The 56598-nt window shown below is 66.2% G+C and carries 46 protein-coding genes, 2 tRNA genes and 1 pseudogene (2 of these 49 running past the window's edge); 15 read left to right on the top strand and 34 right to left on the bottom strand.

Translation table 11 applies throughout. The annotated features are described in order from the left end of the window. Both RIB52_RS04770 and RIB52_RS04765 read right to left on the bottom strand, forming a co-directional pair. Positions 1–1517 carry the 5' portion of a putative bifunctional diguanylate cyclase/phosphodiesterase gene (locus RIB52_RS04770; RefSeq protein WP_350173459.1) on the bottom strand. Its footprint begins 727 nt before the window's first position, so only the first 1517 of its 2244 coding nucleotides appear in the window; its start codon is at positions 1515–1517; the stop codon falls past the left edge of the window. A gap of 80 nt (positions 1518–1597) precedes the next feature. Beyond that, positions 1598–2332, bottom strand: coding sequence for a hypothetical protein (locus RIB52_RS04765; RefSeq protein WP_350173457.1), 735 nt, complete (start codon positions 2330–2332; stop codon positions 1598–1600). A 235-nt stretch (positions 2333–2567) separates the two neighbouring features. Between RIB52_RS04765 and RIB52_RS04760 the strand changes: the two genes are divergently transcribed. Next, positions 2568–4076 carry an aldehyde dehydrogenase family protein gene (locus RIB52_RS04760; protein ID WP_350173455.1) on the top strand — a complete coding sequence of 503 codons (1509 nt, stop codon included), beginning with the start codon at positions 2568–2570 and terminating at the stop codon, positions 4074–4076. A 5-nt stretch (positions 4077–4081) separates the two neighbouring features. Next, positions 4082–5680, top strand: a complete 1599-nt coding sequence (locus tag RIB52_RS04755) for a GMC family oxidoreductase (protein ID WP_350173453.1) — start codon at positions 4082–4084, stop codon at positions 5678–5680. Positions 5681–5770: 90 nt separating this feature from the next. Here RIB52_RS04755 and RIB52_RS04750 read toward each other — a convergent pair whose 3' ends face one another. After that, a complete protein-coding gene (locus RIB52_RS04750; RefSeq protein ID WP_350173451.1) occupies positions 5771–8269 on the bottom strand; it encodes a TonB-dependent receptor in 2499 nt (832 codons plus the stop codon). A gap of 227 nt (positions 8270–8496) precedes the next feature. Beyond that, positions 8497–9567 (bottom strand): DUF1838 family protein, encoded by a 1071-nt coding sequence (locus tag RIB52_RS04745; protein WP_350173449.1) that lies wholly within the window; start codon positions 9565–9567, stop codon positions 8497–8499. A gap of 192 nt (positions 9568–9759) precedes the next feature. Here RIB52_RS04745 and RIB52_RS04740 point away from each other — a divergent pair, with 192 nt between their 5' ends. Then, a complete protein-coding gene (locus tag RIB52_RS04740; protein ID WP_350173447.1) occupies positions 9760–10386 on the top strand; it encodes an NAD(P)-dependent oxidoreductase in 627 nt (208 codons plus the stop codon). A gap of 3 nt (positions 10387–10389) precedes the next feature. On the opposite strand, the gene RIB52_RS04735 is transcribed toward RIB52_RS04740, so the two are convergent. From RIB52_RS04735 to RIB52_RS04720, 4 genes are read right to left on the bottom strand one after another with little or no spacing between them, the layout of a single operon-like run. Continuing rightward, positions 10390–11637 carry a hypothetical protein gene (locus tag RIB52_RS04735; RefSeq protein WP_350173445.1) on the bottom strand — a complete coding sequence of 416 codons (1248 nt, stop codon included), beginning with the start codon at positions 11635–11637 and terminating at the stop codon, positions 10390–10392. Further along, the gene (locus RIB52_RS04730; RefSeq protein ID WP_350173443.1) at positions 11634–12554 is read right to left on the bottom strand and encodes a polysaccharide deacetylase family protein; all 921 of its coding nucleotides are present in this window, start codon (positions 12552–12554) and stop codon (positions 11634–11636) included. The genes RIB52_RS04735 and RIB52_RS04730 overlap by 4 nt, the downstream gene beginning before the upstream one ends. 16 nt (positions 12555–12570) lie before the next feature. Beyond that, the gene (locus RIB52_RS04725) at positions 12571–13338 is read right to left on the bottom strand and encodes a maleate cis-trans isomerase family protein (RefSeq protein WP_350173441.1); all 768 of its coding nucleotides are present in this window, start codon (positions 13336–13338) and stop codon (positions 12571–12573) included. Beyond that, the gene (locus RIB52_RS04720) at positions 13338–14543 is read right to left on the bottom strand and encodes an FAD-dependent oxidoreductase (protein WP_350173439.1); all 1206 of its coding nucleotides are present in this window, start codon (positions 14541–14543) and stop codon (positions 13338–13340) included. Before RIB52_RS04720 ends, RIB52_RS04725 begins: the two co-directional genes overlap by 1 nt. A gap of 270 nt (positions 14544–14813) precedes the next feature. On the opposite strand from RIB52_RS04720, the gene RIB52_RS04715 reads away from it, so the two are divergent. Further along, positions 14814–15776, top strand: coding sequence for a phytanoyl-CoA dioxygenase family protein (locus RIB52_RS04715; protein WP_350173437.1), 963 nt, complete (start codon positions 14814–14816; stop codon positions 15774–15776). Between the two features lie 3 nt (positions 15777–15779). Here the strand turns inward: RIB52_RS04715 and RIB52_RS04710 are convergent, their stop codons facing one another. Further along, positions 15780–16955, bottom strand: a complete 1176-nt coding sequence (locus RIB52_RS04710; protein WP_350173435.1) for a serine hydrolase domain-containing protein — start codon at positions 16953–16955, stop codon at positions 15780–15782. Continuing rightward, positions 16952–17911 (bottom strand): alpha/beta hydrolase family protein, encoded by a 960-nt coding sequence (locus tag RIB52_RS04705; RefSeq protein WP_350173433.1) that lies wholly within the window; start codon positions 17909–17911, stop codon positions 16952–16954. Before RIB52_RS04705 ends, RIB52_RS04710 begins: the two co-directional genes overlap by 4 nt. A gap of 120 nt (positions 17912–18031) precedes the next feature. Here RIB52_RS04705 and RIB52_RS04700 point away from each other — a divergent pair, with 120 nt between their 5' ends. Continuing rightward, positions 18032–19483 (top strand): FAD-dependent oxidoreductase, encoded by a 1452-nt coding sequence (locus tag RIB52_RS04700; protein ID WP_350173431.1) that lies wholly within the window; start codon positions 18032–18034, stop codon positions 19481–19483. Here the strand turns inward: RIB52_RS04700 and RIB52_RS04695 are convergent. From RIB52_RS04695 to RIB52_RS14805, 4 genes and pseudogenes are all read right to left on the bottom strand, one after another. Beyond that, positions 19480–19761: a hypothetical protein gene (locus RIB52_RS04695; RefSeq protein WP_350173429.1), complete on the bottom strand. Its 282-nt coding sequence runs from the start codon at positions 19759–19761 to the stop codon at positions 19480–19482. The genes RIB52_RS04700 and RIB52_RS04695 overlap by 4 nt on opposite strands. Further along, positions 19758–20807, bottom strand: a complete 1050-nt coding sequence (locus RIB52_RS04690) for a class I SAM-dependent methyltransferase (protein ID WP_350173427.1) — start codon at positions 20805–20807, stop codon at positions 19758–19760. The genes RIB52_RS04695 and RIB52_RS04690 overlap by 4 nt, the downstream gene beginning before the upstream one ends. Beyond that, positions 20804–22210: an MFS transporter gene (locus RIB52_RS04685; protein ID WP_350173425.1), complete on the bottom strand. Its 1407-nt coding sequence runs from the start codon at positions 22208–22210 to the stop codon at positions 20804–20806. Before RIB52_RS04685 ends, RIB52_RS04690 begins: the two co-directional genes overlap by 4 nt. 524 nt (positions 22211–22734) lie before the next feature. Beyond that, a pseudogene (locus RIB52_RS14805) lies at positions 22735–23280 on the bottom strand (serine hydrolase domain-containing protein); the annotation flags it as partial. 520 nt (positions 23281–23800) lie between these two features. Between RIB52_RS14805 and RIB52_RS04675 the strand changes: the two are divergent. Next, positions 23801–26212, top strand: a complete 2412-nt coding sequence (locus tag RIB52_RS04675) for a TonB-dependent receptor (protein WP_350173421.1) — start codon at positions 23801–23803, stop codon at positions 26210–26212. A gap of 84 nt (positions 26213–26296) precedes the next feature. Here RIB52_RS04675 and RIB52_RS04670 read toward each other — a convergent pair whose 3' ends face one another. The 5 genes from RIB52_RS04670 to RIB52_RS04650 are packed head-to-tail and all read right to left on the bottom strand — an operon-like array spanning position 26297 to position 31557. Then, on the bottom strand, positions 26297–27295 hold the full coding sequence (locus RIB52_RS04670) for an ornithine cyclodeaminase family protein (RefSeq protein WP_350173419.1): 999 nt from the start codon (positions 27293–27295) through the stop codon (positions 26297–26299). A 3-nt stretch (positions 27296–27298) separates the two neighbouring features. Further along, a complete protein-coding gene (locus RIB52_RS04665; protein ID WP_350173417.1) occupies positions 27299–27826 on the bottom strand; it encodes a cupin domain-containing protein in 528 nt (175 codons plus the stop codon). 12 nt (positions 27827–27838) lie between these two features. Continuing rightward, on the bottom strand, positions 27839–28660 hold the full coding sequence (locus RIB52_RS04660; RefSeq protein WP_350173415.1) for an alpha/beta fold hydrolase: 822 nt from the start codon (positions 28658–28660) through the stop codon (positions 27839–27841). Next, positions 28654–30144, bottom strand: a complete 1491-nt coding sequence (locus RIB52_RS04655; RefSeq protein ID WP_350173413.1) for an aldehyde dehydrogenase family protein — start codon at positions 30142–30144, stop codon at positions 28654–28656. The genes RIB52_RS04660 and RIB52_RS04655 overlap by 7 nt, the downstream gene beginning before the upstream one ends. Positions 30145–30147: 3 nt before the next feature. Then, positions 30148–31557, bottom strand: a complete 1410-nt coding sequence (locus RIB52_RS04650; RefSeq protein WP_350173411.1) for an MFS transporter — start codon at positions 31555–31557, stop codon at positions 30148–30150. 119 nt (positions 31558–31676) lie between these two features. Here RIB52_RS04650 and RIB52_RS04645 point away from each other — a divergent pair, with 119 nt between their 5' ends. Then, the gene (locus RIB52_RS04645; protein ID WP_350173409.1) at positions 31677–33290 is read left to right on the top strand and encodes an FAD-binding oxidoreductase; all 1614 of its coding nucleotides are present in this window, start codon (positions 31677–31679) and stop codon (positions 33288–33290) included. Positions 33291–33300: 10 nt separating this feature from the next. Further along, positions 33301–34467, top strand: a complete 1167-nt coding sequence (locus RIB52_RS04640; RefSeq protein ID WP_350173407.1) for an FAD-dependent monooxygenase — start codon at positions 33301–33303, stop codon at positions 34465–34467. Here RIB52_RS04640 and RIB52_RS04635 read toward each other — a convergent pair whose 3' ends face one another. Beyond that, the gene (locus RIB52_RS04635) at positions 34468–35553 is read right to left on the bottom strand and encodes a class I SAM-dependent methyltransferase (protein WP_350173405.1); all 1086 of its coding nucleotides are present in this window, start codon (positions 35551–35553) and stop codon (positions 34468–34470) included. Continuing rightward, positions 35550–35909, bottom strand: a complete 360-nt coding sequence (locus RIB52_RS04630) for a hypothetical protein (protein WP_350173403.1) — start codon at positions 35907–35909, stop codon at positions 35550–35552. Before RIB52_RS04630 ends, RIB52_RS04635 begins: the two co-directional genes overlap by 4 nt. A 145-nt stretch (positions 35910–36054) precedes the next feature. Between RIB52_RS04630 and RIB52_RS04625 the strand changes: the two genes are divergently transcribed. From RIB52_RS04625 to RIB52_RS04615, 3 genes are read left to right on the top strand one after another with little or no spacing between them, the layout of a single operon-like run. Further along, the gene (locus tag RIB52_RS04625; RefSeq protein WP_350173401.1) at positions 36055–37950 is read left to right on the top strand and encodes an AMP-binding protein; all 1896 of its coding nucleotides are present in this window, start codon (positions 36055–36057) and stop codon (positions 37948–37950) included. Between the two features lie 16 nt (positions 37951–37966). Continuing rightward, positions 37967–39073 carry an NAD(P)-dependent alcohol dehydrogenase gene (locus RIB52_RS04620; protein ID WP_350173399.1) on the top strand — a complete coding sequence of 369 codons (1107 nt, stop codon included), beginning with the start codon at positions 37967–37969 and terminating at the stop codon, positions 39071–39073. Next, entirely contained in the window at positions 39070–40485 is a 1416-nt protein-coding gene (locus RIB52_RS04615; RefSeq protein ID WP_350173397.1) for an FAD-dependent oxidoreductase, read from the top strand. The genes RIB52_RS04620 and RIB52_RS04615 overlap by 4 nt, the downstream gene beginning before the upstream one ends. A gap of 6 nt (positions 40486–40491) precedes the next feature. Here RIB52_RS04615 and RIB52_RS04610 read toward each other — a convergent pair whose 3' ends face one another. Continuing rightward, on the bottom strand, positions 40492–41310 hold the full coding sequence (locus tag RIB52_RS04610) for an IclR family transcriptional regulator domain-containing protein (RefSeq protein WP_350173395.1): 819 nt from the start codon (positions 41308–41310) through the stop codon (positions 40492–40494). A 118-nt stretch (positions 41311–41428) separates the two neighbouring features. Beyond that, positions 41429–42664, bottom strand: a complete 1236-nt coding sequence (locus RIB52_RS04605; RefSeq protein WP_350173393.1) for a methylaspartate ammonia-lyase — start codon at positions 42662–42664, stop codon at positions 41429–41431. 172 nt (positions 42665–42836) lie between these two features. Between RIB52_RS04605 and RIB52_RS04600 the strand changes: the two genes are divergently transcribed. Beyond that, a complete protein-coding gene (locus tag RIB52_RS04600) occupies positions 42837–43730 on the top strand; it encodes an isocitrate lyase/PEP mutase family protein (protein ID WP_350173391.1) in 894 nt (297 codons plus the stop codon). On the opposite strand, the gene RIB52_RS04595 is transcribed toward RIB52_RS04600, so the two are convergent. Genes RIB52_RS04595 through RIB52_RS04585 form a run of 3 tightly spaced genes read right to left on the bottom strand, consistent with a single transcriptional unit; the run spans position 43731 to position 46718 of the window. Further along, complete coding sequence (locus RIB52_RS04595) at positions 43731–44045, bottom strand: hypothetical protein (protein ID WP_350173389.1); 315 nt, start codon at positions 44043–44045, stop codon at positions 43731–43733. Continuing rightward, the gene (locus tag RIB52_RS04590) at positions 44042–45184 is read right to left on the bottom strand and encodes a class I SAM-dependent methyltransferase (protein WP_350173387.1); all 1143 of its coding nucleotides are present in this window, start codon (positions 45182–45184) and stop codon (positions 44042–44044) included. The genes RIB52_RS04595 and RIB52_RS04590 overlap by 4 nt, the downstream gene beginning before the upstream one ends. Position 45185: 1 nt before the next feature. Further along, entirely contained in the window at positions 45186–46718 is a 1533-nt protein-coding gene (locus RIB52_RS04585) for an aldehyde dehydrogenase family protein (RefSeq protein ID WP_350173385.1), read from the bottom strand. A 172-nt stretch (positions 46719–46890) separates the two neighbouring features. Here RIB52_RS04585 and RIB52_RS04580 point away from each other — a divergent pair, with 172 nt between their 5' ends. Continuing rightward, positions 46891–47562 (top strand): PAP/fibrillin family protein, encoded by a 672-nt coding sequence (locus tag RIB52_RS04580; RefSeq protein WP_350173383.1) that lies wholly within the window; start codon positions 46891–46893, stop codon positions 47560–47562. Beyond that, complete coding sequence (locus RIB52_RS04575; RefSeq protein WP_350173381.1) at positions 47559–48995, top strand: MFS transporter; 1437 nt, start codon at positions 47559–47561, stop codon at positions 48993–48995. The genes RIB52_RS04580 and RIB52_RS04575 overlap by 4 nt, the downstream gene beginning before the upstream one ends. Before the next feature lie 13 nt (positions 48996–49008). On the opposite strand, the gene RIB52_RS04570 is transcribed toward RIB52_RS04575, so the two are convergent. The 4 genes from RIB52_RS04570 to RIB52_RS04555 form a co-directional block, all read right to left on the bottom strand. Next, a tRNA-Pro gene (locus RIB52_RS04570) sits at positions 49009–49085 on the bottom strand. Positions 49086–49131: 46 nt separating this feature from the next. After that, a tRNA-Ile gene (locus tag RIB52_RS04565) sits at positions 49132–49204 on the bottom strand. 71 nt (positions 49205–49275) lie between these two features. Further along, complete coding sequence (locus RIB52_RS04560; protein ID WP_350173379.1) at positions 49276–50331, bottom strand: polysaccharide deacetylase family protein; 1056 nt, start codon at positions 50329–50331, stop codon at positions 49276–49278. Between the two features lie 27 nt (positions 50332–50358). Further along, positions 50359–52164, bottom strand: a complete 1806-nt coding sequence (locus RIB52_RS04555) for a histidine kinase dimerization/phospho-acceptor domain-containing protein (RefSeq protein ID WP_350173377.1) — start codon at positions 52162–52164, stop codon at positions 50359–50361. A gap of 262 nt (positions 52165–52426) precedes the next feature. Here RIB52_RS04555 and RIB52_RS04550 point away from each other — a divergent pair, with 262 nt between their 5' ends. Then, positions 52427–52888, top strand: coding sequence for an Lrp/AsnC family transcriptional regulator (locus tag RIB52_RS04550; RefSeq protein WP_350173375.1), 462 nt, complete (start codon positions 52427–52429; stop codon positions 52886–52888). Between the two features lie 62 nt (positions 52889–52950). Here RIB52_RS04550 and RIB52_RS04545 read toward each other — a convergent pair whose 3' ends face one another. The 4 genes from RIB52_RS04545 to aroQ form a co-directional block, all read right to left on the bottom strand. Next, positions 52951–54381 (bottom strand): NAD(P)/FAD-dependent oxidoreductase, encoded by a 1431-nt coding sequence (locus RIB52_RS04545; RefSeq protein ID WP_350173373.1) that lies wholly within the window; start codon positions 54379–54381, stop codon positions 52951–52953. Between the two features lie 129 nt (positions 54382–54510). Beyond that, complete coding sequence (gene accC / locus RIB52_RS04540) at positions 54511–55860, bottom strand: acetyl-CoA carboxylase biotin carboxylase subunit (protein WP_350173371.1); 1350 nt, start codon at positions 55858–55860, stop codon at positions 54511–54513. A gap of 6 nt (positions 55861–55866) precedes the next feature. Further along, positions 55867–56349, bottom strand: a complete 483-nt coding sequence (accB, locus tag RIB52_RS04535) for an acetyl-CoA carboxylase biotin carboxyl carrier protein (RefSeq protein WP_350173369.1) — start codon at positions 56347–56349, stop codon at positions 55867–55869. Between the two features lie 109 nt (positions 56350–56458). Continuing rightward, positions 56459–56598, bottom strand: the 3' end of a protein-coding gene (aroQ, locus tag RIB52_RS04530; protein WP_350173367.1) for a type II 3-dehydroquinate dehydratase. It continues 301 nt past the right edge of the window; 140 of the gene's 441 nt are visible here — the last part of the coding sequence; the start codon falls outside the window, past its right edge; its stop codon occupies positions 56459–56461.

Raw genomic sequence — 56598 nt, 5'->3', positions numbered from 1 at the left:
AAGGCGACCGGAAGGCCCGTTTCCATGTCGATGATAGGCTGGTAGGCGGCATAGGCGCGGTCCGATTTGAGCGCGGAGGTCAGGCTGGCGATCGCGCTCGCCCGGGCGCCCTGCGCGTCCTCGATCTCGGCGCTCCAGCAATGGACCGATCCGCGCTCGGTGCGCTTGCCGTAATAAAGCGCGAGATCGGCGCGGCGCACCAGTTCCTCGCTCCGGCTCGCCCCGCCGCGGCTCGGTTCGCCCGCCATCTGCGCGATCCCGCAGGTCGCACCGACCGCGAAGACCTCTTCGCCCAGTTCGAGATGTTCGGCCAGGCTCCCCGCCAGCCGCTCGCCAAAGGCGGTTGCCTGCTCGATGTTCGTGCCCGCCGGGAAGAGGAAAGCGAATTCGTCCCCGCCCCAGCGCGCGACGAAAATGTCGTCGCGGGCCTCGGCCTGCAGGCGCTGGCCCAGCGCGGCGAGCACGGTGTCGCCGACGAGATGGCCGAGCGTGTCGTTGATGTCCTTGAACCCGTCGAGATCGAGCAGCATCACCGTGACCGGCGCCCCCGCCGAATGGCGCACCGCCCGGGCCAGCCTGCGGTCGAAGACGGAGCGATTGTAGAGCCCGGTCAGCCGGTCGCGCTCGGCCGCTCGCTTGAGCGCGGCATTACGCAGGTGTTCTTCGGTCACGTCGAGGAAGATGCCCGCAATGCTTTCGGGCCGACCGTCCGCATCGATGCGTTCGCCCACCGCGCGCACCCGGCGGGTATCTCCGCTGGAGCGGTGGATGTCCGCCTCGAAGGTGAACGGCTCGCCCCGGTCGAGCGCGTCGAGCAGGGACTGCCGGACACGGTCGCGGTCGTCATGTGCGTAGAATTCGATCGCGCGTTGGAGATCGATCGGCGTGCCCGGCTCGAGCCCGTGAATGGCATAGACCTGGTCCGACCAGCGCAGGCTTTCGGATGAAAGGTCGATCCGCCACGAACCGATATTGGCGGCGGTCTCGGCCTGTCTGAACACGTGGTTGAGTTCGCCGAGGGAGGCATTGGCCCGGCTGAGCTCGCGCGTGCGGGCGTGGGTGGTGATGCATTGTTCGGCAAGATCGGCAAGCGCGCGCAGCGCCGGGATCTGGTGTTCCCCGAATGCCCCCGGTTCGCGGTCTATCACGCACAGGCTGCCGAGCAGGACCCCGTTCTCGCTCGCTATCGGGATGCCGAGATAGGACCGGATATGGGGCGGCCCGGCGACCAGCGGAGTGCCGGCGAAAAGTTCGTGCGTGCGCGCATCCTCGACCAGCAGCGGCTCGCCGCGGGCGATGCAGACCGAACAGAACGACCAGTCGCGCGGGGTTTCGCTCGCCTCCAGCCCGGTCTTGCCGATGAACCACTGGCGGTCGGCCTCGACGATCGAGACGAGGCTGATCGGGCAGCCGATCATGGTCGCGGCGAGCCGGGTGATCTTGCTGAAGATTTCCGGCCCTTTGACATTGCCCAGTTCAAGCCGGGCGAGATGGTCGAGGCGTTCCTGTTCGAGCATGGAGGGCCCGATGGCGAAATTTCGTTAAGACTTTCTGCGAGTTCCGCCCGATTATCCCGCAGGAGAGGCGCGTGAACGCATTAATTCCCCGCCCGCGCCGGGCCGGATGCGCGAGCGGGGCGGCGACGGTTCGGGCTGCGCAGGGTGAAGAAAAGGATCAGCGAAACGCCGATCACGCTCGGCCCGGCCCAGATCATCGGATTGAACACCTGTTCGGGAAAACTGCGCACGAGGCCCACCGAAAGGAAAGCGGTATAGGCCGAGATCCCCATCCCGATGAGCGCGCGGAAATGTTCGCCCACATGCGCGCCGCGCGGGACTTCGCGGCGGAAGATGAAAACCTCCTGCAGCGCCATCGCGACGATGCCGACCACGGCCACCAGCACCATGAGCGGCTGGCCGATCGAAGCGCCGAAATATCCGCACCAGGCCCCCGAGACGACGACCGCCGCGATCACCGCCTGGTAGCGGGGGCTGCGCAGCCGGGCGCGCTCGCGGGAATGGCGAACGACGGCAAGGCCGTAATCGACGAAGCCGATGGTGAGAATGCCGAGATACAGCATCATCCAGCCGAACAGGCCGGCGAACAGGGTGCGGTCGGTGACCGAGGGAATACGTGTCTGCGGCCCATAGAGCGACAGCAGCGCCATCGCGATCGCCAGCGCACCGGCGCCGAGAAAACCGTAGCACGCGATCCAGCCCCAGCGGCGATGCGCGCGTGCGCCCTTTTTCGTGCCGACGGGAATCCAGAAGGCGACCAGCCCGACAGTGCCGGTGACGATGTGCAGGATGACGAGCGCGTGGAACAGGTCCATGCCTGCGACCTAAGCAAAACTCGGCGCGCTTGCATAGAGGGGGCTGGGAAGCCGTCGGGAGGAGGCCGGAAGGCATCGGATCGCGCGCCGCTGCGACCATTATCCGACATGCGGACAGGGCGCGCGCATGCTGGTCATCGCGGCAGGCCCCCCGCATAATGTCGCCCCATCCGCAAGCAGACGACAGCATCCGCAAGCGGACGACAGCCCGCAACCGCATGAAAGGCATTGCCGCATGGATTTCTCGACCGCCGCCTCTCCCGGACCCGCCGCGCAGGCTTTTCTGGATCGCAGGGTCCATCGCCACCTGATCGGCGGTGAGTGGGTCCAAAGCGCGGGCGGCGCGGCGTTCGAGACGCTCGACCCGGCGACGGGCAACCCGCTCGCCGCGCTGGCGCGCGGCACGGCAGAAGATGTCGACGCGGCGGTCGCGGCGGCGCGCGCGGCGTTCGATGACGGGCGCTGGTCGGGCCTCGTTCCGATGGAGCGGGCCAAGGTGCTGTGGGCCATTGCGGAGAAGCTCGAGGCGAATATCGACGAGCTCGCCGAGCTGGAAACGCTCGACCAGGGCAAGCCGCTCTATGTCGGGCGCTGGGCGGAGATACCGGGCGCGGTCAACCAGTTCCGCTATTTCAGCGGGCTCGCGACGAAGATCGAGGGCGCGACGATACCGACCTCGATCAATTACCAGCCCGAGGGCAAGGAGGTCTTTGCTTATACCCAGCACCTGCCCGTCGGCGTGGTCGGCGCGATCGTGCCATGGAACTCGCCGCTGGTGCTGACCGCGATGAAGCTCGCCCCCGCGCTGGCGGCGGGATGCACCGTGGTGCTGAAGCCCGCCGAGGACACCTCGCTCACGGCGGTGCGGCTGGTCGAACTGATGATGGAAGCGGGTCTTCCCGAGGGCGTGATCAATCTCGTCACCGGCTTCGGCCACGAAGCGGGCGCGGCGCTCGCGGCGCACCGGGGCGTGGACAAGATCGCCTTCACCGGGTCGACCGCGACGGGCCGCGCGATCCTCGATGCGGCGAAGGGGAACCTGAAGCGCGTGACGCTGGAGCTGGGCGGCAAGTCGCCGGTGATCGTGATGGACGATGCGGACCTCTCGGCGGCGATCCCGGGCGCTGCGAACGCGATCTATTTCAATGGCGGACAGGTGTGCATTGCGGGCTCGCGGCTTTATGCGCACCGCAAGGTGTTCGACCGGGTGGTCGAAGGGGTCGCGGAGGCGGCGAAGGGCATCGCGCTCGGCCACGGGCTCGACCCGGCGACGCAGATGGGCCCGCTGGTGTCGAAGAAGCACGCCGCCAGGGTCGCGCAATATGTCGCCGACGGGCGCAAGGCGGGGGCGAGCGTGCTGACCGGGGGCGAGACGACGGGACCGAACGAAAGCTTCGTCACGCCAACCATCCTCACCGATGTGTCGAGCGACATGGCCATCTGCCGCGAAGAGGTGTTCGGCCCCGTGGTGGTCGCGACCCCCTTCGACGAGCTGGACGAGGTGGTCGCCGCCGCCAATGACAGCGATTACGGCCTTGCCGCAGGGGTGTGGACCGAAAGCCTGTCGACCGCGACGCGAATCACCCGGCGGTTGCAGGCCGGGACGGTGTGGATCAATTCCCACGCCATGTACGACCCCTCGCTGCCCATCGGCGGGATCAAGCAATCGGGCTGGGGCCGCGACAGCGGGCAGGTGGCGATCGAGAACTACCTCAACCTGCAGACCGTCTGCGCCGTGGTCTGAGGCGCGTGGCGGATTACGACTACGTCATCGTCGGCGGCGGCTCGGCCGGCTGCGTGCTGGCCAATCGCTTGACGCAGGACGGGAAAAGCCGCGTCCTGCTGCTCGAGGCGGGCGGGAGCGATGCCTCGCTGCTGGTGCGCGTGCCCGCCGCGATCGTGAAGCTGATCGGCAATCCGCGCTATGACTGGGGCTTTTCGGTCGAACCCGATCCGACGCGCACGGGCCGCAGCGATTACTGGCCGGCGGGCAGGGTGCTGGGCGGAAGCTCCTCGATCAACGGCATGCTCTATGTGCGGGGTGCGCGCGCGGATTTCGACGGATGGGCCGCCGCCGGCAACGACGGCTGGGCGTTTGCGGACATCGCACATTGTTTCCGCCGGCTTGAGGCCTGCGCCTTCCCGGTCGACGACGAGCGCGGGACGCACGGCCCGCAGGTGGTCGACTCCTTGCGCAGCGTCCACCCGCTCGCCGCGAAATTCACCGCCGCCGCCGAGGCCGCCGGGATGCACGCCAATCCCGATTACAACGGCAAGGCGCAGGACGGGATCGGCTCGCCCCAGCTCACCCAGCGCAAGGGGCGGCGCTGGAGCGCGGCGGACGGATATCTGCGCCCGGCGCGGGGACGCTCGAACCTCACCGTGCTGACGGGCGCGCAGGCCATCGCCATCGTGTTCGAGGGGCGGCGAGCGGTCGGGGTGCGCTATCACCGCAGGGGCCGCGAACATGTCGCGCGCGCCGGGCGCGAAGTGGTGCTCTCGGCGGGCGCGCTGCAATCGCCCAAACTGCTGATGCTGTCGGGGATAGGCCCTGCCGCCCGGCTCGCCGGACATGGCATCGCGCCGCTGGTCGACCAGCCGCATGTCGGCGCGAACCTGATGGAGCATCCCAGCAGCCAGCTCTCCTTCGCGGTCGACACGCGCACTTTCAACCAGGAGATCAACTCCGCCCGGGTAGCGTTCCACGGCCTTCGCTGGCTGCTGCAAAGGCGCGGACCTGCGACCAGCCCCTATCCGCACGCGGTCGGTTTCTTTCGCTCGGGCGAGGGCACGAACCGCCCCGACATCCAGCTGATGTTCGGACCCTTCGGGTTCGAGCTGACCTCCGAAGGCGTCACCCCGTCGAAAAAGCCGATGGTCACGCTGGTCGTCGGGCTTTCCTATGCGCGCAGTTCGGGCACGCTCTCGCTTCGCAGCGGCGACTGGCGCGCGCCCCCGCGCATCGCGCTCGACATGCTGTCGGACCCGCGCGACATCGCCGACCTGACCGCCGCCTCACGCTTCGCCCGCGACATCATGCGCCAGGGCGCGATCGCATCGCATGTGAAGGGCGAGATCGCTCCCGGGGACGAGGTCAACACGGACGATGAATGGGAGGATTACCTGCGCCGCACCACCGATCCGACCTATCACCCGGTGGGGACCTGCCGCATGGCTCCCGACACCGAGCACGGCGTGGTCGATCCGCGCCTGCGCGTCCACGGGGCGGACGGGCTGAGAGTGGTCGATGCCAGCGTCTTCCCCGCCCATGTCAGCGGCAACACCAACGGCGCTGTGCTGATGGTGGCGGAGCGCGCGAGCGAATTCATCCTGTCGGACCGGGGCTGATCCGCCACCCCTTGCGACAAGGCGAAACGGCCCGGCACATCGCTGTGCCGGGCCGCTCGCTCACTCCCCAGGGGACACCGGGGGAGAAGGTCAGAAGTCGTAGCCGACCGTGATCCGCGCCGTGCGGTCGAGCCCGAAGATCGGGACATAGCTGGTCGAACCGATGCCGCCCGTGCCGATCAGGAACAGCGAGTTCGACACGTAGCGTTCGTCGAGCAGGTTCTGCACCACGGCCCGGACATTGATATTGCCGAAGCTCACGCCCGCCTGCAGGTTCATCAGGAAGCGGTCGGGCACCCAGGCAAGGTTCGCTTCGTCGACATATTGCTTGGTCTGGTAGGACCCGTCGACGCGCAGGTAGAATTCCCCGTCATCGCCGAAATCGTCACGATAGCCGAGCCCGGCATAGGCATCGAAGGCGGGCGTGCGTTCGACCTGGTTGCCACCGATCGGCACTTCGCCCGCCGGGCAGACCGTCCCGTCGCAGACCCCGGCGAGCCCGAAACGCTGCGAGACCACCCCGTCGTCATAGGTCGAATCGTTGTAGGACGCGCCGAAATCGAGCGTGATGGTATCGGAGACTTCCCAGATGCCTTCGACTTCCGCCCCCTTCACGGTGACGCTGCCGACATTGCCGGTAACCGTCGACAGGACGAAGAAAGTGGTCGGGATGGTCCCGTCGGCAAGGCGCCGCACCTCGGTCGTCTGCAGGTCGTTCCAGTCGGTGTAGAACAGCGCCGCGTTCAGGGTCAGGCCGATTTCGGGGAAGTAGTTCTTCGAGCCGATTTCATAGGTCCAGTTGGTTTCGCGCTGGTATTGCTGCTGCGGCGCGAAAGGCACGCCGAGCCCGTTCGAACCACCCGCCTTCACGCCCTTCGCGGCCGATGCGTAAAGCAGGTTGTCGGGCGTGAGAGCATAGGACGCGGTGAAACGCGGCGCGAAGAATTCCTCCGTGATGTCGTCGCGCGGCGGGTTCAGCGCCTGGATCGTCGGGTCCGCCGGATCGCGCGTGAGCAGGTCGATCGTGGAGCGGTCTTCGATCGTGTAGCGCCCCTCGAACGTGAGGTTGAGCCGGTCGGTCGGGCTCACCTCGAGGAAGCCGTAGAAGCTCAGGATATCCTCGTCGCGTTCGAGGAAGGTGCGCCGCCCGAGGAAGAAGTTCGGGAAGGGCAGGCCGGGTTCGACCGGAAAGAAGATGTCGTCCCGTCCGGGCGTATCGAGCGTGCCGACCGGATAGGTTTCGGTCGCATTGGATTCGACATCGCTCGTGGTCTGGTAATTCGCGCCGACGAAGCCGAAGATATTGTCGCTTTCATAGGTCACGCGCAGGTCGTGGCTGAAGCTTTCGAACTCGCTGCCCGAACCCGAGGAATCGAACAGGGTCCCCAGGTTGATCCCACCGAAAACAACCGGCTGGAGCGGGTCGCGCGAGGTCGAACCGCGCCCGTCGACATTCCCGAACGTGTAGCCGAACTGGTAGGTCAGCGTGAGCGGATCGGCGGGCGAGAAATCGACCTTGGCGCTGATCACGTCGGTCGGGCCGTCGAGGCCGAAGGCGCGTGGGTCGATCAGGAAACCCTCGGGCCGCGGATCGGGCACGGGGCCGAGGAACGGGCTCGACTGCGCGCCGGTCACGAAATTGGGATCGGAAGGCAGCTCGCCGCAGAAAATGCGGTTCTGCCCGCCCACCGGGCTGCAATTGTTGTAATTGTAGGGGTCGAGCCCGGCCGTGCCGAATGTGAAATTGGCGACGTGTTCCTGGAAGCGTTCGGTGTGGAAATAGCTCGCCTGGAACTGGAACGCCTCGGACAGGTCGGCGCGCAGCGTGACCTGGTAGGTCTCGCGCTCGAACCCGCCGAGATTGCCGCAGGTGATGCAGCCTTCCTCGTCGGCGAGCGGGTGGCTGTTCGGGATCGTGCCGTCGAATTCCTGGTAGGCGGCATGGGCGAGCAGCGCGACCTTGCCGGGCACGATCGGGATGTTGATGGTCCCGCTCGCCTCGTAATATTCGTCGGTTCCGATACCGGCGCGGACATAGCCCGAAATCTCGTCGAGGTCGGGCGTCCGGCTGACAAGGTTGATCACGCCCGCGAAGGAGTTGCGTCCGTAAAGCGCGGATTGCGGGCCCTTGATAACCTCGACCCGCTCGAGATCGAGCAGGCCCTGGTCGATGAGGTAGTTGCGCTGGATGTAAATGCCGTCGAGATAGGTCGCGACATTGCTGACCGGCGAGGTCACGCGCAGGTTCGTCTGGCCGCGAATGGTCGGCTGGGCGAGCAGACCGGTGAATTCCTCGAAAGCGAAACCGGCGATGTTGTCCGCGATATCGCCGAGATCGTCGGCGGCGCGGGTGGTCAGGGCATCGGCTTCGAGCGCGCTGACCGCGATCGGCACGTCCTGAAGGTCTTCCTCGAATGTTCGCGCGGTGACGATGATGGCATTCTCGCGCGTGAGATTGCTCGGCGGATCGGCGTTCTCCTCACCTTCGTCCTGGGCGAATGCTGCGCCCCCGTGCAGCGCCAGTGCGGAAACCGTAGCGAGGCCGAGTGCGCGTATGCCGGCCGTGGTCGAGCCCTTGAATGTCGTCATTGCGAATTCCCCGTGTTCAGCAGTGTTCCCGATTGCATTTTTGTTACCCCCGGCCTTGCAAATCCTTCACCATCGTTACTTTGGTCACTGTGCGGGCATAACAAGACGCAACAAGGGGCGTGACCTGCGCGGCGACTGCGCGCGGATGACCCAAACGCAAGGCGGGCGGGGTGCCGTTGTCACGGCGCCCCGCCCGCCTCGGATTGTGGGCCTGATCGTGGTCCCGCTCAGCCGCCCTGGCCGGCGGCACGCGCGGCTTTCATGCGCTGCCACCATTCGGGCAGCTCGGCGGTGGGTGCAGTCGGGATCTCGCCGCCTGCGGGAATCGGGGCGGGCGTCTGTTCGCGCGAATACCATTCGAGCGAGGAGAGCGACGGCTCTTCCCAGGTTTCCGGCGCGTCGAGATATTTGGGATGGTTCTCGCGGATATAGGCGACCGTGTCGGGATTGGGCAGTTTGTCGATCGAATCCACCGCACCCATGAAGGTCTGGTAGACGCAGTGCCCCTCGCTCGGCCCCATCAGCATCCACGGCAGCCACGGCGTCACCCGCGACCATGTGCCATTGTATTCGACGCTGGTGATCGAGGGGTCCTGCATTTCGTTCCAGTCGATGAAATAGAGGAACGTCTCGGTCACGCGGTTGAACTCGCCGCTCGATTCGCGCGGCCACTGGCCCGGCTGGAGCGCGCTGGGATAGAACAGGTTGATATGGCTGAAGAGGTTCAGCATGTCCCCGCGCCGCCGGAAATCGAGCATCAGCGGAATCTTCGGCGGTTTTTGCGTGTTGAGGCCGCCATAGCTCGGCGGGTCGGGGTAGAAATTGGTGATCGTGTGGTTGAACGGGTCATTGGCGATCGGCACGACCTTGACCGTCTCGCCCATATAGGGGTTTTCCCATTCGGTCAGGATCTCGCCCGTCTTGATGTCGGTGTAGAAGCCGATCTCGCGCAGCACCTTGCGATAGCCCACGCCGTCCTCGTGCGGGAGCAGGCGCGCGGCGGAAACCATGGTGAAACCGACGAGGTCGCGCAGCGCCTCGTTCGGGCGCACGCCCTGGATGATCCCCTCGGCAAAGCCGTATTTGGTCGACTGCGTGTCGGTGTTGCCGAGCAGGCGGGCCCAGGCCTCGCGGTTGCCTTCGGGCTTGGTGAGATCGAGGAAGTCCCCGGTGAGCGAACGGTCCATCGAACCGGCCTTGCCTCCCATCTTCTCCATTGCCTGCGCCATGCCGGGGGTGAGGGTGAGCCCGGCGGCGGCGGCGGCGGTGCTGCCTGCGAGGAAGTCTCTGCGATGCATGTATGATCTCCTTTCCGCGGCGTAAGGTAATGGAAGGGGCGGCCCGTGGGTGGGTTCGAGCGGTCCCGTGCTCGCCAGTCGGACAAGTGGAGCCCGCAGATACCGGGAATCGCCGTTCCGAAGGCAAGTTCGCCCCCCGGTCGCAGGCGCAGTCGCCGCTGCGGCCGCGCGCCGTGAACCAGGGGACAGGCCATGAAGATCGCGATTTTCGGAAGCTCCGGCCGCACCGGCCGCCTGCTGTGCGAGGGGGCACTGGCGCGCGGGCACGAGGTCACGGCGCATCTGCGCGATCCCGACAAACTCGCCGACCTCGACCCGGCGATCGAGCGCGTCGCGGGCGGGCTATCGGACGAGCCCGGCATCGCCCGCGCTCTCGAAGGCGCCGATGTCGCGATCAGCGCGCTCGGCACGGTCGACCGGAAGGCGAACACCGTGCTTTCCGATGCGACCAAAGCGATCCTTGCCGCCATGCAGCGGTCCGGCGTCGGCCATTTCGCCGCCGTCACTTCGCTGGGCTGCGGGGATTCCTACGGCCAGGTCAACAGCAGGCTGATGAAGCTGATCATAAAGACGCTGGCGAAGGAAATCTGGGCCGACAAGGACCGGCAGGAGGAAGCAATACGGCGCGCGGGGATCGATTACCTGATCGTGCGCCCCGGCGGCCTGACCAATGGCGAGCCGAGCGGGGAATGGACCGAACTGCGCGGCGGCCAGCGCTCGAAGGGTAAGCAGATGATCGCCCGGGCGGACGTTGCCGACTACATCCTATCACGCTGCGAGGCGCTGCCTTTCGGGAACGACACGGTGATGCTGGTCTGAGCCCTATTCCGGGCGCTCATCCTCGGTGAACATGGTGTCGCGTTTGAGCGAGGCGATCACCGCGTCCTGAAGCGCCGGATCGACCACCGGCCCGCTCGAGATCATCATGCTGGTCCCCGGTACGAATTCGTCCGGCCCGCCGATATATTGCCTGATCGTCTGCTCGTTCCAGACGAGGCCGTTCTTCCCCGCCGCCGCGAGCGCGGGGGAATAGGGGAAATTGGGCACGGTGCCTGCGCGCTGGCCGAAGATGTTGGCAAGGTTGGGCCCGACGAGATGCGCCTCGCCCGGCTCCATCGTGTGGCAGAACTTGCACCACTTGTAAGTCTCGCGCCCGGTGGTGAGCTGGAACTCGGTCGGCGGGGTCCATGCGACCTCGGCCAGCCGCTCCCGGTGCCAGGTGATCGAGGGGTCCGCTTCGACCACCACGCCGCTCGAAAAAGGCGTCACGCGGAACAGCAGGTAGGGCATGGTCAGCCCGAAAGCCACCACTGCTGCCACGCCCGCCAGCGCGCCCGTGTTCCAGGCGATGCCGCCCCGCTTGCCCTCGGTCGCGGCGAAACGCCCCTTGCGCAGCGCGCGAACGGCGAGCCAGAAGGCCGCGCAAATGCCGAGGAAAATCGCGGCGGCGATATAGCCCGGCTCGCGCGCGGCGAAGGAGTTGATCGCGTAGATGAACAGCGCCGCGCGGACGAGGAACAGGAGGCCGAAGCCCGCCGGAAAGGCGCTGAGGAGCCCCTTGCCGTAGCGCGCGAAGGTGTAACCCGCGCTCACCAGCGCCGCGAGCGCGATCAGCACGGTCGCATTGGCGGAGGCCGAGTGGAAATAGCCGGTGAATTTCCAGACCGAATGGTCCTTGCCGATCGGCGCGGGTATGGTGAAGAGGCCCGCCGGGTCGATCGCACGCCCCTCGGTCCAGCCATAGAGAAAGCCGAGCGGCCCGCCGAGCACAACCAGAAGAAGCACGGCAAGGCACAGCGCATGGTGCCAGAACCGCGCCGCCGGGGGCAGGATGTCGGAGGAAATCGCCCCGCGCTCGCGCCACCACAGCCACAACCGCCACACGCCGAAAACGAGCAGGGCGATGCCGATGGCGTAGTGCCAGCTCCTCGCAAGGTCGCGCACGGCCGATTCCTTGTCGAGCCGCGGCAGGATGACGATGAGGAAGGAATGCGCGATCAGCGACAGGCAGAACGCCCAGCCGACAAGCCGCGCCCGCGCGCTTTCCCCGGTGGTCGCGCTTTCGCTCATGCGCCCAGCTGGCCGGGGAAATGCGCCTCGTGGTTTTCGGCATACCAGTCGGCGATTTCCTCGCGCGTGGCCCACCAGATGCCGTCGAGCGATTGGGCATATTCGATGAATTCGCGCAGCGCCCGGATCGTGTAGGCCCGGCCCGAGACATGCGGGTGGAGCCCGACATTCATGATCCGCCCGGTTTTCGCGCCCTCTTCGTGAAGGACCTTCAGTTCCTCGATCAGGATGTCGCGGTATTCGTCGGTGGTGCGCGCATTGCGGGTGAGGATGGTGAAATCGTTGATGACGTTGGAATAGGGCGTCGCGACGATCGGCCCGGCATCGGTGCGGATCATGTAGGGCTGGTCGTCGTTCATGATGTCGCAGTATGCCTTGAACCCTTCCTCGACGAGGATGGTCGGCGTGTTGAGCGTGCCGCGCAGCGAGCTTGAGAGCCAGACCTTTGGCTTTCTCCCGGCATGCTTTTCGTACATCGCGACCGAGCGGGCGATGATGTCGCGTTCGGCGTCGATGTCGTCGTGGAAATCGGTGAGCAATTCGCCCTGTTCGTAATTGTGCGCGATCAGTTCCCAGCCGCGCTCCAGGCAGGCATCGGCCATCGCGCGGCGGCGCTCGAAGGTTACGGCATTGACCGTGCAGCCCGCCTTGGCGCCCATTTCGTCGAACATGTCGAACATCCGCCACACGCCCACGCGCTGGCCGTATTCGCGCCAGGAATAATTGGGATAGTCCGGGATGCGCCCGGCGAGCGCGTTGGGGAGCAGGGCGGGGCCGCCCGCGTAATAGGGCTGGTCGGTGTCCTTGACGAGGTCCCAGGTTTCCAGGTTGAAGGTGAACATCAGCGCCACCTTCGCCCCGTTCGGCCATTTCAGCGGCGCGCGTTCGGGCAGCGGGACATAGTCGTATTCAAACATTATTCTTGGGGCCCCCTCAAAACTCTTCCATCAGCCGGCCGAAGCCCGCTTTTTTGTCCATGATGCCGTTCTGGCGCAGCGCGTTCCAGTAGGTCGCGGTGTTGATCGCGATCACCGGTTTGCCGAGCCAGAGTTCGGCTGCGGCGGCGAGTTTCACCATGGACAGGTTGGTGCCGACCTGCACCAACGCATCGACATCGTCGCCGTCGAGTTTCTTCAATTCCTCGCGCAAGGGCGAGACGGGAACCTGCGCGATTGCGGTCCAGCTCGGGCATTGCAGGCAGGTGTCGCGCACGACCTCGATCCCGTGATCAGCCATGAATTGCGAAACCTGCGCATTGGCGCTGGGATAATAGGGGGAGATGACGGCGATCCTCTTGATCCCGCCATAGGCCTTGAACGCCTCGATCAGCGACTGCGAGCCGGTGCACAGGGAAAGGCCCGCCTCGTTTTCGATATTCTCGCGCCATTTGGCCGCGCCTTCCGCGCCGCCATAAAAGGTCACCGCGCTCATCCCCATCACGAGATAGTCGGGATTGCAGGTCAGCACCCCGCGCACGGCCTCGACCGTGTTGCGGCTGATCTCCAGGGTCCCGGCCATGAAGGTCTCGTCCGAAATCGCCTGGGCATCGTCGACCACGATGCGGCTGTAATGGTTGGTCACGCCGGGCACGCGAAGATCGTCGAAATCGGGCTGGACCACCGTGTTGGTCGACGGGCCGAGCACGCCGAACAGCCGCCTGTGGCCGAGAACATCCGGGTTCGGGCGAGGCTTCAGCGGCATTAGGCGGCCATCCTTTCGCGTTCCACGCATTCGATCATCGACTGGCGCAGCAGGAATTCGCGGCGCTTTTCGGGATCGGCGCGGATCGCTTCCATCTCGGCCTTGCGGCGGGCGTGCAGCTGGCCCTCGCCTTCCTTGAGGTATTCCATGTTGCGGATCGTCTGGGCCTGGATGAACTCGTGCGTGGTGGTGCGCCGCTGGCGTTCGAAGGCGGACAGCTCATGATCGGCATCCGCGCCTTCGCCGAACACCCGCACCAGCCGACCGGCGAGGTTGAAGGCATCGTGAATCCCGCTGTTCATGCCGAAGCCGCCGATCGGGTTGTTGAGATGCGCCGCATCCCCGATCAGCGCGACGCGGCCGTCGAGAAAGCTCTTCGCTACGCGCTGGTGGACGCGGTAGATCGTGCGGTGGTGGGTTTCCACCTCCTGCCCGCGCCCGATCAGCCGATCGAACACGTCGGCCTTCTTCGCATCGGCGAGCAGTTCCTCATCCGGCGTGTCCATATCCGCCGGGACCAGGACGCGCCATAGCGAGGGCACGCGCAGCAGCACCATCCATTCCGCCGGGTCCGAGACGTAATTGACGTGGCACAGATTGGAGATGTGCTCTTCCAGCGGTTCGGTGGTGGTAAAGCAGAGGAATTTTTCGGGATAGGTGAAGCCGTGGAATTCGGTCCCCAGCCATTTGCGCACCGTGCTGTTCGCCCCGTCCGCGCCGATCAGGTAATCGGCCGTGATCTTCATGATCGATAGAGGCCCCTCGGCGTGGATCGTCACCTCGTCCGGCCCCTGTTCGATCGCCGCGACGCGGTGGCCAAACAGGACTTCGGCCCCGTCCTGTTCGCGCACCAGTTCGCTGAGCATGCGCGAGAGGTGGTATTGCTCGCACTGGACGCGGTAGGGATAGCGGGTCGCATCGGCGATCTCGGCCATGTCGAAATCGATCACCTCGCCCGTGCGCCGCTCGCGGAAGTGGTAGACGGGCGCCTTCAGCCCCTTTTCGATCAGCCGCCGCGTGATGCCGAACTCGTCGAGCATTTCCAGCGTCGGCGGGTGGAAGGTCGAGGCCCGCAGGTCGAGCGCGCAGTCCGCGCCTTCTTCCAGCAGGACGACATCGACCCCCTGGCTCGCCAGGCAATAGGCCGCGACCGTGCCGACCGGTCCTGCCCCCGCAATCGCGACCTGCGTGCGAATTTCCTTCATCCCTTCGCGGCTCCGTACTGTTCTCATGATGTGTCAACGGCCCCGCAGGGCCGCGCCTGGTGACACGATCTCTCGACGCTCCAAAGCGCTCGGGGAAACCTTGCCGGACGGTGTTTCTCGCCCTGCGGTCAATGGATGCGCCTGCGACACAAGCGGTGTCGGCCCTATCCGACATGCGGATAGGGCGGCCTGCGGGTCCGAGTGCATCGGGGCGGCGCTGATAGGCTCCCGCGTGAACATGCGATAAGACCGATACGAGGACACGCGATCATGGCCTTCAACACCAGTCCGCTGCGGGACATTACCGAGGAAGACATCGAAACCTACGCCCGCGACGGCGCGGTCTGCCTGCGCAAGGTCCTGTCCGAAGACTGGGTCAAGGCACTCGAGCCGATCGCGCGCGAGGTCATCGTCGACAAGAAGGATGTCGGCCTGCTGCCCACCATTCCGGGCCGCTACATGGCGCGCTGCATCGAGGAATACCGCCGGCTCGTGTTCGAAGGCCCGGTGGCGGAGGCGGCGGGCAAGGTGATGCAGTCGAAGGAAATCCGCTTCTTCTTCGACGAATTCTTCGCCAAGCCGCCGCAATCCGATGCCGCGACCCTGTGGCACTGCGACCGCATGGCCTTCCCGGTCGAAGGCTTCATGGTCCCTTCCCTGTGGATCCCGCTCACCCCCATCGTCGAGGAGAACTGCCTCGAAGTGCTTGCGGGGACGCAACACGACGACGTGCCCTACTGGCTGTTCAGCCCGAATGCGCGCAAGATGATCAAGCCCGACGACCGCGTGCCCCATCCCGATATCGAAAGCCGCCGGGGCGAGGAGGGCCTCAGGTTCCTCAAATGGGAGATGGACCCGGGCGACATGCTCATCGTCCATCCTTGGGCGTTGCATTATTCCGCAGGCAATCCGACCGACGACTGGCGCGTGGCGGTGTCGATCCGGGTGTTCGGCGACGATATCCGCTGGGCCCCGCGGCCCGACTGCCTCAATATCGCCGGGTGCAGCTTCGACGAAATGCTCGACGGGGAGAAGCCGGCCGGCCCGCTCTTTCCGCTGCTCTGGTCCGAAGACGGGCGCAAGGACGATGACAGCGCCTATCCGCGCGGATTTGCGACCACCTGGTCGAGCAAGGCGATGGGCGATGTCAACGAATACGAGACCTTCAAGAAGATGAAGGAAAAGGAGGACGCGAACCTCCTGTCCGACCGCCGTACCGCGCCGGCGGAATAGGGCTCACTCGACCGCGCGCGCCAGCAGGTTGGGGATGCGCGAATCGTCATAGGTCAGGTCTACCTCGCCGATCCGCACCACGGTCAGATCGTGCGAGGGCAGGACATAGACCCGCTGCCCGCCGAACCCGTCGAAATAGACGATGTCCTGCGCTTCGAAGGGTTCGGAATGCGGCACCTTGACGGGGTTTTCCTTGCTATAGGCGCGCTGCGGGGTGTGTTCGCGGCCCAGCCAGACATGCAGGCCGTATTGGGCATTCGCGTCCGAAGGCGATGCCATGGCCGCGATCCAGCTTTCGGGCACGACCTGTTCGCCGCCCGCGCGGCCCTCGTTACGGATCAGCTCGCCCACACGCGCCCAGTCGCGCAATGTCGCCTGCATCCCGGCATAGCCGCGCGCCTTGCCTGCGGGATCGACCCACACCCGCGCCGGGCCATTGCCGATGGGACACCACAGTTCGGCCTCGAGATATTCGAGCACGCCGCCCTTGCCCTGTGCCGACAGCGCGCGATCGAGCGCGAGCGTGAGCAGTTTGGTGACCGCATTGTTGTAGGAAAACTCGCTTCCCGGCTCGCCCGCCAGTTCGAGCTTCACAGCCTCCGCGCCGATATCGGGGGCGAAGATGATTTTCATGAAATCGGACGGGGCAAGGCCCGATGACATGGTCAGCATCTGCTCGAGGGTGATGTCCCCGCGCGGATCCTGCGCCCATTCATCGAGGTAATCGCCGATGGGGTCGTCGACCGACCCGATAATTCCGTCGCGGATCGCAATGCCATAGAGCAGGGCGATGAGCGATTTCATCATGGACGCCGATGCGCTGGTGCTGGTGACGCTCGCGCCGCCGGCATAGCTTTCGTGGATCGGCACGCCATCGTGCAGCACGAGCAGGCCAAGTCCCTTGTGCTTGTGCGAGAATGCCTGCGCCCCCTTCAGCGCCGCCGCGAGACCGGCGTCCGGTTCGCGCGCCTCGGGAAAGTCGCTCGCACATCCCTCAAGCGCGTAGGTCGGGCGGTAGCGTTCGACATCGAGCACGCTCGCGCCCTGCATGTCGGCGGGCGTCATCGGGTTGTCGAGGTCGGAATAGCGATCCTCGCCCGGTTCGGCAGTCGCCCCGCCTGCAAGGCACAGCGCGAGCGCTGCGGGGGCGAGCCAGCGGGTCATCGTGCGCGCCGTCATGCCGCGTCCTCCTGATAGCTTTCGCCCGGCAGCGTATCGCCGACGCGGCAGGCAGGGGCATCGTGCACATGGCGCTGAATGAAGGAAAGCGTGCGTTCGAGCGCGCGGGCGAAAAGGCGCGCCTCGTCCGCGCCGACTTCGCCGGGGCGGCCGAAGCTTCCGCCGAAATAATGGTCGATTCCCTCCCCGACCCATAGCGCGCGTGCGCCCTCGGGCGCTTCCTCGTGGCTCGCAAGGTGCGCGCGCCAGTCGTCGATGAAGCCGGGCAGCACGTCTGCCGTCCCCGAGATGGTCAGCGCGGGCGCGGAAAGGCTGGCCCAGCCTTCCTTTGCCATCAGCCCGGGCATCGGCCCGGGCGGGGAAAAGGCGACCACCGCATCCAGTTCGGGCATGCGCCGCTCGATGCTGGTGCCGTCCGGCTCGATCGCGCGCGCACCGCCGTAAAGCTGGGCGATCAGCGCGCCATAGGAATGCCCGAGCGCGATGATCTTGCCCGGATCGAGCGTCAGCCCGCGTTCGGACAGTGCCGCGCGCAGCGCCGCATCGGGATCAAGCGCGAGTTCCATGTCGGCGGTGCGTCCCGCCCAGGTGACGGGGTGCGAGGGCCGCTCGGCTTCGCCTTCGCGGCGCGGATATTCTTCCGAGTCCACATGCATCGGCGCAATCACGACGAAGCCTGCCGCTGCCAGCGGTTCGAGCATGGCCTCGTAGCGCCCCGGCGTCGCAAAGGCCCCGTGGGAGAAACCGACGAGCGGATAGGCCCCGGGCTCGGCGGGGGCGAACACGGTGAGGGGGACCATGCGCCCGTCCTCGGCCCGGCGCTCGAGCGTGAAGCTCTGCGCCTCTGCCGCGAGCAGGTCGGCGCAGGCGGGTGGAGCGGATTCCTCGGCTGCAAGATGGGGCGTGCCCATGGCGAGCATTAACGGCGAAAGGGCGGCGATCAGGCGTTTTGTCATGTCCGCCAGATTGACAGCAGCAGGCGCACGGCCGGACCGCCTGCGCGGCCAGTGTCCGCCAGTCGAATAGCGCCGAGCGCCGCAGCGGCGTGCGCGGGCGATCTGGTAGCTTTTGCGTCCATGACGAAACGCTCTGTCCTGATCAGCGGTGGCGGTCCGGCGGGGCTGGCGGCAGCGCTGCTGTTCGACCGGCTCGGCTGGGACGAGATCGTGCTTGCCGAACGCCGCGCGGGCCCTTCCGATTTCGAGAAGAACAAGAGCTTCAACTACCTCGTCGACAAGCGTTCGCAGCGGCTGTTCGAGAGGCTCGGGATACTGGACCGTCTGCCGCCGGTTGGGGTGGCGACGCGCGAATTCACCGCGACGACGATCACTCCCGATGGCAAGGCCGAGACGAAAGGCGTGCCGATCATCGATCCGGGCCGGCCCGTCTGTTACTGGACAACGCGCCGCGCGCTGCTGACCATGCTCTACGAGGCGATCGGGGACCTTGCGAGCGAGCGGGTGCGGCTGCTCTATGGACACAAGGCCGCAGGGCTCTCACGCAGCGAGGCTGGCGGGCTTTCGGTCGAGGTCGAGGACGGCGAGGGCCGCACCGAAACTTTCGAGCCGACGCTGGTTCTCGCCTGCGACGGGCTCAATTCCGCGATCCGCGCCGGGCTGTCGGCCATGCCCGGAACCGATCCTGCGCGTTTCGAAATGATCGCAACGCCCTCGCTGTCGACGGGTCTGCGCTACAAGGTGCTCAACCTGCCCTCGCGTTTCGCGACGAAGGGCGGGGCCGAAGTGGACGACCCGGCGATGAGCTACATCCTGCCCTCGCGCCACAAGGAGCGCACGAAGGCCTGCGCCCTGTTCGCTTTCCCGGTGGCCGATGCGAGCCATCCGCGCAGTGTCAACATGATCCGCGAGGCGGACCATGAACTCTGGAAGCTGGCGACGGCGGACGATTTGTTCGCCTTCCTCGAGGATTCCTTCCCCCAGCTTGCCATACGCGAGCTGGTGAGCCGCGAAGAGGCGGAGGATTTCGTGTCGCTCGAAGCGGGCGCCTTCCCCGCTCCGCAATATGCGCGCGAACTGCTGGCATCCTTCGGTGAGGGCGAGCAGGGCGCCGGGGCGCGCAGCCATGCCCTGCTGGTGGGCGATGCGGCGCACGCCTTCCCCCCCGATCTCGGGCTGGGGGTCAATTCCGCGCTGCAGGACGTGGACAGGCTGGCCCACCATCTCGAGGCGGAGAGCGACCTCGACAGCGCGCTCACCGCCTATGCCGGGGAGCGCCTGCCCGAAGCGCGCGACCTGTGCTGGCTGGTGACGCATGTCTTTCCCGAGCAATACAATCATCGCCCCTGGGCGATGCGGCGCTGGATCGCGGGGTTCATGCTGCGCCGCGGGCTCAACGCGGTGGCCCCGCAGGTGTTCGCCCGTCCCGGCTTCTTCCTCACGCAGGACCCCGATCTCACCTATGGCGAGATGCGCGCCGCGATCGAGCAGACCGACGCGCGGCTGAAAATGGCAGGGATCGGCTCGCTCGCCCTTGGCGCGGCGGCAAGCGCGCTGGCGCTGAGGGGTTAGTCCCGGTCGGCGCCCTGGAGCGCCGCGACCACGCCTGCGGTTATCGTCGCCATGGCGCCGTCGATCCGCTTCTGGAAGGCTTCGTCCGGCTCGAACGTGTCGATCGCCTCGACAGTGACGACGCCTTCGCGTTCGAGCAGCGTTTCGATCACCATCACCCGGTCGGTCAAGACCGCGACTTCGCGCGTCAGCGAAAGCACGGCCCGCGCGAGGTTGTCGACGTGCTCCGGCCCGAGGATCTGGTTATCGGGCGTGTTGAAATCGCGCGGGTCCTTCATGCGGCCGGTTTCCGCCCCTGGATGACATAGGGGTAGGGACCGCTGCTGGTCACCCCCTCGAAGCCGGCTTCGCGCGCGACCGCCTCGAGATCGAGGCTCGCGCTTTCGCGCCAGTGCGGCTCGCCCCCGAACATCGCGCCGCGGTCGGCCTTCCACACGGCGAGCTTGTCCATGTCGGAATAGCGCGTGACATCGCTCATGATCATGTCGCCGCCAGGCTCGAGCACGCGGAAAGCCTCGGCGAAGACCTTGCGGATCGCGTCGGCGGGCATTTCGTGGAGAATGATGTAGCTCGCGACGAGATCGAAGCTTTCATCCGCGAAATCGGTTGCTTCGGCCGGCTGCTGGGAAAGCTGCCAGTTCCAGCCATTCGCATTCGCCGTGCGCCAGGCATGTTCGAGCATCCGGGCCGACAGGTCGACGCCGACGATCTGCGCGTCCGGGTATGTCTCGGCCAGCGCGGTGGTGAAGTGGCCCGAGGAACACCCCATGTCGAGGATGCGGGCATAGCTTGTCCGAGGGGCCATCGCGGCGACATCGCGGCGCTGCTGGAAGATGCCGCCGGGAAAGAATCGCCCGACGAGCTTCTTGTGGATGATCTCGCCGTGAATGTAGCCCATGTTTTCGTGCCCTTCCCAGCCGCCGGTGGTGCGGTGGAAATGCACGCCGTCCCAATAGTCGGGCGCTTTCATGTCCGGATCGAGCCGCAGGGTCGCGGGCCCCTGGCTGGCTGCCTCGAACAGCGGGGCGAGGTCGCCTTGGACTTCCTCGAAAGCTTCGGCCGAAATGCGTCCGTGCATCCGCCCGTGCCAGTCGCCGAGCAATTGCTGGACCGGATAGGCGGGGCAATCGGCGAGAGCTGCGTCCATGTGCACGAGCCGTTCGTCGAGATCCTCGGGGAGGGCCTCGGGATCGGGCACTGTGTCCGCGATAGCCGCATCGACCTTCGCCCGGACGGGACCGGAAGCCGCCGCCATTCCGGCGAGGAAATCGACCGAGGCGCGCCCGCGCTGGCGCAGCCTGGGGTCCTGGAAAGGTGTCGTCACGCTTGCGCTCCTTCCTTGGGTTCAAAATCCGCTTCGCTCAGCCGGTATCCCGCCAGCAATGCCATTGCGATCACGCCGAACACCGCTGGGAGCCACGATACCGAAATCAGCAGCGCCGTGTCGACATTCCCGCCCTGCGGCACGTCGAAGGGCAGGGAATTGTCGAACCCGGCAAAGGACAGCGCGAAGCCGACGATCAACGGGCCGATCGCGCCGGTCAGCTTCTCGACGAAGCTGTAGAGCGCGGTGAAGGCCCCCTCGCGGCGAACGCCGGTGCGCTCTGCATCGGCATTGATGATGTCGGTCAGCATGCTCATCGCCATCACGACATTGCCGCTGAATGCAAGGCCGACAATCGCGCCGCGCACCACGATCGCCCAGATCGGCTCGCCTTCCCCCGCGAGCGACCAGCTCAGCGCGTAAAGCACGTTCGTCCCGGCGGCGAGGTAATAGGCGTTCTTCTTGCCGATCCGGCGCGACAGGCGCACCAAGAGCGGCGCGCAGATGATGGTCGAGGCGGTCACGGTCACGCCGAAGATCGCGAGCACATCGAAATTGCGCCCGAGGCTCTGCACGAAGAAATAGGCGAAAGCCGCCGCAGTCGTCTGCACGCCCAGCAATTGCGCGAACTTGACCGAGATGAGACGCAGGAAATCGCGATTCTGTTTCACCGCGCCGAATTCCTCGACCAGCTGGCTCATATTGCTCTTGGTCGATTTGCGCTCGCTGGTGGTAAAGCGCGCGACGCGGGTTGCGAAATAGGCGGTCATCAGGCTGGCAAAGATCAGCGCGGCGCAAATCAGCCCGACGATCGCCCAGCTTTCCGCCTCGGTCTTGCCCAGCCGTTCGAGCACCACCTTGACGCCCGCACCCGCGACCAGCGAGCCCAATGACACGAACACCATGCGGAACGCATGGATCGAGGAGCGTTCGTGATAATCCTCGGTCATTTCGGCGGGCATCGCCATGTAGGGGATGTTGTAGATCGTATAGCCGATCGCGTAGAAACTCAGCACGATGAACAGGTAGAGCGCGGTCAGGTACTGATTGCCGAGCATCGGCGTGGTGAAAATCAGCGCGAAGCTTGCCGCGGCCATGATCGCGCCCCAGAACAGGAACGGTCGGCGCCGCCCGCGCGGGGATTCGAACCGGTCGCTCCACACCCCGACCACCGGATCGGTGACGACGTCGATGAGCTTGGCAAGGAAGATCACGGTCCCGGCAATGGCCGGTTCGATCTGCAGGATGCTTGCCGCGAATAGCAGGATCAGGCCCGAAATCCCGTTCATCAGCAACGAGATGCCGAACGCGCCCGAGCCCCAGCCGAGCTTCAGCGAGAAGGGCAGCTTCGCCGAAGGGGCCGGAGCCTCGTCGGCCGGGATCGGGGCGGCGGTGGTGGCCATCAGCGGGTCCTTGCGCTCTTTGCTTTACCGGGCACTGCTTGTGGTTCGGGCAGCGGCTCGCCGGTCCGGGCGGCCGCGTCGCGGATCAGCAGGTTGGGAAGGACGGTGTTGTCCCATGGAGCATCCTTGGGCGGTGCATTGCCGGTGCGCAGCACGATCATGTCCTGTGACGGGATCATGTAGACGACTTGGTTGGCATTGCCGTCGAACAAGGCGAGATCGCGGTCGAGATAGGGCTCGGCATGGTCGACCTTGCCGTAGGGCACGCTGGGATGGGCGAAGCCGCGCTTTTCCACGTAAGGACCCGCGACCCACACGCCCATGCCGTAATGCGGGTTCTGCTCGGTCGCCGTGCGCATCGCCTCGGCATACCCTTCGGGCAGCAGGCGTTCGCCCTCCCACATGCCATCATTCATAACCAGCATCGCCATGCGCACCCAGCTTTGCGCCGGAAGCAGCAGGCAGCAGCCCGAATGGGCCGTCCCGCCCTCGCGATTGACCCAGACCTCGCCGCCCATCGCCCCGATCGGCTCGAGCAGCGCCTCGGTCAGATATTCGGAATAGCGCATGCCCGTCGCCCGTTCGATGACGGGGGCGACGAGTTCGGCATTGGCGTTGGAATACTCGTAGCGCGTGCCCGCCTCGTGCGTGACCGGGTAATCGTTGATGATCACTTCGTCGTGGCGCGGGTGGAGATAGGCGCGGTTGAGGATGTCCTGCGGCTCGCGCGAGAAGCCTTGCGGCAGGAGCCCGGTGCGCATGTCGAGCAGGTGCCGCACGAGGATCTTTTCGCGCGCGGGATCGCCCTGCCACTCGGTGATGAAATCCGCGACCGGCTGGTCGAGCGATTCGATATGTCCCTCGACGATCGCTCGCCCGACGAGCAGCGCGGTGACGGGCTTGGCGAGCGAGCGCGAGACGATCGGCGTGGTGCGGTCCGTATCGCCGAAATAGCGTTCATGCTGGACGATGCCGTCCTTCACCACGATGAAGGCATTGGAATTGCGCGCGGCGGCGTAGCTTTCGGCCTTTGCCAGCGCCTCTGCCGACAGGGCCGGTTCGTCGGCCATCGGCAGGGGGCGGGCATTCTCGGCCCCCGCGACCGGTTCTAGCGGATCGTAGGAGGCGAGCCCTGCCCCGGTTCGTGCGGCTTCGAGCAGGCGGTTGAAACGCGCCTCGTAGAGCGCCTCGTCCTCGGCCGGGTAGGTCGTGCGATTGTCGGCCGATGCCATGGCGGCGGGTGCGGGGGTGGGCGCGGCGATCTCCTGCGCGTCTTTGGCGTTTGTTGCGCTGCCCTGTTTGCCTGCGTCCTGCGCCTGGACGGCGACCGCAAGCGCAAAGGCGGCGCTCGCCGCCATCAGGCGGGCAAGGTGCGAGCCGGCAATCGCGGGATGCGCGACATGCCTCATGTTCAGATGCGGAACCCCTTTTGCCATCCTTCGAACCTAGCCTGTTGCATGGACGCTTCAGGTCGATGACCCTGATTTGACCGCCAGTCGGAGAAATTGAACCCATCGCCGCGACATGTCTTCGCTCAAGCCCCCATTTTTGCATCCGGTGTCGCGAAACATTCAATAACGGGGGAACATCATGGTCCGTTTCACACGGGGGACAAGCATCGGCGCGCTCGCCGCGAGCCTTGCGCTCGCCGCACCGCAGGCCGTTTTCGCGCAGGACAATGAAATGGCCGAGGACGCGGAAACGCCGAACACGCCGACCATCATCGTCACCGCGCGCAGCCGGGCGGAGGATATCCAGGACGTTCCCATCGCCATCACCGCTTTCGGCGAAGAGGACATCGACCGCCGCGGCTTGCAGGAACTCGACGACGTCGCGCGCTTCACGCCCGGCTTCAGCTTCGAGGATTTCTCCGGCGGTTTTGCCCAGCCCGTCATCCGCGGGCAGGCGACAACCCGCGTGACCGCGCTGGAATCCAACGTCTCGACCTTTTTCGACGGGATCTACATCCCGCGCTCGTGGGCGGTCGATATCGGCACGGTCAACCTGTCGCGGATCGAGATCGTCAAGGGTCCGCAAAGCGCCCGCTACGGCCGGAACGCCTTTTCGGGTGCGATCAACTATATCCCCAAAAAAGCGCAGATGACCGGCGACATCGAAGGTGAGATCACCGGGACCGTCGGGACCGATGAACGCTACGATTTCGGGGCCTTTCTCAATTTCTCCGTGACCGATAATTTCGCGCTTGCGGCGAGCTACAATTCCTCGAGCTTCGACGGGACCTGGGACAACGTCCATCCCTTTGCCGACAGTCTCGACATCGACGGGCCGAGCACCGATGGCAATGCCGGCGGCTGGGACAACGAGGCGGTGTCGGTCAGCGCCATCGCCGAAATCACGCCGGGCGTCACCGTCGCTGCGTCCTACAATTATTTCGACATCAGCCAGGAAGGGCGCGCCTCGCGCTATTTCGGAGATAGCACCGGCGGCATCCTCGATCCCGAACAGAGCCTCGCTCTCACGCCGATCACCAATGCGGGCGCGCTGCGTTTCGGCAGTTTCCCGCTGCTGGTGGGTGAATTTCCCGATCCTGCCGATGCGATCGCGCTCGATCCGCGCAGCTTCGCCAACCAGTCGCAGACCGGTATTTTCCGGGCCGAAATCAATGCCGAGATCACCAGCGACCTCACCTTCAACTACATTTTCGGCAACGTGAACGGCGATGTGAACATCGGCACCAGCGGGGAACCGGACCCGATCAATTGCGGCACGCTCGTCAATATCGTCGCCCCGCTGTGCAACTTCCAGCAGACCCCGGTCGGCAGCATCGACTACGACACGCACGAAGCGCGGCTGACATTCGACAATTCCTCGATCCGTGCCTCGGTCGGCGGGTTCATCTCGGACGGGACGGACTCCAACCAGTTCTCGAGCATCAACCTGCAACCGATCACCGATGCGAACAATTTCCAGCCGCTGCTCGGCACCCCTGTTCCCAGTTCGAACCTGGCCGGCCCGTTCAACATCCTGTTGGCCGACGAGAACACCCGCACCGAAGTCGTCTCGGTCTTCGGCGAATTCTACTGGACCTCGGCCGACGGGCGGCTGACGCTGGGCGCTGAGGCGCGCTATTCGGAGACCGAGATCACCGCCGACGACAACCGCCGCGCGGTCACGCTGAACGAGACGTTCGACGAATTCACCCCGCGTTTCACGGTTGAATACGAGGCGAGCGCCGATGTCCTGCTCTTCGCCACCGCCGCGCGCGGGGCCAAGGCGGGGGGCTTCAACGTCACCGCCCGGCAGGTCGAAGATCGCACTTTCGATCCGGAAACCAACTGGACCTACGAAGCGGGCATCAAGAGCGCGTTCCTGAACGGCGACCTGATCTTCAACGCCTCGGTCTTCTACACCGACTGGCAAGATATCCAGATCAACGCGGCGGACGAGGACCCGGCCAATCCCAACGATCCGAACGTGCCCAACATCACCGTCAATCTTGGCGATGCCGAAGTCTACGGGATCGAACTGGCCACCCGCTGGCAGGCGACCGACAATCTCAGCCTCGATGCGACCTTCAGCCACACCGAGGCGACCTATGGCGATGATACGGTCGACAGCCGTTTCAGCCGCGGCACGCCCGGGGTGACGGTTCCGTGCGACAATATCGTGTGCAATGCGAACGGCAATATCGGCGGCAATGAGGTCGAGCGCACGCCGCCGACCCAGGCCTCCTTCGGGGCGCAGTGGGATGGCGAATTCGGCGACGGGAACAGCTATTTCCTGCGCGGCGACACCAGTTGGCAGAGCGAATTCTTCGGCGACAGCGCGAACCTGTCGATCATTCCCGATCGCTTCCTCGTCAATGCGAGCGCGGGCGTGACCTTCGATGATCGCTATTCGATCCGGCTGTGGGCGCGCAACCTGCTCGACAACACCTATACCGCCAATGCCTTCATCGTGGTCCTGCCTTTCGGCAACACTTACGGGCAGTTCTTCGGCGAACGGCGCACGATCGGTGTGACCGCGACGGCGGATTTCTGAACCCGCGCGCCTTCGGGCGGGCGACAAGAGGGGGCGGCACCGGGGGATCGGTGCCGCCCCCTTTCTTTTTCGGGAGGGTGACGCTCAGGCGAGCAGGTCGATTTCGCTGCCGAACCCCTGCGCCTCGGCCGCGCGCCAGACGGCATGCGCCGCGGCAAGGTCCTGCGCGGCGACGCCCAATGATTTGTAGCAGGTGATGTCCCCGGCAGAGCCGCGCCCGAGCGCCGGATCCTGAGCGACCTCGCCGATCTCGGCAAGGATATGGTCCTCGGTAACGACGCCTGCCTCGATGGCGGCGAGAAGCTCGCCCGCCGCCGCCATCGCCGCCTCGCGGTAATCGACGTAAAAGCGCATCCGGCGGACCGCTTCGTGGTCGATTTCCGCGGTGGTGGGGATGGCCGACCCGACGAGATTGACATGTTGGCCCGGTTCGAGATCCGCCCCGGCGAGAACCGGCTCCTTGGCCGATGTCGTGGTGCACACGATGTCGGCTCCGGCAACCGCTCGCGCGGCGCTGGACGCGGTTTCGACGGGCACATCGAAACGCGCGGCCGCGCTCTCGGCGAAGGCCGCAGCGCGCTGCCCGTCGCGCCCCCACACGCGCACGCTTTCGATATCGCGCACCGCCAGCATGGCGGCGATATGGCGCATCGCCTGTTCGCCATTGCCGATGATCGCGAGCGTTTTCGCGTCCTCGCGCGCCAGCAGGTCCGTTGCCAGCGCGCTCGCCGCCGAGGTTCGGATCGCAGTCAGCGAGGCGCCTTCGACCATGGCGAGCGGCACGCCTTTGGAGCTGTCGAACAGCATCACCATGCCGACATGCGTGCCGAGCGGGTCATCGTGCGGGCGTTCGTACTTGCACACCAGCTTGATCCCGAAGCTCGCATCCGCCGCCTCGCCCGCCGTGTGAAGCGAACCGGGCATCAGCGCGAGCTTTCCCGCCGCGCCGGGGACGGGCATGAACTGGCGGATAGGCAGCGAGACATCGCGCCGCGAGACCGCGATCATCGCCTCGCGCATGACGGGCACGCAGGCATCGACCGGGAGCAGCCGCTCGACCGCGGATTGCGGTATGATGCGCATGGCCTAGCCCTGCGAACGCGGCGGCAGGAAGCGCATCTTCGCCATGACTTCCTGCACGTTATCGGGTCGGTCGAAGGGTTCGGGCATGTCCTCGCCCGGGGTGCGGTCGCGCCCGATGGCGTAGAACCAGTCCTCCAGTCCCGGGGGGAAGAAGACCCAGAACATCTTCATGTCCGTTTCGCCGGTGTTCTTGATCCAGTGGGTGCAATTGCGCGCGAACAGGATCGTCGTGCCGGGGCCGAAGGCGGTCACCTCGCCGTCGATATCGACTTCGCCCGTGCCTTCGTAGACGAAGACGAGCTCGTGGTTCTGTTTGTGCCCGTGTTCGCGCACCATTCCGCCCGGAGGCATGACTTGGATGCCGGACGAAAACGTGTCGTAGGGCATGTTGTCCGGAGTAAGATTGACGTTGACATAGCCCCGGCTCGGCATCGGCTGCCACAGCGAGCGGCCTTCGTCCGGGCCGACGATGACCGAGCGGCCTTTCGTGATGTGTCCGATGGGCGGGTGCGGAGCGGGTTCGCTTGCCATAAGGGCCTCCAATCAGCCTTTCAGGAATTGCAGCACGGCCTGGTTATACACCTCGGTGACGACACGGGGGCAGAAGTGGCCGCCGTGATCGAGCAGGTGCTCGCTAGCGTCCGGGATCAGCCGGGCGAGTTCCCGAGTGAAGCCGGGCGGGGTGATCTGGTCGTCCAGCGCGCCGATGCAGAACGTCGGGACCGTGATTTCGTGGAGGCGGCTGCGCAAATCGTGCGTGTAGACCGCGTTGATCCGCGACAGCTCCACCTCCAGCCCCGGAAAGGCGGCGAGGCGTTCCTCCATGAAGGTGCGCGCGCTTTTCATCTGCGGCTGGAGATAGCGGCTCGGCATGGCGAGGTAGGTGCCGGTGGTCAGATAGGCGAGCGGGCCGCAGGAGATGAGGATCTCGCGCCGGGTGCGGAACAGTTCGGTGAGATAGGTGTCCGGCCCCGCCCAGCTGCACGACAGGACGAGGCGTTCCAGCCGCTCGGGGTGCGAGAGCGCGATATGCTGCCCGATCGCCCCGCCGGTCGAATGGCCGACCAGCATGACCTTCTCGAGCCCGAGTCCGTCCATCAGCGCGAGCACGTCCTTTGCCATGTGCTCAGCACCGTAGACGACCTTGTCGGGGGTGGAATTGCCGCAGCCACGATGGTCGAAGGTGATGACCGTGAAGTCCGCCGCGAAAGCCGCGACCTGCTCCGACCAGAACGCCCCGCGCCCGCCGAGCCCGGCGACCAACAGCACCGGCGGGCCGCTTCCCGTTATCTCGGCGTGGATCTCCACCTCGCCGGGTTCGGGGCCGATATCGACCCGGCGCGTTTCGGTCGCTGCGTTCACCATGCCGACTTGAGCTGGGCGAAGACCGATTTCGTGTTGAGATAGAGTTCCAGCCCCTCGCGGCTGTTCTCGCGCCCGATGCCCGACTGTTTGTAACCGCCCAGCGGCACGTCCCAGTCCGCGCCCATCGCGGTGTTCACGCCGAGAATGCCGGCCTTGACCTTCTTCGCCATCGTGTGCGCGGTGGTGATGTCCCGGGTCCAGACGCAGCCCGCAAGGCCATAATCGCTGTCATTGGCGAGCGCGATGGCCTCGTCCTCGCTCTTGAAAGTCTGCGTGACGAGGACGGGTCCGAAGATTTCCTCGCGCACCACGGTCATGTCGTTAGTGGTGTTCGCGATCACGGTCGGTTCGAGGAAATAGCCCGTATTGCCGTGCCGCCGCCCGCCGCTGACGATCTCCGCGCCTTCGGCCTCGCCCTTCTGGACATAGCTTGTCACCCGGTCGAACTGCTTCTGGCTGACGAGCGGGCCGATCATGCTCTCCTCATCCAGGCCGGGAGCGATCTTCATGTTCCGGCCGAATTCGGCAATGCCCTGAATGACGGTGTCGGCGACATCCTCGTGAACATAGAGGCGCGAGGGCGCGGTGCAGGTCTGGCCGCTATTGTAGAAAATGCCGAGCGCGCTCGCGGGGATCGCCGCTTCGAGATCGGCGTCGGGCATGATGATGTTGGGCGACTTGCCACCCAGCTCGAGGCTGACCTTCTTCAGCCCCTCGGCGGCTGCGTGGGCGATGGCCTTGCCGGTCGCGGTCGATCCGGTGAAGGCGATCTTGTCGATCCCCGGATGATGCACCAGCGCATTGCCGACCGTGTGGCCGTAGCCGGTGACGATGTTGAGCACGCCTTCGGGAAGGCCGGCTTCGAGCATGATTTCGCCCAGCCGCAGGGCGGTGAGCGAAGTGTCCTCGGCGGGCTTCAGCACGGCGGTGCAGCCCGCGGCAAGGCAGGGGCCCAGCTTCATCGCGGCCATGACCAGCGGATAGTTCCACGGCACGATCAGCGCGGCGACGCCGACGGGTTCCCGGATCGTGTAGACGTGGTGTTCGCCCGGCATCCCGATCGAGTGGGTCGTGCCGTGGATCTTGTCGGCCCAGCCGGCGTAATAGCGGATCGCGCCGATCGCCGCCTGGACATCCATCCGCGCGAAATTGATCGGCTTGCCGTTGTCGAGCGTTTCGAGCTGGGCGAGCTGCTCCGCATTCGCTTCGAGAGCATTGGCGATGCGGTTCAGGAGCAGCGCGCGCTCGCCCGGCTTCATGTCGGGCCAAGGCCCTTCGTCGAAGGCATGGCGCGCGGCTTTCACCGCACGGTCCACGTCGGATTCCGCCGCATCGCCGATCCGGGCGAGGTTTTCGCCATCGGCGGGGTTGATCACGGGGATCGCGGCATCCTGCGACGGGTCCGACCAGCTCCCGCCGATCAGCATTTTCTTGTCGCTGCCGATGAAGGAACGGGTTTCGGGAGCGAGGTCTATAACGGCCATGATTCAGGTCTCCTGGGTTTCGGCGGCCGCCAGCATGCGGCGATAGGGGCCGAGCGCAGCGGCTATGAGGATGAGGCCGCACACCATTACGGCGGGTGCAGCGATGGCGAGGCTGAAATTGATCGCGGCCGGATCGGCGAACACCGCATCGGTCAGCCAGGCGACGAGGATCGGCCCGGCCGAATAGCCGAGCAGGTTGGCGACCAGCAGGTAGACCGCAATCACCTGCGCGCGCATCCGGTTGGGCGTGATGAGCGGGAAGGTCGCAACTCCCGCGCCGAACGGCACGGTTCCAAAAGCGAGCACTGCGGCGAGCAGGGCAAGCGACAGGCCGCCGTCCGCGACGAGCGGGAAAAGGACGGCGAATGGCAGGGCGATGACGATTGCCGCCATCGACAGTTTCAGCGTCGCATCGCGCACACCGCGCATGAGCAGCCTTTCGGCAAGGAACCCGCCCGCGACGACGCCCAGCGGCCCCGTCGCCATCACGACCGGGCCGAGCGCCTGCCCGACCTCGAGCTGGGTCCAGCCATGGCTGCGGATGAAAAAGCTCGGGGCCCACGCCCCGACCCCGAACTGCGCCGCAGCGAAGCTGGAAAAGCCGAAGAAAAGCGGGAAATAGACCCGGGCATGGCCGGCAAGAAAGCCGAGGATCTCGAATGCCGACGGTTCCTCGCCAGTGGCGGGGGCGAGCGTGTCGGGCTGGCGCGCAGGCTCGCGCACGAGAAGCAGGATGAGGCCAAAGAGCGGCACGCTCAGCATGGCGATTGCGAAAAAGGTCATCTGCCACGGCTGGAACGTGCCGAGCGCGGTCGTGACCGGCCCCGCCGCTTCGAGCGCGGCATAGAGCGCTCCGCCGATCACCAGGGCCAGGCCCGATCCGACGAAGCCGGATCCCGTGAAGACGCTGAGAGCGGCGGGTAGGCGTGCCTTTTCGAAATAGTCGGCGATCATCGAAAAACCCGCCGGGCTGAGCGTCGCCTCCCCGATGCCGATCAACATGCGGGCGAGGAAAAGGATCGCGAAACCGGCCGCGAAGCCGCTCATGAATGTCGCGCCCGACCAGCATACGAGCCCGCCGAGGATTACCCATTTGCGGTTGGAATGATCGGCCACCCACGCAAGCGGGATCGCCAGCAGGGCATAGAGTAGCGCGAACGAGAAGCCCTGCAACACGCTGATCTCGACATCGCTGAGGCCGAGATCCACCTTGATCGGCTCGACCAGCAGGTTGAGCACCTGGCGGTCGATATAGCTCACGATCGCGGCGAGCGAGAGGATCGCGACGACGCTCCATGCGCGCAAGAGCGAGGGCAGGGGGGGTGCCGCAGCGTGCTCGGCGGGAAAAGACCGCGCGCCGGGCGCGGCAGCGCTCGGCGGGAGGTCGGCAGGGCTGGTCGCCGCGTCGGACATGGCCAAGAGGCCTAGCGCAGGCCGTGCCGCACGCATGACAATGCGGCGACTTATCCGAAGGGTGGAGAGTGCTGCGCAGCCCCTCGCCGCGCATGCGGGGGCTGTCCACGGTGTCTGCCATGGCACTGTCAGCCCAGCCCCGATCCGCCCCGCCGCCACCGCCGGATGATGCATCGGGCGACACCGCCCTTGTTCGAGAGCTGGAGGCACTGCTCGGCGCGGGAGCGATCGTGACCGAGGAGGAGGAGCGCCGCTTCGCGGTGCAGGACCTGTTCTTCGAAGGCGCGTTGCCGCTGGCACTGGTGTCTCCCGGTTCCAGAGCCGAGGTGAGCGAGCTGGTGCGCTGGTGCGCGAGGAACGCAGTAGCGATCGCCCCGCGCGGGGGCGGCATGTCCTACACCGAGGCTTTCCAGCCGCGCGCCGCCCGCTCGATCGTGCTCGATTTTTCCCGTCTCGCGGCGATCCGCAGCGTGGACGTGGCCGACGGCAATGTCACCGTGGAGGCCGGCTGCACCTGGGCCGCGCTCGATGAGGCGCTCGCGAAAGTGGGCATGAGAGCGCGGTTCTGGGGGCCGATGTCGGGCGGCACGGCAACCGTCGGCGGCTCGCTCAGCCAGGGGTCGGTCACGTTCGGATCGGGCGAGGCGGGCGCGTCGGCCAATGCGGTCAAAAGCTTCGAGATCGTCACCGGCACGGGCGAGGTTCTGCTCACCGGATCCGACGGCAGCGCCGGAACCGGGCCATTCAACCGCAATTTCGGACCCGATATCACCGGCATCTTCGCCAATGATGCGGGCGCGCTCGGGATCAAGACCGCCGCCACGCTCGAGATCGAGCCACGGCCAGAGCGAGTAGACGGCATATCCTTTGCAGTGGATTCATTCGAGACGATGGCGGACCTCCTGCGCGAGGTGCGCCTGCGGCGGCTTTCGAGCGAGATCATCGCGATGGACGCAGAGGTCGCGCGCCAGAATGCGGGACCGCCGGACCTGAAGGAAGATGCGAAGGCGCTGGTTCGGATCGGGCGTTCGGCCGGAAGCGTTCCTGCCGCGCTGTCGCGCATGGCCCGGATCGCGGCGGCCGGGCGGCGGTTCCTCGACGGCGCGCTCTACACCGTCCATTTCGTGGTCGAGGGGCGCGACCGCCTCGAAATCCGTAGCCGCCTTGCCGCGATCCGGGCGCTGGCGGGCCAGGCGCGCGAGATCGTCAACACCGTGCCGCTCGCCACTCGCGCCGCGCCCTTTCCCGAGCTTCCGGTGACTCATCCCGACGGTCGCCGCCTGCTGCCGATCCACGGGGTGATCGCCGACAGCCGGATCGCTTCTTTCCACCGCGATTACTGCGCGCTGAAAGCCGAATATGCGAGCCGCATGGAGGCAGCGGGCGTGACGCTCGCCGAATTCTTCGCCGGTGTGGCGGGCGCGGGGACGCTCTACGAGCCGGTTTTTTACTGGCCCGACAGCGCAATGCTCTATCACCGCCGCAGGACCCCCGCCTATCTCGACGGCGTGGCGCAGGATTATCCCGAAAACCCGGAGGGGCGCGCGCTGGTGCGCGAGATGGTCGAAGCCATCGTTGCCCTGATGCGCGCGCACGGGGCGACCCATTTCCAGCTTGGGCGGCTCTACCCCTATGCCGAAACGCGCGAGGGCGAGGCGGGGCGGCTGCTGCGCGATCTCAAGGCACGGCTCGACCCGAACGGCATCCTCAATCCCGGGACACTCGGATTGTGAGGGGCGGGCTGTGACGCGAGAGCCTGTGAAAGTCGCGATCATCGGCGGCGGAATCGGCGGTCTGACGGCGGGCATCGCCCTGCGCCGGGCCGGATTCGAGCCCGTCATCTACGAACGCGCCGAGGAATTCGGCGAGGTCGGGGCGGGCATTTCGCTGAGCCCTAATGCGGTGAAGGGGCTGGAGGCGCTCGGCCTTGGCGACTTTCTCGCCCGCACCTCGAACGAGCCGCTCGACCAGTTTCTGTTCCACTGGAAAACCGGCGAGGAATTGCTCTGTTACGACCGGCGGGAAACACGGCAGGTCTATGGCGCGGCCTATTACCAGCTTCACCGCGCCGACCTGATGGCCGGGCTGGTCGAGGCTTTCGGACCAGGCAATTGCGTCATGGGCGCTGCGCTCGCGCGGCTTGATGAAGACGCGGACGGGATGCGCCTCGCCTTCGCCGACGGCCGCGAGGCGCGCGCCGATATTGCCATCGCCGCCGACGGCCTGCGCTCCGGAGTGCGCGAGCGCCTGTTCGATTCGTCCGAGCCGCGCTTTTCCGGCCATGTTGCGTGGCGCGCGCTGATCCCGGCGGACCGGCTTCCGGCGCGCGCGAGCGAGCCTGCCAGCATCAATCACATCGGGCCGGGCCGGAACCTCGTCACCTATCCGGTGCGCGGGCGGCAGCTCGTCAACATGGTCGCGCTTACCCGCTCGGACGAATGGGCCGAGGAAAGCTGGAATGCGCGCGCGCGGCCCGCCGAACTCGCCGCCCTGTTCGAAGGCTGGGCGGATTACGTGGACGCGGTGATCGGGGCGATTCCCCAAGACGCGCTTTATCGCTGGGGCCTGTTCGTGCGCGAACCGCTCGCTCGCTGGGTAAAAGGCCGGGTCGCGCTGCTGGGCGACGCGGCGCATCCTATGCTGCCCTATATGGGGCAGGGCGCGAGCTCGACGATCGAGGACGCGGTGGTGCTGGGCCGGTGCTTCGCGGCGGCGACGGAACCGCTCGAGGCCTTGCGCTTCTACGAAGCCGCCCGGATCGAGCGGGCCGGCTTCCTGCAGGCCGAAAGCAATCTCGGCGGCGATCGGCTGCAGGCCCTCGATCCCTATGCGCTGCGCGACAATCCGCCGCAGAACGAGGACGCGCTCGGGATCTTCAGCTACGATCCCGTGCGCGTCGAACTGGCTTGATCAGGCAGGCTTGGTCGCCACGATCGATTGCAGGAAATCGTTGCTGAGGCCGGGGCCATCGGCGACCTCGAAGCCGGCTTCGGCGATGATACCGCGGAAATCGGCGGCGACGAAATCGGGCGAATAGGGCTCGCAATTGTTGCGGCTGTCATAGTCGACCAGGAAGCGGGTCGAAGCGGAGACCTGTCCCTTGTCGTTGCTCGGGAATTCGTAGATCGTGAATGATCCGCCCGGGCGCAGCACTCGGTAAGTCTCGGCGAGGATTTCGCGCATCTTCTGGACCGGCACTTCGTGGAAGACGATGTAGCTCAGCACCAGGTCGAAGCTGTCGCTCTCGAAGCCCGTATCCTCGGCCAGCGCCTGCTTGAAATGGACCTCCTTGCCATGGTCCAGCGCGCGCGCATGGGCATAGCGGATCATCGGCTCCCCGACATCGAGGCCCCAGACTTCCGCGTCGGGGAAGCGGTCCTTGAGCAGGGTGGTCGCCTGCCCGATCGAGCAGCCGATATCGAGCACGCGGGCGACTTTGCCATCGGCAGGCGGTGTGGCGCGTTCGACCAGTTCGGCGTGCAGTTCGTCCTGGTCGTTGAAGCCCTCGTAGAACACCTTGGTCCCGTAATGGTATACCGCCCCGCCGAGCGGATCGTCGGTATAGCCGCCGGGCTGGCAGTGGATTTCGCGGCGGGTGTATTCGGGCGGGGTGAAGCCGGGCTCGATATGGAGCCGTTCGGGCGCCTTGGCCGCGGCCTCTTCCATCCACGCCATCAGTGTGTCGGCATCGCGCAAGAAGCTTTCGCGCGTGCGCCGCCACATCATTTCCTGCTGGGTGCGCACGAACCGCTGGAAAGTAGGCGTGACCGGGTTCTCCCCGAAAATACGCTGGATTTCGGTGAGCGGCACATGGCCGTCTTCGGCCTCCAGAGCGCCGCTTTCCATCGCCTGCGCAAGCCGGATCTCGCCGTGTTCGGCGACCTTGGGAAACATCTGCTGGATCGCGAGCCGCCGGAAGGAGGTGATGAATTCGAGATAGCTTTCATCGGCCAGCGTGGTGGGGCGGGGGGTGACCCCGATCATGCCGCGGTTCATGTGTCGTCTCCTGTTGAAGGCTGCTGTGCAAGAGGGGCAGGTCCGCGCGGGGTCGGGCGGCGCAGGAAGGCTCCGAAAACACGGTCAACCAGCGCCATGCGCTCTTTCTCGCGCCGGGCGATTTCCTCGGCCGAGGGGACATGCGCCTCGATCGCGTCCGAAACCTCGATGCCCTTTTCGGCGAGCACCGTCTCGAGCACGTTGACCCGGTCGTGATAGGTCCACACCGCGGCCGACAATTCGAGCAGCGCATCGAGGATGTTGTCGATCACGACATCGTCGAAATAGGCCTTGCCCGCTCCGCCGATCTCCTCGCCGAGCGTTTCCGGAACCTCGATGGCTGGCTTGTCGTCCATGGGTTGGGCAATCTCCTGTCCTTGAATTCAAACAATAGCCTGAGCGATGCGCCTGTCGGCAGGTGGCCTGCGCGCTCTGTTCGCCCAACGGATAATGGCGGGCCCGGCAGTCTTGTGCAAATGGGCGAAGCCTAAGGAGGGAGAAATGACCGAAAAGGCGACCTATTCCGCAATGCACGCGCGCTCGCTGGCCGATCCCGAGGGGTTCTGGGCCGAGCAGGCCGAGCGGCTCGACTGGGCGAGGCGCTGGGACCGGGTGATCGAGCCCGAAGGCGATCCGGTCGCGCGCTGGTTTGCGGGCGGCATGATCAATGCCTGTCACAATTGCGTCGATCGCCATGTCGAGGCCGGATACGGCGACCATGCCGCGCTGCTTTACGAAAGCCCGGTGACCGGGACCTCGCACGTGGTCACGTTCGCGCAGCTACAGGACGCGACCGCCCGGCTCGGCGGGGCGTTGAGGGCAATGGGAGTGGAAAAGGGCGACCGCGTGCTCGTCTACATGCCCAATTCTCCGCAAGCGGTGATCGCGATGCTGGCCGCCGCGCGGATCGGCGCTGTGCATTCGGTGGTCTTCGGAGGCTTCGCCGCGCGCGAACTGGCGAGCCGGATCGACGATGCCGCGCCGAAAGTGGTTCTTGCGGCGAGTTGCGGGATCGAGGGTGCGAAGGTCCTGCCTTACCAGCCGATCCTTCGCGAGGCGCTCGAAATCGCGCAGCACCAGCCGGACACCTGCATATACTGGCAACGCGAACAGCGACCGGCCGAGCTGGGCGCCAGTGAGCATGACTGGGGCGAGCATGACTGGGGGACGGTGATCGCCGGGGCCGAGCCCGTCGAATGCGTGCCCGTGGCCGCCACCGATCCGCTCTACATCCTCTACACCTCGGGCACGACCGGTGCGCCCAAGGGCGTGGTGCGCGACACTGGCGGGCATCTCGTTACCCTGCTGTGGAGCATGACCGGCATCTATGCCTGCCCCCCGGGCGAAGCCTTCTGGGCGGCAAGCGATGTCGGCTGGGTCGTGGGACACAGCTATATCTGCTACGCGCCGCTGCTCAACCGGAACCCCAGCGTCATCTTCGAGGGCAAGCCGGTCGGCACGCCGGACGCGGGCGTGTTCTGGCGGATCATCGCCAAGCACCGGGTGCGCAGCTTCTTCACCGCGCCGACCGCGATGCGCGCGATCAAGCAGGTCGATCCGCACGGCAAGTTCGCGCAGGCCGCGGACCTGTCGAACCTCAAGACCGTCTTTCTCGCGGGCGAGCGGACCGATCCCGCGACGCTCGAATGGACTACCGACCTGCTGGGCGTGCCCGTGATCGACCATTGGTGGCAGACCGAGACGGGTAGCCCGATCACGGCGAACCCGGCAGGGATCGAGCTTATGCCGATCAAGCCGGGCTCATCCACGCTTCCCATGCCCGGTTGGGACCTCGCCTGCCTCGACGAAGAGGGCGAGCCCGTCCCCGACGGCACGACCGGCGCGATCGTCGCGCGCCTTCCGCTCCCGCCCGGTTTCACGCCCGGCCTTTGGGGCGCGCCCGAACGGTTTCGCGCGGCCTATTTCGAACGCTTTCCCGGCTGCTATCTCACCGGCGACAGCGGCTTCATCGACGAGGACGGTTACCTGCATGTCATGGCGCGGATCGACGATGTCATCAACGTCGCGGGCCATCGCCTGTCCTCCTCGGCGATGGAGGAGGTGCTGGTCGCCCACCCGGCGGTCGCGGAATGCGCGGTGATCGGGATGGCGGACGAATTGAAGGGCCAGGTCCCCGTCGGCTTGGTGGTTTTGAAGGCGGGGGCCGACATCGCCGCAGAAGATCTCGCCGCCGAACTGGTCGCCGCCGTGCGCGCCGCGATCGGCCCGGTCGCGGCGTTCAAGCGGGTCCACGTCCTCACCCGCCTGCCCAAGACGCGATCGGGCAAGATCCTGCGCAAGACGATCCGCGAGATCGCCAACGGCGAGGAGCCTAAAGTCCCACCGACCATCGAGGACGCGGGCGTGCTGGCCGAGATCGAGGCGACTTTCGCGTGAAGGGGAGCGCCGCCTGATGCCGCGCGCGATCATGGCGGCGATAAGTCCCGGCGGCGGCGCGCCCCCGGTGATCGAGGAGCTGGTGCTTGCCGATCCCCTTCCGGACGAGGTCGTGCTGCGTATCGAGGCGGCGGGGATCTGCCACACGGACCTCGGCGTGGGTGCGTGGAGCACCGAGGAGCGCGTGCTCGGCCACGAGGGCGCGGGAACGGTCGTCGCGACCGGCAAGGCGGTGACCCGGCTGAAGAAGGGCGACCGGGTGGCGGCGACTTTCGGATATTGCGGGACCTGCCCCAATTGCACCGGGGGTCGCCCGGCCTACTGCTTCGACGGCATCGCACTCAATCTCGAAGGTGCGCGGGCCGAACCGCCGCTGACTCGGCCCGACGGCAGCGGGGTGCAGGGCGCCTTTTTCCAGCAGAGCTGCTTTGCCACCCATGCGCTTGCGACCGAGCGCAATTGCGTGAAGCTGCCCGACTGGCTCGACGCGCATGTCGCCGCTCCTTTCGGCTGCGGCATCCAGACCGGGGCGGGGGCAGTGTTCAACCAGCTTGGCGCGGCTGTGGGCAGGCCGCTGCTGGTGATCGGCGCGGGTGCGGTCGGGTGCGCGGCGATCATGGCCGGGCGGATCATGGGCTGCGATCCGGTCATCGTGGTGGAGCCCGTCGCCGCCCGGCGCGACCTCGCGCTCTCGCTTGGCGCGAGCCACGCCTTCGACGGATTGGAAGCGGACTGGGCAGGGCGGGTGGTCGAACTCACGCAGGGCGGGGCCACCGCCGCGCTCGACACCGCGGGCAAGCAGGCCACCTTCGAGGCCGCGCTCGCAGCGCTCCATTCGGGCGGGACGCTCGGCGTGCTGACCCTGCCCGGCGCTTTCGAGGAGCCGGTCGCCCATCCCGGCGGGGTCGATTTTCTCACCAAGCGGATCGTGGGCGTGATCGAGGGCGATTCGCTCCCCGCGACTTTCCTGCCCCGTCTCTTCGCCTATCATGGCGCGGGGGATTTGCCGGTCGATAATCTTATACGCACCTATCCCTTCGCCGAAATTGCGCGCGCTTTCGCCGATGCGGCAAGCGGTGCTGTGATCAAGCCCGTCCTGACTTTCGAGGAGGAACATTCATGAGCGAATGCTGCGTCATCCGTGCCGAAAGCGTGGAGACCATCGCCGAGATTCCCGTTGTCGTGATCGGCGGGGGAGGCACCGGGCTCACCGCCGCGCTCGCCGTGCGCGATGCGGGGTGCGAGGTGCTGGTGGTCGAGCGCGACAACCAGCCCATGGGCACGACAGCGATGTCGACCGGTCTCATTCCGGCTGCGGGAAGCCGCATCCAGCGCGAAAAAGGGGTCGAAGATTCGCCCGAGCAATTCGCCGCCGACATTGTCGCGAAGACAAAAGGCGCAGTCGACACCGCGCTGGTCGGGCATCTGACCCGCGAATCCGCGCGCACGGTGGACTGGCTGGTGGAAAGCCACGGCATCGGTCTCAGCCTCGTCGAAGGCTTTACCTATCCCGGCCATTCCGCGCTGCGCATGCACGGAATGCCGAGCCGGTCGGGTTCGGAACTGATGGGCGCGCTGGCGAGTGCCTGCGAGGATGCGGGGGTGGATATCCTCACCGACAGTCTTGTCGATACGCTTTACGTCAACGGCGAGGACCGGGTTATCGCAATCGCCGCTACCCGTCCGGACGGTGCGCGCGACGTGATCGGCTGCGGTGCGGTGGTCCTCGCCTGCTGCGGCTTTGCCGGCAACCGGCAGATGGTGGCGGAACTCATACCCGAGCTCGAGCACGCGACCTTCCACGGCCATCCCGGCAACAAGGGCGATGCCATTGCCTGGGGCCGCGAAATGGGCGCAAGCATGGCCGATCTCAGCGCATATCAGGGCCATGCGGGCCTCGCCGCCGGATACGGCATCCCGATCCTCTGGCCGCTCATCGCCGAGGGCGGCATCCAGGTGAACCGTTCGGGCGAGCGCTTCGCCAACGAGGCCTCGGGCTATTCCGAACAGGCGGTCGAGGTGCTGCGGCAGGAGGGCCATGTCGCATGGAGCATCTATGACGAGCGGCGCCACGAGGTCATGTGCCAGTTCGACGACTACCAGCAGGCGCGCTCGGCCGGATGCCTGATGCGCGCGGACAGCCTCGCGGAGCTGGCCGAGAAGGCCGGTATCGACGCGGCCGGGCTCGAGCGAAGCGTCGCCGAAACGCACCGCCTGATCGAAAGCGAGCAGCGCGACCGCTTCGGCCGGACTTTTGCGGGCAAGGCTCCGCTCGAGCCGCCCTTTTACGCCGTCAGGGTAACGGGCGCCCTCTTTCACACGCAGGGCGGGCTCGAGGTCGATGAACATGCGCGCGTGCTGCGAGCCTCGGGTGAGCCGTTTTCCAACCTTTATGCCGGAGGAGGCGCGGCGCGCGGGATTTCGGGGCCGGGGGCGGACGGATACCTTGCGGGCAACGGCCTTCTCACCGCGACGACGCTCGGGCGGCTCGCGGGCGAGCACGCTGCGGCGTCTTTGGTGCGCGAACCTGCCTGAGCGCGCCTATTCCGCCGCCTCGGCATCGCCGAGCGCGCCGCCAGCAAGGTCGATCAGGCTACCGCGGATCTCCCGCGCGGTTTCCTGCAGCGGGGCGAGATACTTGTCCGCCGCCTCGTTCGAGCTCATCGCGCTGACGAAATAGATGAGGCCGAGCGCCCCGATCAGTCGGTCGTTCCCGTCGAACAGGGGGACCGCGATGCTCGAGGTCTTGCCCGGGTCGGCGTTGTAGACATTGCGCACCTGCAGGGCATATCCTTCGCGCCGGATCTTCTGCAGCATGTAATCGTCGCTCAGCAGCAGGAGCCCCATGTTCGAGGCCTCGGTCTCGATTGCCTTCCAGCCCTCGACGATGGCGTTCCTTTCCTCCTCGTCGCAGAAGGCGAGATAGACCTTGCCGGTGGCGCATTCGGCGATCGGCAGAGTGTAGCCGGGATAATAATGCGAAAAGGTGAGCGAGGTCATCTTGTGGGTCGAATCGCGCACCATCATGCGCGTGCCGACCCGCGTGACGAGCGAGATCGGCCAGCCCACATCCTTGCACAGCGTCTCGATATGGTCGCGGCCCGCTGCGACGAGCTGGTCCTCGTTCTGGAACCCGGTCGAGAGAGTCTTGACCAGCGAGGTCACGCGGTAGCGCTTCCTCGCCGGTTCCTTCTCGATCAGGCCTTCGTGCTGAAGGGTCTGCACGATCCGGCAGGCGGTGGGATAGGGAACTTCTGCCGCGCGCGCGATGCCCATCATCGAGATCGGCCCGTCTCGATTGATCGCGGCCAGCACCGCAAGCCCGCGGCTGATCGCCCTGATCGGTACGCCTCTTTCCATGTCTCGCCTGTTCCCCTGCAAGGATCAGTTCGCCCTTGCGCCTGGTCTGCGATCCCAACGGCTTGGGTGTATAACAATTGCGCGGCCGGGGAAAGGACCCCCGCGGGCGGAATGCGGTTCAACCGCGCCGCGCGGCAATCTCGGCCAGCGTGCGCGCCTGTTCATTGCCGACTATGGTAAGACCTTCGTTCACGCCCATGCCGGGTTTGGCGAGCATCATGCTGGCCCGGGCGGCGAGAGCGACGTGGACGCAGGCACGGGCCGAATGATCGGTTTCCGCGCTGGTCCCCCCGCAATAGGCGCCGATGCCGGCCCCGCGCGCGGCCCGGATGGCGCGCGCCGTATCCATAAGATCGCCGACATCGGGCGTCTTGATCTGGATCACATGCGCGGCGCGTGCGGCGATGAACGCCTCGATGTCGGCAAGCGTGTTGCAATGTTCGTCCGCGACGATGCGGGCCCTGTCGGTCAGGGTGTCCAGCATCTCGACGATTGTCGCATAGTTTTCGATCGTTGCCCCGCGCGAGCCGTAATCGACCGGACATTCGATCTGCAGGTCGTAACCCGGCACGGACTCCGCCAGCCGGGCGATGAAGCGGGCGACCTCGCGCGGATCGCTCGATATGCCGAGCCCGATCCAGCCATAGACATCGAAATGAAGCACCGGGCGGTATCCCGGTTCGCCCAGCGCCCCGATACGGTCGGCGACCCAGCGCACATAATCGGCGAAGGCCGTGCCGGCGGGACCGAATTTTTCGGCCGAATTGATGAGGCCATGGGGCAGCACGTCCACGCTCTTGAGGATCATCGTGTCGACCGCGTTGTGCCGGTCGTCCCCGCTCTGCGCGAAGATCGGGACGGGGGTATCGGGGGCGGGCAGGCCCAGCGCTTCGGCCACGACTTCGGCGATGGTCAGGCGCCGCGAATGGGCGGCGGCCCGCAGCAGGGCCTGGCTGACCCCGTATTCGACCGCGAGCGGAAGGCGGCCCTCATCGCCATAGGCAAAGGCGAAGGCGGCATTTTCGGGGCCCGCTGCCGCTTCCATGTCGATCAGCCGGGGCACGACGCGCTTGCGGCAGATCGCCTCGATTTCCCCTGGGTCGAACACCGGATCGCGCCCCGCCGCGCCCGAATATTGCACGCTGACCATGTCGCCCCAGACCACCGCGCCATCCGCCAGCACGAGCCCGATTGCGAGCGCGCGCGATGGCTCGCGCACCTTGCCGAATCCGGGAGTGAGCGGCTCACCCAGATAGGCCACTCCGTCCATCTCCCGGCCCGCGCGGATCGCGGCTTGATCGTCGTAGAAAAAGGCCCCGCGTGCGGGCGCGAAGATGACCTGTTCGATGCGCATGCCGTGTTTTTCCCCGCGACCCCTGTTTCCATCCGGCATCGCCAGCGTTGGCGGCAAAGCCAGCCTGCCGCGCCCGGCTATCCGACTGGCGAGCGCAAATCCGGCCCGCGCTCGCCGGGCATTGCAGGGCGCGCCATCGCCTGCAGGTATTCGTCAGCAAGAGGTGCCCACCATGACCGTTTCCCCACCCAATCCGCCGCCCGCGCTTCGCGACGCTGTCGAAGCGGGCGTATTCTTTCTCGCGCCGGGCATGCACGACATGATCGCGGCCAAGCTCGCGCGGCTGGCAGGCTTCGAGATCGGCTTTGCCAGCGGTTACTGGCTCACCGCCTCGGCCCACGGCCTGCCCGACGTTGGGCTTGCGACCTATACCCAGATGCTCGAGCGGGTGACGACCCTGATCCGGGCGAGCGAGGGCATGGCGATTATCGCCGATGCCGATACCGGCTATGGTGGCCTGCTCAATGTGCGCCATACGGTGCGCGGTTATGAAGAAGCTGGTGTCGCCGCAATCCAGCTTGAGGACCAGGAATTTCCCAAGCGCTGCGGGCATTCGCAGGGCAAGAAGGTGGTCCCGGTCGAGGAAATGGTCGCGCGCATCACCGTCGCCTGCGGGGCGCGGCGCGGGGAGACGCCCCCGCTCGTCATCGCCCGGTCCGATGCGAAGGCGCCCGAGGGGCTGGACGCCATGATCCGGCGGCTGGAGGCCTATGCGAAAGCGGGTGCGGATCTGCTCTTTCCCGAGGCGCTGGGCGACGAGGAAGAGATGCGTTTCGTCGCCGAACGCCTGCCAGCGCCGGCCATCGTCAACATGGCCGATGGCGGTAACACCCGCATCCTGCCCGCCGCGACGCTCGAGGAAATGGGCTTCGCCGGCGCGCTTTTCCCCGCGACCACCGCGCTCGCCTCGGCGGCGGCGAGTATCCACGCGCTCAGGCGACTGAAGGAGACCGGCACGAGCATCCACGATGATGTCGAGTTGTTCTCTTTTGCCGAGATGTGCAGCCTGATCGGCTTCGACGAGATCTACGAGCTCGACCGCCAGTGGGAGGGATTGGCGGGCTGATCAGCCCTCTTTCGCAAGGCTTTCCATCACCGGGGCGAGGATAGCGGCGACCAGCTTTTCGCGGTTCGCTGCACGCGCGGCGGCATCTTCGCCGGCCGGCTGGAAAGCGTCCGCCGTGCCCGCTTCGAGCAGGCCGTTCTCGACCAGCAGCGTCTCGAGCGTCGCGACGCGCTCGCGCGTTACCGACAGTTCCATGGCGAGCGTCACCAGGCCGCGCAGCAGGTGTTCCTTCACGGGATCGTCGGTGAAGGTCGTGTTGCGGTCCCCCGCACGCGGACCTTCGGGAAGCGCGTCGCCTGCCTCCTGAGCACTCATGCCGGCTTGCGCCCACCGAAGAAATGGTAGGCGGCAGGGCCGACCGATTCATAGGTGGCGAAGGCGGTTTCGGGGTCAAAGCCTGCCGCGATGGCCTCCTGCTTCATGTCGAGCTCGGCAAACCCGCTCCAGAACGGCTCGCCATTGTGGCGCACCTGCCAGTGGTTGGTGACCTGCTTGATCAGGGGCACGCGATGCGGCTGGTAGGGCACATCGAGATGGCACACCAGCCCGCCGGGCCGCAGCAGCCGTCGGCATTCGCGCATGATGGCACGCACCTGCGCCTTGCTGGTTTCGTGGAACATGATGATCGAGACGATCAGGTCGAAGCTTTCATCCGGGTAATGCGTGCTGCCCGCATCCATCTCGGCGAAGTGGACGGGCACGCCTGCTTCTTCCGCATAGGCATGGGCGAAGCGGATGAAGGGGCGGGCGACATCGATGCCGTGGACTTCGGCCTCGGGCCATTCGCGCTTGTAGGCGAGCGTCTGCTCGCCCGTGCCGCAGCCCATGTCGAGCACTGCGGTTGGTTCGAGATCGGGAGCATATTTGCGCGCGACAGAGGCGACGAAGCGGCCGAAGCTGTCGGGCGCGGGACGCTCGCCCGCGGCCATGCCCTTGGCGATGCGGTAAAGCTCGACCGTGCCCGAATAATTGATCGCAGCCTCGATGTCGTCGGCGCGCCGCTCTCGCCAATAGCCACCCGGCTGGCGGTGGATCTCGGTCGTAGCGACGGGGGCCTTGACCAGAAGCTCGTCCGACAGCGCGATCGAGCCGAGCCTGTCACCGCTGTCGCGCAGCGCGCGATACCGGGCGACCTGTGCGTCGATCGTGCGGTCGCTCGTCACCTGCACCGCGTCCCACAGCAGGTTTTGACTGTGGAAGGTCAGCGTGCCCCAGAGCTGGTAAAGCGGGTGGCCTTCGACCAGCGCCTCCGCCTCTTCGCGCGATTCGGGCGGCCGGTCCGCGGCGGGCACCAATTCCTCGTCGAACAGGGTGGCGAGCCGGTTTTCGACATCGAAATTGACGAATTTTTTGAGCGCGCCCACGAAAGCGAGCCTTGCGGTTTCGTCGTGGTTCGGGGCGAAACCGAATGCGATCTCGTCAGCCTGCGGCGTGATGACTTCGTGCTTGCCCATCTTATCCTTCCCCGGCGCCCAATTTCGGCAGGTCGAGCGGTTCCTGCGGGATAAGCGTCGTCTTTTCCTCGGTGAACAGTTCGATCGAGCCGGGCAGGCCGTCGCGCCCGATGCCCGATTGCTTATAGCCGCCAAAGGGCGAGCGCAGGTCGCGCGCCATCGGCGTGTTGACCCACACCGTGCCCGCGCGCAGCGCCCGCCGCGCGCGCATGACCGACGGCAGGTCGTCCGACCAGATGTAGGAGGCAAGGCCGTATTCGCTGTCATTGGCGATTGCGAGCGCCGCGTCGAGATCGCGAACCCGCTGGATCGTGGCAAACGGCCCGAACAGCTCGGTCTGGCACAGATCGCTGGAATTGTCCGAAGCCTCGACCACGGTGGGGGCGAAGAAATAACCCCTGTCCATGCCCTCCACCCGCTCTCCGCCTGCAAGGACGGTGTAAGCCGCGTCCGAATGCGCGGTCTCGCCGAATGCGAGCAGCTTTTCGAAATGCGCGGCGAAGGCCATGGGCCCGATTTCGGAGGTCGGATCGAAGGGGTCGCCGACTTTCAGCGCCTTCGTTCGGGCAGTGAAGCGGGCGATGAATTCGTCGGCAATGCCGTCTTCGACAAGGATGCGTGATCCGGCAAGGCATTGTTCCCCGTTACCGGCGAAGATACCCATCAGGGAGCCGTCGACGGCGCGTTCGAGATCGGCCGAGGCGAGGACGATATTCGCCGACTTGCCACCGAGTTCCAGGCCGACCTTTTTCAGGCTCCCGGCAGCCGAAGCCATGATGCGCCTGCCCGTCTCGGTCCCACCGATGAAGCCCACGACATCGACCCCGGGATGGCTCACCAGCGCATTGCCGATGCCCGGCCCTGTCCCGCAGGCGACTTGCACCACGCCGTCGGGCACGCCCGCCTCGCGGACCAGTTCAACCAGCCTCAGCACAGCGAGCGGCGCATATTCCGAAGGCTTCACAATCACCGAATTGCCCAGCGAGATCGCGGCGGCGAGCTTCATCGAAGCCAGCACGAGCGGGGCGTTCCAAGGCGCGATCAGCAGGGCCACGCCCACCGGCTCTCGCGTGACCACGGAAAGATAGCGTCCCGACTGTTCGTAGCTTTCGCCCGCATGTCCCGCGAGCAGGTCGGCGAAGAAGGTGAAATTCTCCGCCGTCCGCGCGACGTGCATCCCGCGCGACTGCGCAATGACGATCGAGGTCTCGAGCGTCTGGAGCCGGGCGAGTTCGTCGGCATGGTCGAGCACCAGCGCGCTGATCCGGCGCAGCGTCGCGGCGCGCTCGGTCACCGGCAGGGAGCGCCATGGGCCGCTCTCGAATGCGGTGCGCGCGGCGGTGACAAGCGCATCGGCCTGATCGGGCAGGGTGTGGGGTACGAAAGCGAACGGCTCCTCGCTCGCCGCATGGACCAGCGTCTGGCCTTCTTCCGTCCCGGGCTCGCCGCGGGCGGGCGCGGGCAGGACAAGGTCGGCGGCCGCGTGCGGCCGGGTGAAGGCGGTCGGCACCGCAGGCTTGCTCATCTCGTTCATGGGCGCAATCCTTGCCGCTGCGGGGCGGCGGAGCAGCCATGCCCACACCGCCTGTTCGCGCAGTGGATAGCACGGCCGAGGCGATTTGGGAAAAGCTGCGCCTCCCTTCTTGTGCGCGGGGCCTTTCGCGCCTCTCGCGGGAGACCATGACCACGGCAAAGGGACTGACGCCATGAGTGATATCGACCGGCTCAAGCAGGATCTGCGCGCGGCGATCGACGCGTGCAAGCCCGACGGGACTTACGACGATACGACCTTCGATCGCATCCACGCGCTGATTGGCGAGCTCGTGCCGCACACCCCGGTTCCGCGGCCGCTCGACCGGCAGGATTTCGTCGCTTCGCCCTGGGGCTCGCATTTTGCCCAGTTCGGCCCGCGCCACACGGCGGGAAAGCCCATTCGGCACGTCTCCTCGCTCAAGCTGCAGAGCTTCAATGCCTTTGGCGACATTCCGATCAAGGTACACGAGATCGACCAGGAGATCCGGGTAGAGGGGCACCACTACAACAACGTCACCGAGATCACGACGCCCGACGGGGCGCATGCGGCACGCCTCGTGGTCTGGGGCCGCTACGACATCCCGGAGGAGGACAAGCCGCAGCGCTATGCGGTCGAATTCTACGCGGTCGAGATCGTGCCGCCCCCGGGGGTGAGCGAGGCGGAGGTGCGCGAGGCATTCGGGCTCGAACCGGAAAGCGCACTGCGCCGTGAGCTCAAGCCGCCCAAGCTCCATTCCGACGTCGTCTATTGCGACGAGGACATGCGCATCAATTTCGGCAGCATGGGCGGGGTCTATGTGATGAATCGCAAGCCCGGCCCGGGCAAGTCGGTCGATTTTACATGAGCGAGGCGGCAGCGCCTGCCGCGAAGGCTGGGCGAGCCAAGGCGGGGAACCGGACCGATCCTGTCGGACTCTTCGACCAGATCACCTGGGCATCGGGGTCCTTCGCCACGGGCGCGCTGTTCAACGCGATGGCGCTGTTCGCGCTGTTCGTGATGACGAGCTTCCTCGGCATTTCCCCGGCGCTGGCGGGGACGATCATCCTCGTCGCGCGGATCTATGACGGGATCATCGACCCGCTGATCGGCGCGCTCAGCGACCGCACCCGCCATCGCTGGGGACCGCGGCGGATCTACCTGCTCATCGGCGCGATCGCGCTGGGGGCGAGTTTCGCGTTGTTCTTCAACCTCTCGGCCCTCGGCCTGCAGGGCAGCGCGGCCGCTTTCGCCGCTACGGCGCTGCTGCTGCTCTATTCAACTGCCTATTCGATTTTCACCATCCCCTATCTCGCCATGCCGCCCGACATCGCGCCGGGTTACGATGCGCGCACCCGGCTGATGAGCTTCAGGGTCTTCTTCCTGCTCGCGGGCGTCACGGCGGGTTCGGCCGGGGCTCCGGCGCTGGTCGAGGCAATCGGCACGCCCGAACAGGGTTATCGCGCGATGGGCACCGCGCTTGGGCTGGCTGCGGCGGGGTTGTGCCTGATCGTTTTTCTCGGCGCGGCCCGGCTGCCGACCCCAGAACGCCCGGCACCGCCTGGCGGGCTCGATGCGCGGGCCCTGCTTGTGAGCCCTTTCACCGACACGGGGCGCGTATTCGCCAACGCGCCCTTCCGCCTGCTCACCCTCGTCAAGCTGTGCCAGCTTGCCGTGCTCTCCACCGTACTCGCCTGCACGCCCTATTTCTTCGGCCTCGTCCTCGGTCTCGGCACGGCGCGGATCGGGGCCTATTTCGGCCTCTTCAGCATCGCCGGGATTATCAGCGTGCCGCTGTGGCGCTGGGTTATCGCCCGTTTCGGGAAGCGCGAGACTTATCTGGTGCTGCTCGTCCTTTACGGCGCGGGGCTTGCCTCGTGGTTCGCCTGGGTCCCGGGCGAGCCGGAATGGCTGCTCCATGCCCGGGCGGTCCTGATCGGTGCGTTCTCCACCGGTACGCTTTTGTGCGCTCTCGCCATGTTGCCCGACACGATGGAATACGACCGTCTCGCATCGGGCGAGGGACGCGAGGGGGTGATGAGCGGGGTCTTCACCTTCGTCGAGAATGTGGCGGGAGCGCTCGGTCCGTTCATCGTCGGGCTGCTGCTCGAGGGCGGGGGGCTGGTGACCGGGCAGGGCCCCGACGCGGTCCAGCCGCCTGCCGTGCTCGCGGCGGTGCAATGGGGCGTTTCGCTTGTGCCGGCAGTTTTCTGCTTCGCCGCGCTGCCCCTGCTGTGGCGCTACCGGCTCGATCAGGGCATGCTCGATGCCATGCGCGAACCGGCTGGGGCGCAAGGCTGAAAAAGAGGGCGGATGGTCGGGGAGACTGGATTCGAACCAGCGACCCTCTGCTCCCAAAGCAGATGCGCTACCAGGCTGCGCTACTCCCCGATTCCGCCCTCGCACTGGAGGGGCTGCGTCCCGCCGCCGCGCCCGGTGGGCCCGGCAGGATTCGAACCCGCGACCTAGCCGTTATGAGCGGCCAGCTCTAACCGCTGAGCTACAGGCCCATTCCGATGCCGGCGACAGAACCGCTCCGCCCTAGCTTGGCGGGCTGCGTGAAACAAGCGGATTGGGCTTGTCAGCCGCGCGCGGCGGCGATCACGTCGGCGACACTGGCCGAGCGTACGCCCGCCGCATGGCAATGCGCATAGACCGCCCTCAGCCAATCGTGAATCGCGGCGACCTCGGCTTCGGACTGGACATAGGGGGTATGGCCGGGGACGAGGCTCGGACTGTGGAAAGAAAGGACCAGCAAAGGCAGGTCCGCTTCCAGGGCCGCATCTATCCCGCGCAACGCTTCGGCCACGCCGACGCCTTCGGGAGTGAGCGGGATCCGCTCGGTCAGACGGGTGCGCGCGAGCAGACCGGCGGCGCGCGGGATATGCGCGGCCAGACGCTGAAGGCGAGGGCCGAACCGGGCGAGCGCACCGGCATGAACGCTCGTCACCGGGAGTTCGAGCAGGCCGCGCTCCGCATCCAGCCACCACGGATGGGCGGGGTGGTTGCGATAGTCCGGCCCGCCATCGGTGCGGTAATCGAACAGCGGGCGCATCGAGCTATCGAGGGCAATGCCGTGCGTTTTCAGCAGCTGTGCGGTGTGCGGCCCGAAGCCGTAGCGCCCAGCGCGATAGATCGCCGGAGCTACCCCGAAAGCGTCCTCGATCCGCAACTTCAATCGGGCGAACTTTTCCGCCTCGAGCGCGGGTGGCAAGTTGCCGGCATAGGAATTGCGCGCATTCACCGCCTCCGCGAAGGGCGGGTTGACCCAGGGGTGGAGGTGGATGCCGATATCCGCCCGGCCGTCCCGCGCCGCCGCGCCGAGCACGTCGACGGCAACGGGATCGTGCGCAATCGGCCAGTCCACCAGCCATACCGGATGCGCCCCTATTTCCTCGCACAGCGCCTGGAAGGCGGCGAAGCTTCGCGCGTGGCTCGTGCCGGTTGCTTGGCGCGAGAATGGCGCCGACCAGTCGAACTCCTCCTCGGTATCTATGGTCAGCAGCATTCGCCGCCCGAAGCCGGACGCGAATTGCGCGCGTTCGCCCGGTACGACCTGCGCGCAGGGCCGATGGGGCGCAGGCACCGAGAGGTTCTCTGCGGGCGTACCGGGGGTGGGAAGCGGGGCGTGATGCATGACGCACTGGTGTCTAGCAGGCTTGTCCTAAGAAAGGTTTTTGCTCGCGTCCCCGGCCGCGTCGGGCGAGCATGGCGCGCTCTCCTCCCCCGCTTCATCGGCGAGCAGTGGCAGGGTCAGCACGATCTCTTCCTCGCGCCGGACGAGATCGCCGCCTGCGGCGCGCGCCTCGGCCCGGGCCAGGCGCAGCGCGAAGCCTGCGCCGAACAATCCGGCATTGATCGCGCTGCCGACGGGGCGCGCCTCGGCAGAGAAGATATTCTCTTCGGAAAGCAGCTGCGCCGGGATTTCGCATGTCAGCCGCGCAATCCCGACTGGGCGCTGTTCCCCGGCCCGCGCATCGTGGGCGAAAGCGGGAACGAGCGATGCGGCCAGCATCTCGCCCGCCGCGCAGCCTCCGCCCAGCGTGGCGAGCAGCCGCCAGATCAGCGCCTCGAGTTCGTCGGGGTCGAGAGTCACGAAAACCGGTCGATCGGCCGGAGGATCGAAGTCGATGCCCGACAGGCGAGGACCCAGGACCTGCGCCAACTGGTTCGCCGTGCGCGTGGCGATCGCGGCGAGGTCGGCGCGCCCACGGGCGATTTCCTGCGCGCTGCTTTCAAGCCGCGCCAGCCGGTCGAGCTCGCCGAATCCGGCGAGGATGCGAGCGGCGTCGGCAGCGATGGAGGCGGCGAGCGCCCGATATTCGTTGGGGGCCGGGCCAAAGAGCTGCTGCTGGATGACTTCGGCATAGCCCTGCACCGCAGTGACGGGCGTGCGCAGTTCGTGGAGCAGCTGGCGGATGCGATCGGCCTCGCGCGAGGCGGGCGAGCGGCGCTGCGGTATCTCGACCGGTCGGCGAAAACGTCCGATATAGCCTGCGAAAACGCCGTCATCGGTGAAGCGGGGGCGCGCATCGACCACCCATTCCCCGGCGATGGCGGGAGCGCCGGATAATTCGGTTGCGGCATGGGAGATCGGCTGGCGGCGGGCGAAGGCACGTTCGAGTGGGCTTGCCCCGCCCGCCGGACCCGCGCCGAGCAGAGCCTTGCGTCGCACCAGCCGCCCGCCGATGACCATCGGGGCGATTTCCGGTTCCGCCCACTCGATCCGGCCCGCGCTGTCCGCGGCGAAGCCGAAAGCCGCGACCTTTCGTTCGGCGGGGCGTTGTTCGTCCGGCAGGTCGAGCGGGAGGCTCGGGGCGGGATCGGTGTCATGCGGGGACGCTTCGCGTTTGCGGCGGAAGCGAGCGATGCGGTCGACCAATGCGGAAATCTCGCTGCGGCCGGAGTCCGTGTCCGATCCCTCGGGTATCGTGGTCGGCAGGGCCGTTCCATCCGGCTGTGGCTCCGGTGTCGCGCGCGGCGGTGGTTCCGGATTCTCCTTCTCGGTTGCCTTGACCGGTCGCGGCAGACCGCGATCGTGGATGCCCAGGCGTTCGAGCAGTGCTGTGACATCGAGCGGCAGGTCGCGCCGCAGCCGCAGGAAACCCCGCGCCCGGATTGGCAGGCGCGGGATCAGCGCGTGCCAGTCCTCCGGGGCAAGTTCGGCCTTGTTCAGGGCGGCGGAGGCGACCGCGGGTTCGAAATCGGCGAGATGTGCGGCCAGTTCGGCGCTGCGCAGCCGCCAGCCCGGCTCGCGGACGATCTGCGCACGCTCCTCGGCGGGAATGGTGTCGGCGAGCGCATCCATCCGCAGCCACGCCGCCGCGAGCAGGCTATCATCCCCCGTGTCATTGCCCGGGCGGCGGCGATTGCCGAGAATGTCGAGCAACTGCCTGAACTGCGTGCGCCTGCCCGCCTCGCTCGAGACGCGCTGGCGAAGCACGGTTGCAAGGCGGTCGTCGAAGAACATGTCACTCCAGGATAGCGCGGCCGACCGGGCCACGCCGGGAGGACATGGCTGCGGACGCAATTCGGGCGATGGGCCTTACCAGTAATGGGCCGTTGTCACAGGAGAGGCTGAACAGCGCGTTGCAAAGCGGGACAATTGCTGGCAGGGATAATAATATTAGTCGCGTGCGCCTTTGCGCCGCATGTTCTTACTCACTTTTGTTAATGCCGAATCGCGGCCGATGGGGAGCGGCCTTGAAAAGCGCACCGGGAGCACGAGCCTCATGGCCAATCTGGACGAAATCGACAAACGCCTGCTTGCCGAACTGCAGTCCGAGGGACGGGTGACGAATGTCGAACTCGCCCAGCGCGTCGGGCTGACCGCGCCGCCGTGCCTGCGCCGCGTGCGCGGGCTGGAGGAAGAGGGCGTGATTCGCGGCTACCACGCCGACCTCGACCCGTCGAAGCTGGGCTTTGCGATCACCGTCTTCGCCATGGTCAGCCTCAAGAGCCAGGCCGAAAGCGCCCTGCGCGAATTCGAGGAGCACATGCGAGAATTGCCCGAGGTTCGCGAATGCCACATGCTCAACGGCGAAATCGACTTCATCCTCAAGATCGTCAGCCAAGACCTGCAAAGCTTCCAGGAATTCCTCACCGGCAAGCTCACACCTGCGCCGAACGTCGAAAGCGTGAAGACCTCGCTGACGATCCGCACGTCGAAGCACGAGCCGGGCGTCCCGCTCTGAGTCCTTGCCCCGGAACGATCCCCCGGCTCATGAGAGCCGGGTGAAGATCGGCCATCCGACCGTCAGTGCAGCTTGAGCTTCGGCCGCACGATCCGGTTGACCCGTCCGATCAGCATCAGGAACGTGCCCTTCAGCCAGCCGTGAATGCCGAGCAGGTGCAGGCGGTAGAGCGAGGTGTAGATTAGCCGCGCAAGCCTCCCTTCCACCGCGAGGCTCCCGCCAACGAGATTGCCCATCAGGCTGCCCACCGTGGAAAAACGCGAAAGCGAGATCAGCGAGCCCTTGTCCTGATAGACGAATGCCTTGAGCGGCTTGCCCTTGAGCATTCGAACAATGTTGTCGAACACGACATTCGCCATCTGGTGCGCTGCCTGCGCGCGCGGAGGGATCGGGATGGTCGTGCCTTCGGGCGTGAAAGAAGCGCAATCGCCCAGTGCGAAGATCGTGTCGTCGGTTACGGTCTGGAGCGTATCCTTCACCAGGATCTGGTTGCGCGGTGTCGTCTCCAGCCCGAGGGTTCCGAGAAACGGTGCGCCCTTCACGCCTGCCGCCCAGACCATGAGGTCGGCCTCGATCACGCTGCCGTCCTTAGTTTCCAGCTCGCGCGGTCTTGCTTCGACCACCTGTGTGTTTTCGCGCACCGCGACACCGAGCCGCTCGAGTTCGTGGCGGGCCGCCTTGGACAGACGTTCGGGCAGGGCCGGCAGGATGCGCGGTCCGGCCTCGAGCAGGGTCACGTCGAGCCGGCTCTCGTCGAACACTTCGAGCCCGTAATGGCGCAGGGCGGCCGCGGCGTTGTAGAGTTCAGCGGCAAGCTCGACCCCCGTTGCGCCCGCGCCTACGATGGCAATCCTGACCTGTGCGTCGGCATCGGGGTTCGCCATCATCGCGCGGCTGACACGCAGGCAGTGATTGAGCAGCTTGGTGCGGAAGCGGTCCGCCTGTTCACGGCTGTCGAGATAGATGCAGTGATCCTTCACCCCGGGCACGCCGAAATCGTTCGAGATCGAGCCGACCGCGATGGCGAGGATATCGTAGCGGATCGAATGGCCCGCGATCAGCTCGCTGCCGTCCTCGTCATGGACGGGGGCGAGATGGATGCGCTTGTTCGCGCGGTCGATCCCTTCGAGGCTGCCCTGAAAGAAGCGATAGCCCCAGCGATAGCAATGCCCGCGATAGCCGACCTCGTCGAGATTGGCATCGAGCGAACCGGCCGCGACTTCGTGCAGGAGGGGCTTCCAGATATGGGTGCGATTCTGGTCGACGAGGATGATGTCGTGATGCTTGCGCCCGAATTTCGCGCCCAGTCGGCGAACGAGTTCAAGCCCGCCCGCGCCGCCTCCGACGACGACAATTTGGGTCTTGCGGCTGCGAGCATTGACCGGGCCGCTCGGGACAGGGCCTCGCGCAACAATGGCGGTATCGTCGCCGTCCGTCGGATCGTTCGGCGCAGGCCGTCCCGGAGCTTCTTCCAGCATGTCGTGTGTCACCATTGCTCCTGTGCCGGTTCGGCGTGAACGTACCCAAAAATGATAGGGTTTCGTCCGGCATTACAGCAAAAAGGCCGCGCGCGAAACGGGCGCCGCCTGATGAGAATGGCGGATCGGCTAAAGACGCGCGCCTTATCCCTCGCGCGTCTTGAGCCATTCCTCCAGCCATTTGATCGAATAATCGCCGTTCAGCACGTCCGGCTGGCGCAGCAATTCCTGGTGCAGCGGGATATTGGTCTTGACCCCCTCGACCACCATTTCCTCCAGCGCGCGGCGCAGGCGCATGATGCATCCTTCGCGGGTGCGGCCATAGACAATCAGCTTGGCGATCATGGAATCGTAGTAGGGCGGGATGCGGTATCCGGCATAAAGGCCCGAATCGACCCGCACATGCATGCCGCCGGCGGCGTGATAATAAGTCACCTCGCCGGGCGAGGGTGAGAAGGTGAAGGGGTCCTCGGCATTGATCCGGCATTCGATCGCGTGGCCCTTGAACTCGAGTTCGTCCTGCGCGACCGAAAGCGGCTTGCCGGCCGCGATGCGGATCTGTTCGCGCACGAGATCGACCCCGGTAATCGCCTCGGTCACAGGGTGTTCGACTTGCAGGCGCGTGTTCATCTCGATGAAGTAGAACTCGCCGTCTTCCCAAAGGAATTCGATCGTGCCCGCCCCGCGATAGCCCATGTCGCGCATCGCCTTGGCGCAGACCTCGCCCATACGCATTCGATCTTCGTGGGAGATGACGGGCGAGGGTGCTTCCTCGAGCACTTTCTGGTGGCGCCGCTGGAGCGAACAGTCGCGCTCGCCCAGATGGATCGCATTGCCGTTGCCGTCGCCGAAGACCTGGAATTCGATGTGGCGCGGATTGCCGAGATATTTCTCGATATAGACGGTGGCATCGCCGAAAGCCGATTTCGCCTCGTTCCCGGCCTGCTGCATGAGGGTTTCGAGCGTCTCCTCGCTCTCGCACACTTTCATCCCGCGCCCGCCGCCGCCGCTCGCCGCCTTGATGATGACGGGATAGCCGATTTCGGCGGCGATTGTCTTGGCCTCGGCAGGGTCCGACACCGCGCCGTCGGAGCCGGGGACAAGCGGCAGGCCGAGCTCTCCGGCGGTCTTCTTCGCCTGAACCTTGTCGCCCATTGTGCGGATATGTTCCGGCTTGGGGCCGATCCATGCGATGTCGTGCGCTTCGACGATCTCTGCGAACTTGGCGTTCTCCGAAAGGAACCCATAGCCCGGATGGATCGCATCGCATCCGGCGACTTCGGCCGCCGAGATGATGTTGGCGTGGTTGAGATAGCTGTCGGTCGCGGGCGGCGGGCCGATGCACACCGCGTGGTCGGCGAGCCGGACATGCATTGCGTCGGCATCGGCAGTCGAATGAACCGCGACCGTCTCGATGCCCATCTCATGGGCGGCGCGGTGGATACGCAGCGCGATTTCGCCGCGATTGGCGATCAATATGCGGGAAATGCCCATCGCGCTCTACGCGATCACGACCAGCGGCTGGCCGAATTCGACCGGCTGGGCGTTCTCGACCAGAACCGCCTTGACCGTGCCGGAGCGGTCCGCGTGGATCGGATTCATCACCTTCATCGCCTCGACGATCAGCAGCGTATCGCCTTCGGCGACCTTGTCGCCGGGCTTCACGAAATTCGCCGCTCCGGGCTCGGGCGCAAGATAGGCCGTGCCGACCATCGGCGAGGCGACCGCATCGGCGGTGTCTGCGGGCGCGTCGGCCTGCGGGGCGGGTGCCGCCGGGACGGACACGGGAGCAGCGGGAGCGGCGGCGGGAACGGATGCCGCGACCGGCGCGGCGCTGCGCGCGACGCGGATTTTGCGGTCGTCGTCTTCGACCTCGATCTCGGTCAGGCCGGTCTCACCGAGCAATTCGGCCAGTTCGCGGACGAGAGCTGTGTCGATGTTCATCCCGGATTTCGCTCCGGAACGCGGCTTGTCGTTAGCCATGGATGCCCCTTGAATGATTTCGACGGTGACTATTGCCGCAAATTGCGGCTGGCAAGTGGCAAAGGTGCGCGGCGTGCAAGGGTGCGCGGGTTTCGGCCAGGCAGGTCTGCTAGACCTGACCGGCGGCCACCGCTTCCAATGCCATTCGATAGCTATCCGCGCCGTGCCCCTCGAAGGTAAGTGCGGCGGCCATGCCGATATAGGATGTGTGGCGGAAGTTCTCACGCGTCTTGGGATCGGAAAGATGGA

Origin of the sequence: Erythrobacter sp., from assembly GCF_040217515.1 — a bacterium.
In the GTDB taxonomy this organism is placed as follows: Bacteria; Pseudomonadota; Alphaproteobacteria; order Sphingomonadales; family Sphingomonadaceae; genus Erythrobacter.
The sequence above is the reverse complement of the archived record's forward strand: the minus strand, read 5'-3'. Positions and strand labels throughout refer to the sequence as shown.

What these genes read in the sequence shown, in the direction of transcription:
- RIB52_RS04765 (WP_350173457.1), bottom strand. Translation starts at nt 2,332, where the DNA reads ATGGACCTGTTCCACGCGCTCGTCATCCTGCACATCGTCACCGGCACT.
- RIB52_RS04760 (WP_350173455.1), top strand. Translation starts at nt 2,568, where the DNA reads ATGGATTTCTCGACCGCCGCCTCTCCCGGACCCGCCGCGCAGGCTTTT.
- RIB52_RS04750 (WP_350173451.1), bottom strand. Translation starts at nt 8,269, where the DNA reads ATGACGACATTCAAGGGCTCGACCACGGCCGGCATACGCGCACTCGGC.
- RIB52_RS04745 (WP_350173449.1), bottom strand. Translation starts at nt 9,567, where the DNA reads ATGCATCGCAGAGACTTCCTCGCAGGCAGCACCGCCGCCGCCGCCGCC.
- RIB52_RS04740 (WP_350173447.1), top strand. Translation starts at nt 9,760, where the DNA reads ATGAAGATCGCGATTTTCGGAAGCTCCGGCCGCACCGGCCGCCTGCTG.
- RIB52_RS04735 (WP_350173445.1), bottom strand. Translation starts at nt 11,637, where the DNA reads ATGAGCGAAAGCGCGACCACCGGGGAAAGCGCGCGGGCGCGGCTTGTC.
- RIB52_RS04730 (WP_350173443.1), bottom strand. Translation starts at nt 12,554, where the DNA reads ATGTTTGAATACGACTATGTCCCGCTGCCCGAACGCGCGCCGCTGAAA.
- RIB52_RS04725 (WP_350173441.1), bottom strand. Translation starts at nt 13,338, where the DNA reads ATGCCGCTGAAGCCTCGCCCGAACCCGGATGTTCTCGGCCACAGGCGG.
- RIB52_RS04720 (WP_350173439.1), bottom strand. Translation starts at nt 14,543, where the DNA reads ATGAAGGAAATTCGCACGCAGGTCGCGATTGCGGGGGCAGGACCGGTC.
- RIB52_RS04715 (WP_350173437.1), top strand. Translation starts at nt 14,814, where the DNA reads ATGGCCTTCAACACCAGTCCGCTGCGGGACATTACCGAGGAAGACATC.
- RIB52_RS04710 (WP_350173435.1), bottom strand. Translation starts at nt 16,955, where the DNA reads ATGACGGCGCGCACGATGACCCGCTGGCTCGCCCCCGCAGCGCTCGCG.
- RIB52_RS04705 (WP_350173433.1), bottom strand. Translation starts at nt 17,911, where the DNA reads ATGACAAAACGCCTGATCGCCGCCCTTTCGCCGTTAATGCTCGCCATG.
- RIB52_RS04700 (WP_350173431.1), top strand. Translation starts at nt 18,032, where the DNA reads ATGACGAAACGCTCTGTCCTGATCAGCGGTGGCGGTCCGGCGGGGCTG.
- RIB52_RS04695 (WP_350173429.1), bottom strand. Translation starts at nt 19,761, where the DNA reads ATGAAGGACCCGCGCGATTTCAACACGCCCGATAACCAGATCCTCGGG.
- RIB52_RS04685 (WP_350173425.1), bottom strand. Translation starts at nt 22,210, where the DNA reads ATGGCCACCACCGCCGCCCCGATCCCGGCCGACGAGGCTCCGGCCCCT.
- RIB52_RS04675 (WP_350173421.1), top strand. Translation starts at nt 23,801, where the DNA reads ATGGTCCGTTTCACACGGGGGACAAGCATCGGCGCGCTCGCCGCGAGC.
- RIB52_RS04670 (WP_350173419.1), bottom strand. Translation starts at nt 27,295, where the DNA reads ATGCGCATCATACCGCAATCCGCGGTCGAGCGGCTGCTCCCGGTCGAT.
- RIB52_RS04665 (WP_350173417.1), bottom strand. Translation starts at nt 27,826, where the DNA reads ATGGCAAGCGAACCCGCTCCGCACCCGCCCATCGGACACATCACGAAA.
- RIB52_RS04660 (WP_350173415.1), bottom strand. Translation starts at nt 28,660, where the DNA reads ATGGTGAACGCAGCGACCGAAACGCGCCGGGTCGATATCGGCCCCGAA.
- RIB52_RS04655 (WP_350173413.1), bottom strand. Translation starts at nt 30,144, where the DNA reads ATGGCCGTTATAGACCTCGCTCCCGAAACCCGTTCCTTCATCGGCAGC.
- RIB52_RS04650 (WP_350173411.1), bottom strand. Translation starts at nt 31,557, where the DNA reads ATGTCCGACGCGGCGACCAGCCCTGCCGACCTCCCGCCGAGCGCTGCC.
- RIB52_RS04645 (WP_350173409.1), top strand. Translation starts at nt 31,677, where the DNA reads ATGGCACTGTCAGCCCAGCCCCGATCCGCCCCGCCGCCACCGCCGGAT.
- RIB52_RS04635 (WP_350173405.1), bottom strand. Translation starts at nt 35,553, where the DNA reads ATGAACCGCGGCATGATCGGGGTCACCCCCCGCCCCACCACGCTGGCC.
- RIB52_RS04630 (WP_350173403.1), bottom strand. Translation starts at nt 35,909, where the DNA reads ATGGACGACAAGCCAGCCATCGAGGTTCCGGAAACGCTCGGCGAGGAG.
- RIB52_RS04625 (WP_350173401.1), top strand. Translation starts at nt 36,055, where the DNA reads ATGACCGAAAAGGCGACCTATTCCGCAATGCACGCGCGCTCGCTGGCC.
- RIB52_RS04620 (WP_350173399.1), top strand. Translation starts at nt 37,967, where the DNA reads ATGCCGCGCGCGATCATGGCGGCGATAAGTCCCGGCGGCGGCGCGCCC.
- RIB52_RS04615 (WP_350173397.1), top strand. Translation starts at nt 39,070, where the DNA reads ATGAGCGAATGCTGCGTCATCCGTGCCGAAAGCGTGGAGACCATCGCC.
- RIB52_RS04610 (WP_350173395.1), bottom strand. Translation starts at nt 41,310, where the DNA reads ATGGAAAGAGGCGTACCGATCAGGGCGATCAGCCGCGGGCTTGCGGTG.
- RIB52_RS04605 (WP_350173393.1), bottom strand. Translation starts at nt 42,664, where the DNA reads ATGCGCATCGAACAGGTCATCTTCGCGCCCGCACGCGGGGCCTTTTTC.
- RIB52_RS04600 (WP_350173391.1), top strand. Translation starts at nt 42,837, where the DNA reads ATGACCGTTTCCCCACCCAATCCGCCGCCCGCGCTTCGCGACGCTGTC.
- RIB52_RS04595 (WP_350173389.1), bottom strand. Translation starts at nt 44,045, where the DNA reads ATGAGTGCTCAGGAGGCAGGCGACGCGCTTCCCGAAGGTCCGCGTGCG.
- RIB52_RS04590 (WP_350173387.1), bottom strand. Translation starts at nt 45,184, where the DNA reads ATGGGCAAGCACGAAGTCATCACGCCGCAGGCTGACGAGATCGCATTC.
- RIB52_RS04585 (WP_350173385.1), bottom strand. Translation starts at nt 46,718, where the DNA reads ATGAACGAGATGAGCAAGCCTGCGGTGCCGACCGCCTTCACCCGGCCG.
- RIB52_RS04580 (WP_350173383.1), top strand. Translation starts at nt 46,891, where the DNA reads ATGAGTGATATCGACCGGCTCAAGCAGGATCTGCGCGCGGCGATCGAC.
- RIB52_RS04575 (WP_350173381.1), top strand. Translation starts at nt 47,559, where the DNA reads ATGAGCGAGGCGGCAGCGCCTGCCGCGAAGGCTGGGCGAGCCAAGGCG.
- RIB52_RS04560 (WP_350173379.1), bottom strand. Translation starts at nt 50,331, where the DNA reads ATGCATCACGCCCCGCTTCCCACCCCCGGTACGCCCGCAGAGAACCTC.
- RIB52_RS04555 (WP_350173377.1), bottom strand. Translation starts at nt 52,164, where the DNA reads ATGTTCTTCGACGACCGCCTTGCAACCGTGCTTCGCCAGCGCGTCTCG.
- RIB52_RS04550 (WP_350173375.1), top strand. Translation starts at nt 52,427, where the DNA reads ATGGCCAATCTGGACGAAATCGACAAACGCCTGCTTGCCGAACTGCAG.
- RIB52_RS04545 (WP_350173373.1), bottom strand. Translation starts at nt 54,381, where the DNA reads ATGGTGACACACGACATGCTGGAAGAAGCTCCGGGACGGCCTGCGCCG.
- accC (WP_350173371.1), bottom strand. Translation starts at nt 55,860, where the DNA reads ATGGGCATTTCCCGCATATTGATCGCCAATCGCGGCGAAATCGCGCTG.
- accB (WP_350173369.1), bottom strand. Translation starts at nt 56,349, where the DNA reads ATGGCTAACGACAAGCCGCGTTCCGGAGCGAAATCCGGGATGAACATC.